Origin of the sequence: Aeromonas sp. R7-1 (genome assembly GCF_040908115.1) — a bacterium.
Taxonomy (GTDB): domain Bacteria; phylum Pseudomonadota; class Gammaproteobacteria; order Enterobacterales; family Aeromonadaceae; genus Aeromonas; species Aeromonas caviae.
The window spans coordinates 53,821-109,402 of sequence record NZ_JBFODD010000021.1 but is presented as its reverse complement, the minus strand read 5'-3'; the positions used below and the strand labels follow the sequence as shown (position 1 = coordinate 109,402).

Sequence of the window (55,582 nt, the reverse complement as noted above, 5' to 3'; positions counted from 1 at the left end):
AGATGGCGGCGATGGGGCCCAGACCCATGGAAACGGTCGGGAACTGCCAGAATTCCGGCATCAGTTTCGGGTGCGGGTAGGAAGGGATACCCTTGCCATCCACTTCCTGACGGAAGTTGTCCAGCTGCTCTTCGGTCAGGCGACCTTCGGCGAATGCACGGGCATAGATGCCCGGGGAGATGTGACCCTGGAAGTAGACCAGATCGCCACCGTCCTTCTCGTTGCGGGCACGGAAGAAGTGGTTGTAGCAGACTTCATAGATGGTCGCGGAAGAAGCGAAGGAAGACATGTGACCACCCAGGTCCAGGTCTTTCTTGGAGGCGCGCAGCACGATCATCATGGCGTTCCAGCGGATGATGGCGCGAATGCGGCGTTCCATTTCCAGGTCGCCCGGGTAGGCCGGCTCGTCGCTGGACGGGATGGTGTTGATGTAGTCGCGGTTTGCCTTGGCAGCCACGTCCACACCGCTTGCGCGGGCTTTCTCGGCCAACTGTTCAAGGATGAACTGAGCGCGTTGCGGACCCTCTTCACGCAGCAGGGATTCCAGAGAGGCAAGCCACTCCAGCGTTTCTATCGGGTCCACATCGTTCTTCAGGATATCAGACATGGCTGGTTCCTATGTTGTTGTGATTGCACGGCATTGCACGGCGAAGGGCGCAAGCATTCGACAATTAAGAAAGCCTTGTGGGATTAGTTTTCCTGCTGACGGATCCGACGCATGGATCGCTGGATCCGGCTGTCTTCCCTCTGCATATCCAACAAGGTGTCCTCGATAAAGGCCAGGTGCTCATGACAAGCAGCTCTGGCCCGCTCCGGAGCCCCCGACAGGATAGCCTCGATCAGGCTCGCACGATGGCGACGGATCTTGGCGACCACTCCCGGACGGCGATTCAAAATTTCGTTATTGCGTAAAATGTTCTGCTCGAGCATGGGGCCCATGGCCCGCAACAGGTGCAGCAGCACCACGTTGTGGGAGGCCTCGGCCACGGCCAGATAGAACTGGGTCACGGCGGCCGATTCGACCACCAGCGACCCTTGCTGACCGGCTTCTTCGATGGCGGCTTGCGCCAGGCGAATCCGTTCGAAATCAGCCTCGGTGCCCCGCAGCGCCGCATAGTAGGCACAGATGCCTTCCAGCGCGTGACGAAACTCCAGCAGGTCGTACTGGGCTTCCGGGTGAGTGCTGAGCAGTTCGAACAGGGGGTCGGCGATCCCCTTGCTCAGGGCATTTTGTACGTAAGTGCCACCGCCCTGACGACGATACAAGAGTCCTCTCGCTTCCAGGCGCTGGATGGCTTCGCGCAAGGAAGGGCGCGACACCTGAAACTGGATGGCGAGTTCCCGCTCGGGCGGCAACTTCTGGCCCGGCTGCAGGCTGCCTTCCAGAATCATGCTTTCCAGCTCGGCGACAATGGCGTCGGCCAGCTTGGGCTGAGTTATCTTGATATAGGGCATGAGGCTACTTTGTTAAATTGGTATTACCAATTTTATGGTTGGGGCGAAAATTAGCAGAGGGCTTGAAAAAAGTCCACCCAAAAGATGATCTGAATCAAGAAGCTCGGTTGCCACTTTGGGGGTAAAAACGCGGAATCATGATATAGCTCATAGAAAATGGTCTGACCAATATTTGTGAGCTTGCTCACCGATAACATTTGGCCAACAGCATGAAAAATGGCTTGCCAGACAAGGCAAGCCATTGATTCTAAAAACACAAAATAATTTTTAGATTTTTCACTCAAAGTGAAGCTTTTCCCGATAGCGAGGCCATTCGAAACTGTCACCCGGATCCGTCTTGCGGCCCGGCGCGATGTCGCAGTGGCCGACAATACGGTCCGCCGTGATGGCGGGATAACGGTGAACAATCGCCCGGCTGAGGTCCGACAGCACCTCGTATTGCTTGTCGCTGTAGGGAAGCTCGTCGGTCCCTTCCAGTTCGATCCCGATGGAAAAATCGTTGCATGCTTCCCTCCCCTCCCAGATCGAGACTCCCGCATGCCATGCCCTGGCGCCAAAAGGCACGTACTGTACCAGTTCCCCATCGCGGCGGATCAGGCAGTGGGCCGAGACCCTCAGTTGGTGAATACCGGCGAAATAGGGGTGAGCACCGGGATCGAGGCGCCCCAGAAACAGATCGTCGATAAAGGGGCCACCAAACTGCCCGGGGGGCAGGCTGATGCCGTGTATCACCAGCAAGGAGACATCCTCCGGGCTGAGCCTCTCATTGTGATGGGGGGAAGGCACCTTGCGGGCCTGCTCGCACCATCCTTCTCGATCGATGGAAAACAGGGTTGTGGGTTGTGTCATCGTCTGCTCGACTCACAAATGGAAGCGATGTGCCTCTGGCGGGATGGGAAAACTGGGAACAAGTCTCTGAATTCATGGATAACGCTATGTTAGGCTGAGCCATTCACTCGCGCGATATGGGACACACTATGCACCCGATGGCACGCCGTCTCTGGCTGCTCGCCTGGCTCTCGCTGCTGGGTCTGCTGACCTTCTACTTTCATGGTCGTGAACAACCGTCGGTGACCGCCAGCGGCGATCTATTGCTCAGGGCCGATGCCAGCGGCCATTATCGTCTGGAGGGTGCCATCAACGACCAACCGGTGCAACTGCTGCTGGACACAGGAGCAACCCGGGTGACCATACCGAGCCAGGTGGCCGCCCGGCTCGGTCTCGTCGCCACGGGCCGCAGCCGGGTCAACACGGCAGCCGGAGAGATCCAGGTCGAAACCGGCCGGATCGAAAGTCTGGCGATGGGTCCGCTGACCCTGTACGATTTGTCCGTCTTTATCAATCCGGCTGCCGACGGGGAGGAGATCCTGGTGGGCATGAATGCCCTGGGCAGGCTGGAATTGCGCCAGAAAGACAGGCAATTGCTTCTCAGACCCTTGCAGGAATAAGGCATGTTACAACAGGACATCCGCCGCGCCGTGCGCGCCGCACTTCTCGAAGACTTGGGCGATGCCCTCACCGCGCTGGATCAACCGGATGCCAGCGCCGACATCACGGCCCAGCTGATCCCGGCCGATCGCATCTCGACCGCGCGAGTCATCACCCGCGAGGCGGGCGTCTTCTGCGGCCAGCCCTGGGTCGACGAGGTGTTTGCCCAGCTCGGTGGCGAAGTGAAGGTCGAGTGGAAAGTGCAAGATGGTGAACGCCTTGCCCCCAATCAGGAGCTGTTCCGCCTCCATGGCCCCGCCCGCGTGCTGCTGACCGGCGAGCGCAATGCGCTGAACTTCGTGCAGACCCTTTCCGGGGTCGCCACCCTGACCGCCCGTTATGTAGCCGAGCTGGAAGGCACTGACTGCCGCCTGCTCGATACCCGCAAGACCCTGCCCGGTCTGCGCAGCGCCCAGAAGTATGCGGTCACCTGCGGCGGCGGCAAAAACCACCGCATCGGTCTGTTTGATGCCTACCTCATCAAGGAGAACCACATTCTCGCCTGCGGCGGCATCGCTGAAGCAATCAGCGAAGCGCGCCGTCTCAATCCGGACAAACCGGTGGAAGTCGAGGTCGAATCCCTGGCCGAGCTGGAGCAGGCCCTGGCCGCACGGGCCGACATCGTGATGCTGGACAACTTCGACATCCCCATGATGCAGGAAGCCGTTCGCCTCAATCAGGGCAGAGCCAAGCTGGAAGTCTCCGGCAACGTCACCCTCGATACCCTTGCCGGATACGCCGCGACCGGGATCGACTTCATCTCGGTGGGAGCGCTGACCAAGCATGTGCGGGCACTGGATCTCTCCATGCGCTTTGTCGCGGCTTGAGCAAACCCCATCCGTTGCTCGTGCCCAAAAATATTACAGGGCTCGAAACTTGCAAAAGGCGCCATCGGCGCCTTTTCTTTATGCAGGATCCCACGACATAAGGAGTGTGAAGATGGGCCCTCCCGCCTCATGACAAGTGCCAATGGAAGCCATTTAATCTTTGATTTTTCTACACATTTCACTAAATGACATAAAAGCGGCGAACAAGGTCCCCGCCTCTGTTGCCAACCCGAAGCGCTCGGATAAGATACCAGCGTGGATAGCATTCCACCGGTGCTTATCAGGAAACATGGAAAAAAGGATATTTCACATGAAAAGACAGTCAGGGTTTACGCTAATCGAATTGATGATCGTCGTTGCGATCGTCGCCATCCTCGCCGCCATCGCCTTGCCGGCGTATCAGAGTTACACGAAAAAGGCTAAAGCTACTGAAATAACAGCAGCCATGGGACAAGTAAAAACAGATCTTGAAATTTGTGTCCAGACTACAGGTGTTGCTTCTGGAAGTACCGCAACCTGTGATGCAACAGGCTCGTCCTCTACCTTTGTTGCAAGCGTCAGTGGATCAGCCGGTACAACAAGTGGCGCAGATGCCACGATAACTGGGGTGGGTGCTTCAGATGTTAGCGATGTGACTTGTACGCTTGAGGGTACAGTTCAAGGTTCAGGCAAAATTACATGGGGTCAGGTTTCCGGCGCGAGCTGTATTTAATGACCTCTAGCCTCAATAGCGGCCTGGCCACCAGCCTGGCCGCTTCTTCCCTCCTCAGTGAGCCGGACTCACAGCGCTATCTGAGCCAGGCCAAGGCGCAGCGCAAGCCCTTTGTCACCTTCCTGATTGAAAACGACATCCTCGACAGCAAAGCCCTCGCCGATTTCTGCGAGCTGGAATATGGGGTACCTCTGCTGGATCTGGCGGCCTTCGATCTCGCCGAGATCCCGCAGAAATACCTCAATCAAAAGCTGATTGAAAAGCACCATGTCCTGCCCATCTACACCCAGGGGCACACCCTCTATATCGCCATGTCCGATCCGACCAATGTGTCGGCTCTGGAGGATTTTGGCTTCAGCTTCGGCCTGCATACGGAAGCCCTGCTGGTCGAAGAGAGCAAGCTGACCGCCGCCATCGGCAAGCTGATGGAGAGCGAGCAGGATAGCCTGGGCATGGATCATATCGACGAGGCCGAGATCTCCGAACTCGAGGTCTCCGACGAGAGTTCCCGCCTCGACGAGAGCGTCAACACCGCGGACGATGACGCCCCCATCGTCAAATACATCCACAAGATCATGATGGATGCCATCAAGCGCGGGGCCTCCGACCTACATTTCGAACCCTACGAGACCAAGTACCGGATCCGCTTTCGGGTAGACGGCATACTGCACGAAGTCGCCACGCCGCCGGTCAACCTGGCCAACCGCTTCGCGGCTCGCCTCAAGGTGATGGCGCGGCTCGACATTGCCGAGCGGCGCCTGCCCCAGGATGGCCGCATCAAGCTCAAGATTTCGCGCAACAGATCCATGGACATGCGGGTCAACACCCTGCCCACCATGTGGGGCGAAAAGATCGTGATCCGGCTGCTGGACTCCTCGGCCGCCCGGCTCAATATCGATCAGCTCGGCTTTGACGACCGGCAGAAGACGCAATACCTGCACGCCCTCTCCAAACCTCAGGGCATGATCCTGGTGACCGGCCCGACGGGGTCAGGCAAGACGGTCTCACTCTATACCGGCCTCAACATTCTCAACACCAGCGAGGTCAATATCTCCACCGCCGAAGATCCGGTCGAGATCAACCTGCCCGGCGTCAACCAGGTGCAGATCAATCCCAAGGCGGGGCTCACCTTCGCCAGCGCCCTGCGCTCCTTCCTGCGCCAGGATCCCGACATCGTCATGGTGGGGGAGATACGGGATCTGGAAACCGCCGAGATCGCCATCAAGGCCGCCCAGACCGGTCACCTGGTGCTCTCCACCCTGCACACCAACTCGGCGGCAGAAACGCTCACCCGGATGATGAACATGGGGGTGCCGGCCTTCAACATCGCCTCTTCGGTCACCCTCATCATGGCCCAGCGCCTTGCCCGCAAACTCTGCGATCACTGCAAGGCGCCGGAAGTGGTGCCGGAAGCCGAGTTGCTGGAGCTGGGCTTCACCCAGCAGCAACTGGCCGCCGGTTTGCGGCTGTTCAAACCCGTGGGATGCAAGGAGTGCTCGGGAGGCTACAGAGGCCGGGTCGGCATCTATGAGATCATGCTGATGTCCGACAACATCGCCAAACTCATCATGCAGGGAGCCAACTCGCTGCAAATTGCCGCCATAGCCCAAAAAGAAGGGATGCGCACCCTGCGTACATCCGGCATCGAGAAAGCGCGTCTTGGCGTCACCAGTCTGGCCGAAATCAACAGGATCACCACCAACTGAGTTCGCAGTGCCCGAGTCATCTCGCCGGGTGAAGCCGCTGCCATCACCCCGATGACCTTCTTCAAGCCAAGATGAGCCGGACAGGCAGCAGCATCCGGCCACCGTCGCCCAATTGCAGGATGCAGTGATGGCCACATTAACTCAAAAACGCAACGCACCGAAAAAAGTCTTCTCCTACCGCTGGCACGGCGTCAACCGCAAGGGACAGAAGGTCTCAGGCGAGCTGCAAGCCGACAGCATCACCACCGTCAAGGCCGAGCTGCGCAAGCAGGGCGTCAACGTCACCAGGGTCAGCAAGCAGAGCCAGGGGCTCTTCTCCAAGGGCGGCGCCAAGATCAAGCCGATGGACATCGCCGTTATCTCCCGCCAGATCACCACTATGCTCTCCGCCGGCGTGCCTCTGGTGCAGAGTCTTCAGATCATTGCCCGCGGCCACGAGAAAGCGGCGGTGCGCGAGCTCATCGGCCAGATCGCCGCCGATGTGGAAACGGGCACCCCGCTCTCGGAGGCGTTGCGCCGCCATCCCCGCCACTTCGACGACCTCTATTGCGATCTGGTCGAGGCCGGGGAGCAATCCGGTGCCCTGGAGACCATCTACGACCGTATCGCCATCTACCGCGAGAAGAACGAAGCCCTCAAATCCAAGATCAAGAAGGCCATGTTCTATCCGTCCATGGTCATTCTGGTAGCCATCGTCGTCACCTCCATCCTGCTGCTCTTCGTCATTCCCCAGTTCGAGGATATCTTCAAGAGCTTCGGTGCCGAGCTGCCCGCCTTCACCCGGTTCGTCATCGCCATCTCCCGCTTTATGCAGGAGTGGTGGTACGCCATCTTTGGCGGCGCTGCTCTCGCCGTCTTCCTCTATGTGCGGGCCTGGCGAAAATCCCAGAAGGTCAGGGACAACACGGACAAGTTCATCCTCACCATTCCCGTGGTGGGCAACATACTGCACAAGGCGGCCATGGCCCGTTTTGCACGCACCCTCTCCACCACCTTCTCCGCCGGTATCCCACTGGTGGATGCCCTGGTCTCGGCGGCCGGAGCATCGGGCAACTATGTCTATCGCACTGCGACCATGGCCATTCGCAACGAGGTGGTGGCCGGCATGCAGATCAACGTCGCCATGCGCACCGTGGATCTTTTCCCCGACATGGTGACCCAGATGGTGATGATCGGTGAGGAATCCGGCGCCATCGACGACATGCTCTCCAAGGTCGCCGCCATTTTCGAACAGGAGGTGGACGACATGGTCGACGGCCTCACCAGCCTGCTCGAACCCATCATCATGGTGGTGCTCGGGGTGCTGGTCGGCGGCATGGTAGTAGCCATGTACCTCCCCATTTTCAAGCTGGGCTCTGTGATACACTGACCCCCTCGACAGAGGGCCGGGCGGTGCATTTCCCCCGGCCATCTGTCATCCCCGTTCCCGACACAAGCGATTGATCTATGGTGCCTTTGATCGAACTGGCCCAGGGCTTGCCCTGGCTCTATCTCTCCTTGATTTTCCTTTTCTCCCTGATGGTGGGCAGCTTCCTGAACGTGGTGATCCATCGCCTGCCCATCATGATGGAGCGGGCCTGGCATGCCGAATACAGCGACTATTTCGGTGACGGTGAAGAGACTCCTCCTGCAACCGGACGATACAACCTCATGGTACCTCGCTCCCGCTGCCCCCACTGCGACCACCCCATAGGGGCGCTGGAGAACATTCCCCTGCTGAGCTGGCTATGGCTCAGGGGGCGCTGCCGCAACTGCCACGCCCCCATTTCGGCTCGCTATCCCCTGGTCGAGCTGCTCACCGCCCTGCTGTCGGTCTCGGTAGCAGCCGCGCTTGCCCCCGGCTGGGGCACCCTTGCCGCTTTGTTGCTCACCTGGACATTGGTCGCACTGACCTTCATCGACCTGGACAAGATGCTCTTGCCGGATCAGCTCACCCTGCCCCTGCTCTGGGGTGGCCTGCTGTTCAATCTGGCGGGCGGTTTCGTGCCCCTGGCCGATGCGGTGGTCGGCGCCATGGCGGGCTATCTGGTGCTCTGGAGCCTCTATTGGGCCTTCAAGCTGCTGACCGGCAAGGAAGGGATGGGCTATGGCGACTTCAAACTGCTGGCGGCACTGGGCGCCTGGCTCGGCTGGCAAGCCTTGCCCATCGTGCTGCTGCTCTCTTCGCTGGCGGGCGCCATCATCGGCATCGGTCTCATCCTGCTGCGCAACCACCACCAGGGCAAACCCATTCCCTTTGGCCCTTATCTCGCCATCGCGGGCTGGATAACGCTGCTGTGGGGCGATAGCATCACCCGCTGGTATCTTGATGTCGTGCTCTAGCAAAAGGATCTCTGACCCATGTATGTAGTCGCAATCACTGGGGGAATCGGCAGCGGCAAGACCACGGTTGCCAACCGCTTTGCCGAGCTGGGTATCGAGGTGGTGGATGCGGACATCATCGCCCGTGAGGTGGTGGAGCCCGGCACCCCTGCTCTGGCTGCCATCGCCGCCTATTTTGGCCCGGATGTCGTTGCCCCCGATGGCCAGCTCGATCGCCGCCGGCTGCGAGAGCGGATCTTCACCGATTCGCAGGCCAAGGAGTGGCTCAATGCCCTGCTCCATCCCCTCATCCGCAGCGAGATGCTGCGCCAGTGTGCGGCAACCCGCTCCCCCTACTGCCTGCTGGTCGTCCCCTTGCTGGTGGAAAACAGGCTCACTTCCCTCGCCGATCGGGTACTGGTGATCGATGTGGACGAAGCGACACAAATCGAGCGTACCTGCCGCCGCGATGGCGTCAGTCGGGAACAGGCCCAGGCGATACTGGCGTCCCAGGCGAGCCGCAGCGAGCGCCTGGCGATGGCCGACGACGTCCTGGACAACCAGAGTGGTACGAGTGAGACCATCTGGCAGCGAATTTTCGCCCTGCACCAGACATATCTGGCATTTGCCTCTCAACAAGCCCACCAACTGTGAGTACACTAGGCCGGTTTATGGCTGGCCAGGATTAGGCATGATTTACGATTTTCCCCTCAATGAAAAAAGCCGGACCTATCTTCGTCTGGAGTCCCTGTTTTCCCAGATCCGCGACAATCTGGAGAGTGACCAGTCCTGGGCACATATCGCCTTCTTCAAGGGGTTGTTCGATTTGCAGGAGTTGCTGGAGCGTGGTGACCTGCGTGCCGATCTCATCAAGGATCTGGAGCGCCTCGGCCAACGCCTGAGCCACTGGGCCAGTCTGCCTGACGTCGATCTCGAGCAGATCCAGCGGATGCAGCAGGAGAGCACCCAGCTCTCCCGCAACCTGCTGAACTCCCCGCGCCCCGGCGCCCGTCTGAAAGAGGATCGCCTGCTCGGCTCCATTCGTCAGCGCTTCTCCATTCCGGGTGGTCTGTGCGCCTTCGATGTGCCGCAACTGCACCACTGGCTGGCGACCCCGGCCGTCACCCGCCACCAGCAGATGCAGCAATGGCTGAGTGACATCACCCTGCTGATGAACGCCATCTCCCTGTTGCTGCGCCTGTGGCGCGAGTCGGGCAACTTCAGCGACCAGGTGGCCACCAACGGCTTCTTCCAGGATACCGCCGAAGGGGCTGAACTGATCCGCATCCGTCTGGCGGGCACCCAGCCCTGCTATCCGACCCTGAGCGGCCACAAGAACCGCTTCGCCCTGCGCTTCCTGCCGACGACGGAGCAGCAGATAGGCGACGTCTCCTTCCAGCTCGCCTGTTGTTGAGGAGCGCCCCATGGTGACCAAGGTAAAGTGTCCGACCTGTCAGAGCGAGATCGAATGGGGTCCGCAGAGCCCGTTTCGCCCCTTCTGCAGCAAGCGCTGCCAGCTGATCGACCTCGGCGAGTGGGCGGATGAACAGAAGCGCATCCCGGGCGAGATCAACCCGGATCTGCTGCCCGACCCGGAACGGGGCGATCCCTGGCAATAAACACTTCACGATCAAAAAAGGGCCCTCAGGCCCTCTTTCGTTGGTATCGATTCCCTTTCAGGCAAGCGAGGCCTGCAACCGCGCGACGATGGGGCCGTTGGCATCCGGGAAGCGGTATTCGTGCAGCGAGGCCAGTGGTACCCAGCGGCACTCCTGTCCCTCCTTGCCAAAGGGCTCGCCGTGGAAGCGGGTCACCTTCCAGATATCCAGCAAGACCTGCTTGTCGGGGTAGTCGTGGTGCAGCTCCATGAAGGGGGCACAATCCTGCACCCGGATCCCGATCTCTTCCCACAATTCCCTGTCCAGCGCGGTGAGCAGATCCTCCCCCGACTCCACCTTGCCACCGGGAAACTCCCAGCGGTCCCCCTGATGGCGATCGGCTGAGCGTTTGGCGATGAAGATATCGCCCCGTTCGTTCTCGATGACGCCCACCGCCACCCAGATCCGTTTCTTCTGTTCCATCATTGTCCTCAGCGTAAACACGGCAAACGGGCGATCCAGGGGGCAAGCCGAATGGCCTGCTGATCCCCCCGGGCCCTGAAGAGATCCTGCCCGACATGCTCATTGCCCGGCGGCGCAACCTGCGGCCAGGGCACCGCACCGGGCGGAGTGAAACAACGATCGTGTACCCGCGCGCTCTGGCGCAGATAGCGCCATAAACAGTCTCGCAAGAACCACTGGTCGATGTTCGGTGTTTCCATGGTACTGGGCTGATAGCTCGCCATCAGCGGCGCAAGGGGAGGCAGCACACCGGCCACACCGCCCCACATGCCGGCCAGCACCAGATCGGTGTGGCTCCACCAGTCACGCATGATATGGAACCAGCGCCCCGATGCAAGCCAGTCATCGACCGCCAGCCGCTCCCGCAGATTCAGCACGGAGTCCGCATCGCGCACAAGAAAGCGCCCCACGCCGGGATCATTGGCGACCTGGAAGCGCCAGCAGAGGCGCTGACGCTGGGATTGGCCATCGGGCTGCACCTTTATCTCGGCGCCATGTTCCTGCAGGCAGGCCAGAAACCCCTGAGGGACACTGCCATCCACATAGAAGCGCACCCGCCAGCCAGGATAGAGGTAAGCTGCGGCCAGCACATTGTCGAGTGCTCCCCGCAAATAGCGGGGCTGTGCTCCCCACAAGGAGAAGGCGATGACTGCCTGCTTCTCCCCCTGCTCCGCGAGCCAGTCATCCGGCCCCTCTGCCGGCAGTACCCACCCCGCGACGGGCTGCGAGACGGCCTCATCCTTGAGAGTCAGGGCACGGGTTCCTGCTTGTGACGCTTCTTCATGACGTCCTAGCTTGGCAAGGGAAGTGCAAAGCCCGTCATGGACCAGATAATCATCCGGCTCGCGCCGCACCAGTTCGACCAGGTGCGTCACGGCCCGCTCATGTTGATCGGAGCGCGAGAGGCAGACACAGAGATTGCGCAGCACCTCAGTGTTATCGGGCGCGGACCGGTACGCCAGCGTCAGCACCTGTGCCGCCGAGGCGGGATCGCCGGACAAAAAAAGGTAATAGGCAAACTGCAGTTGCAGGGGAACGGATTTGTTCGTCTCTGCGTTCAGCCTGCTCAGCACACAACGGATCGCCTCCTGGCGTCTCTCCTGCAGCCAGTGCCCATGTGCCTCCCCATCCCATCCCGCCGGCAATCTGCTCATCGTCCCCTCCTTGGTCCGAAAATGAATACACCGCCCGGAGGCGGTGTATTCATCATGGCAGGGTGTCAGGTCAGCTGACCGTGACAGTGCTTGTATTTTTTACCCGAACCACAGGGGCAGGGATCGTTGCGCCCGATCTTCTGCTCGTCGCGCACGAAGGTGGTATGGCCCTCGGCCCCACCCGTATCCTCGTCAGCCAGCTGGTTTTCGGCCGTGGCATGGGTGTAGGTACGGGGAGCGGCTTCGGCCTGCTGGCGCTGCTGCTCTTCCATCGCCTCCACATCCCGCTCCTGCACTTGTACCCGGCTCAGGATGCTGACCACGTCGCGCTTGAGGGTCTCCAGCATCTGGGTGAACAGATCGAAGGATTCGCGCTTGTACTCCTGCTTGGGGTTCTTCTGGGCGTAGCCGCGCAGATGGATGCCCTGGCGCAGGTGATCCATGGCCGCCAGGTGCTCCTTCCACAGACCATCCAGCGTTTGCAGCATCACCGCCTTCTCGAAGTTGCGCAGCACCTCCTTGCCGACCAGCTCTTCCTTGTGGGCATAGAGCTTGGTGGCTTCATCCAGGATGCGTTCACGCAGCTTCTCTTCATACAGCTTGTCGTCTTCCGCCAGCCACTGCTGCAACGGCAGATCCAGGGCGAAATCGGACTTCAGACGCGCTTCCAGACCCGGCACGTCCCACATCTCTTCCAGGGACTGGGGCGGGATGTACTCGTCGATGATGGCGCCGTAGACGTCGTCACGGATGACGTGAATAGTCTCGGAGATGTCGTTGGTGTCCAGCAGTTCGTTGCGCTGCTCGTAGACCACCTTGCGCTGATCGTTAGCCACGTCGTCAAACTCGAGCAGGTTTTTACGGATGTCGAAGTTGCGACCTTCCACCTTGCGCTGGGCATTCTCGATGGCCTTGGTCACCCAGGGATGCTCGATGGCCTCGCCCTCTTCCATGCCCAGCTTCTTCATCATGCCGGTCACGCGGTCGGAGGCGAAGATCCGCATCAGGGTATCTTCCATGGAGAGGTAGAAGCGGGAGGAACCCGGATCACCCTGACGACCGGAACGGCCGCGCAGCTGGTTGTCGATACGGCGGGATTCGTGACGCTCGGTACCGATGATGTGCAGACCACCGGCCGCCAGTACTTCGTCATGACGCACCTGCCAGGCCGCTTTCAGCTCGGCAATCTGCTCGCTTGACGGGTTTTCCAGCTGGGCGATCTCCGCCTGCCAGTTGCCGCCCAGCACGATGTCGGTACCACGACCGGCCATGTTGGTGGCGATGGTGACGGCGCCGGTCTGGCCGGCCTGGGCGACGATCTCCGCTTCCATGGCATGGAACTTGGCGTTCAGTACCTTGTGCGGGATATTTTCCTTGGTCAGGATGCCGGAGAGCAGCTCGGAGTTCTCGATGGAGACGGTACCGACCAGCACGGGCTGGCCGCGCTTCACGCACTCGCGGATGTCCTGCACAATGGCCGCGTATTTCTCCTGGGCGGTCAGGTAGACGAGATCGCCCATGTCCTTGCGCACCATCGGCTTGTTGGTCGGGATGACCACGGTATCCAGGCCATAGATCTGCTGGAATTCAAAGGCTTCGGTATCCGCAGTACCGGTCATGCCCGCCAGCTTGTCGTACAGACGGAAGTAGTTCTGGAAGGTGATGGAGGCCAGGGTCTGGTTCTCGTTCTGGATCTTGACCCCTTCCTTCGCCTCGACCGCCTGGTGCAGACCGTCTGACCAGCGACGACCCGGCATGGTGCGGCCGGTGTGCTCATCGACGATGACGATCTCGTCCTTCTGGACGATGTAGTCGACGTTGCGCTCGAACAGGGTGTGCGCACGCAGGCCGGCATTGACGTGATGCAGCAGGCTGATGTTGGTGGCGGAGAACAGGGAGTCATCCTCGGCCAGCAGTCCCTCTTTCTTGAGCAGCTCTTCCACGAAGATCTGGCCGTTCTCGGTCAGCAGCGCCTGGCGGTTCTTCTCGTCCACCGTGTAGTGGCCGTCGCCGGTGTACTCCTCGGAGTCTTCCTTGTCCTGCTTGACCAGCAGGGGGATCAACTTGTTGATCTGGGTGTACATGGCTGAACTGTCTTCCGCCGGACCGGAGATGATGAGCGGAGTGCGGGCTTCATCGATGAGCACCGAGTCCACCTCATCCACCAGCGCGTAGTTGAGCGGACGCTGTACACGCTGCTCCGGCGAGAATGCCATGTTGTCGCGCAGGTAGTCGAAACCGAATTCGTTGTTGGTACCGTAGGTGATGTCGGCAGCGTAGGCATCGCGCTTCTGGGACGCATCCATGCCGGGCACGTTGCAGTCCACCGTCATGCCGAGGAAGGCGAACAGCGGGCGGTTGGCTTCCGCATCACGCTTGGCCAGATAGTCGTTCACCGTCACCACGTGCACACCGCGGCCGGTCAGGGCGTTCAGGTAGGCCGGCAGGGTGGCCGTCAGGGTTTTACCTTCACCTGTCTTCATTTCGGCGATGCGGTTGGAGTTCAGCACCATGCCGCCGATCAGCTGGACGTCGAAGTGACGCATGCCGAACACACGGCGGGAGGCTTCACGGACGGTGGCGAACGCTTCCGGCAGCAACTGCTCCAGTGTTTCGCCCTGCTCCAGACGTTGACGGTACTCGGCGGTCTTCGCCTGCAGTTCCTGATCGGACAGTGCCTCGAATTGAGGTTCCATCGCATTGATTTGTTTTACAATTTTGCGCAAAGCCTTGAGCGTTCTGTCGTTCCGGCTGCCGATAATCTTGGTGAGCAGTGTGCTAATCATGGGTACCAACTATTTTGGTTATATAAGCGTTCCGTCACTGGAACCTGAAGAAAAAACCTAACCCCGTCTGGCATTCAGAAAGCGCGCGGGGTTGACCTGACGACCATCTTTCAACACTTCGTAATGCAAATGAACTCCGGTTGCACGACCGGTTCGCCCCATCAGGGCAATCTTCTGGCCCTCATCAACCAGGGTGCCCACATCCACCAGTAACTTGGAATTGTGGGCATAGCGGGTGACCAGACCATTGCCATGGTCAATCTCCACCATGTTGCCAAACTCCGGATGGCGCCCCGCCCAGCTGACAATCCCCTTGCCTGTCGCCAGGATGGGGGTGCCGGGCCTGCCGCGGAAATCCACCCCTTTGTGCATCTTGGCGCGACCGTTGAACGGATCGACCCGCCCACCGAAACCGGAGGAGATCCAGACACGCTCCTGCTTGACCGGTGAGCCGGGGATGAATCCCGCATCGGTGATATGGTGGTTCATGATGAAGGATTCAAGTACCGACAGCTGTTCTTCGCGGCTGCTGAGCTGACGGCTGAGGTGTTCCATGGAATCTTGCAGTTCACCCAGGCTGACTTCCAGGTCTGCATCGTAGGAAGGGCCGCCCATCGGGGGCAGCTCCTTGAAGTTGAACTCCTCGGGATCGAGGTCCGCCTTCTCGGTCAGGCGCTCGCCGAGGGCGTTGAGGCGACCAAGTTGTCCCTGCATGGTGCCCACCTGGGCAGCCAGCATGGCAAGCTGTTCGCGGGCTTCATCGGCCCCTTGCGTGGATTTTTGCTGCTGCGCCAGGGTCAGCGCCACTTCCAGCGCCTCCATTTTCTGCTGCCAGCTCTGCCAGAGCCAGCCGCCCCCCAAGGCCAATACAGTGAAGAGAATACCGCCGACCCAGGCCAGACGTTGTTTGGGTAAGTGCAACCTGCGGCGCTGCTTACCGTGGAGGATCAGGGTAATGCTCATAGAAATCTGTCTTCTCGGTCAGGTGAGGCCAAGGGCCTGCACGGGCAATAAAACCGGGAGATAATCGGTATTAAAGAATGGAATAAACAAATGACAGGACGTCGGTGCGGAGAGATGACCGACGTCCTGTTGCACAGCTATCAGGCCAGAACCAGACCGTTGTCGTAGTAAGCGATGGGCGCTTTGTCGCCCTCACCCTCGAAGGTCACCAGTTCCCAGGCCTCCTGCTGGGCCAGCAGGGCACGCAGCAGCTTGTTGTTCAGGGCATGGCCCGTCTTGTAGGCACGGAATTCACCGATGATACTGCGATTGCACATGTACAGATCGCCGATGGCATCCAGCATCTTGTGCTTCACGAACTCATCTTCGTAGCGCAGACCATCTTCGTTCAGCACCCGGTAGTCATCCAGCACCACGGCGTTTTCCAGGCTGCCGCCCAGTGCCAGGTTCTGGGAACGCAGGTACTCGATATCACGCATGAAGCCGAAGGTACGGGCACGGCTGATCTCTTTCACGAAGGAGCTGCCGGAGAAGTCCAGCACGCAACGCTGGTTGCGGCCTTCAAATACCGGATGCTGGAAATCGATCTCGAGATCCATCTTGAAGCCGTTGCGATAGGGGTGGAATTCCGCCCACTTGTCGCCGTCTTCAACCCGGATGCTCTGCTTGATCCGCACGAACTGCTTGGGTGCGTTCTGTTCACGAATACCCACTTCCTGCAGCAGATAGATGAACGGATGCGCACTGCCGTCCATTACCGGGATCTCGGGAGCATCAACCTCGACATAGAGGTTGTCGATCCCCATCCCGGCCAGAGCGGCAGACAGATGTTCGATGGTCGACACGCGAACACCGGCTTCGTTCACCAGAGCGGTACAAAGCACAGTATCACGCACCTGATCGGCGTTGGCTGGCAGCGCGACCACAGGATTCAGATCGGTACGCAAGTAAACGATCCCTGTGTTAACAGGCGCCGGACGGAACGTCATTGTGACTTTCCGGCCCGAATGCAGACCCACACCGGTGGCCTGGACACTCGTTTTCAAGGTTCTTTGTCTAATCATGGGCGTATCCGCTTTAACAGCTCAAATTCCTGACCAGATGGTCGTTGCCGGGCCATCTTAGCACAATCCTTAAGCAACAAACAAACCAGAGCCATCAGAGGCTTAGTCTGCCTGCTTGCGCAGGAACGCAGGAATATCGAGATAATCCGGTTCGCGACGAGCTTGCGGCTCGGCGTTCACCACCTTGGCCGGGGCCTCTTCCATCACGCGAGACTGCAGGGCTTCGCTGATCAGGGGCTGACGGGCCGGACGCTCTTGAACCATGTTGTTCTTGACCAGAGTGATGTCGGGCTTGCGCTCGGCACCGATACCGGTCGCCACTACGGTAACACGCAGTTCGTCGTGCATTTCCGGGTCGATTACGGTACCCACCACCACGGTAGCGTTCTCGGACGCGAAGGCCTTGACCGCGTTACCCACGGTCTCGAACTCTTCGATGGTCATGTCCATGCCAGCAGTGATGTTGACCAGGATGCCGCGGGCACCGGCCAGATCCACGTCTTCCAGCAGCGGGCTGGAGATGGCCTTCTCGGCCGCTTCTTCGGCACGGTCGTCACCGGAGGCGGAGCCGGTACCCATCATGGCGGTACCCATCTCGCGCATCACGGTACGCACGTCCGCGAAGTCGACGTTGATGAGGCCCGGGCGGGTGATCAGCTCGGCGATGCCCTGTACTGCACCCAGCAGCACGTCGTTGGCCGCCTTGAAGGCGTCCAGCAGGGAGATGCCGCGACCCAGCACCTTCAGCAACTTGTCGTTGGGGATGGTGATCAGGGAGTCGACGTTCTTGGAGAGCTCTTCGATGCCGTGAGCGGCGAAGCCCATCCGCTTCTTCCCTTCGAAGGAGAACGGCTTGGTCACGACGGCAACGGTCAGGATACCCATCTCGCGGGCCACTTCGGCCACGATCGGTGCAGCACCTGTACCAGTACCACCACCCATGCCGGCAGCGATGAACACCATGTCGGAACCGGTCAGCAGCTCGCGCAGCGCTTCCCTGTCTTCCATGGCGGCGTCACGACCCACTTCCGGGTTGGCCCCGGCACCCAGACCCTTGGTGATGCCACCGCCGATCTGCAGGGTTGTATTGGCACTGGAGTTGCGCAGTGCCTGGGCGTCGGTGTTCACGGTGATGAACTCGACACCTTCGATGTTTTGACGAACCATGTGCTCGACTGCGTTGCCGCCGCCGCCACCCACACCTATCACCTTGATGACGGCTTCGTCAGTGTGGCTATCCATAAATTCAAACATGTTGTCTCTCCGCTTTATTTGCCTGACTCAGCAAAATCTTTAGAACTCGCCACGCAACCAGTTGCTGACCCGTTTGACCAGCCCACCTACGCTTGCCTTGGCGGCATATTCCTTGTTACTGCCGGTGGATTGGTTGGTGCGGCCGTACTGCAACAACCCGACCGCAGTCGAGTACACCGGTGCCTGTACGTAGTCACTCAATCCCCGGATATTCATGGGCTCGCCCACCCGGACCTGGCTCTGGAAGATCTGCTCTGCGCACTCCACAATGCCTTCGATCTGGGCCGCGCCACCGGTCAAGACCACACCGGCGGCCAGCTGATGCTTGACCCCCTGTGCCTTCAATTCGCTCTGCACCCGCACCAGCTCGTCATTCACCATGGAGAGCAACTCGGTGTAACGGGGTTCAATCACTTCCGCCAGTGTCTGCCGTTGCAGGCTGCGCGCCGGGCGACCGCCGACACTGGGCACTTCGATATTGTCTTCCTTGCTGACCAGGCGGCCGAGGGCGCAGCCGTAGCGCACCTTGATCGCCTCCGCATCCAGCGGCGGCGTGCCGAAGGCATAGGCGATGTCGCTGGTCACCGTGCTGCCAGCATAGGGAATCACCTTGGTGTGACGCAGGGCGCCACCGGTAAAGAGCGACATGTCCATGGTGCCGCCACCGATGTCCACCACGCAGACACCCAGCTCCTTCTCGTCTTCGGTCAACACGGCGTAGCTGGAGGCCAGGGCGGAGAAGATCAGCTGATCCACCCGCAGACCCACCTTCTCTACACACTTCTCGATGTTGCGCGCCATGTCGTTGTGGCAGGTGATGAGATGCACCTTGGCTGCCATCCGCACGCCGGAGAGGCCGACCGGGTTCTTGATCCCTTCCTGATAGTCGATGGCGAACTCCTGTGGCAGCACGTGCAGCACCCGGAGCTCGTCAGACAACCGCACCGACTTGGCGGTGTGGATGACGTTGTCCACATCCTCCTGGGTCACCTCTTCGTCGGAGATGGGCACCATGCCGGTCTCGTTGCGGCAATCGATGTGCTTGCCGGACAGCCCCAGATAGACGGAACTGATCTGGCAGTCTGCCATCATCTCGGCCTCTTCCACCGCGCGGCGCAGGGACTTGACCACGGAGTCGAGGTCATTGACCCCGCCCTTCTCCATACCGCGAGAAGCGTGGCTGCCCATGCCGATGACATTGAGTTCGCCATCAGGCAATACTTCGCCAACCAGTACCGCCACCTTGGTCGTGCCGATATCCAGTCCGACAATCAAATTTCTATCTGCGGTGTTGGTCATTCACTTTCTCTTCGCTTTTCTTCCAGCCAACTGCCATCCCGGTGTCGTATCGAAGATCCACGTAAGCAACCCGCTCACGGGGCTCGATGACCGGAAAGGCATCGATAAACCGCTGCAGACGAAGCGCGATATCCGAGCGCCCCACAAACAGCTGAATGTTGCCATCCAGGGTCAGTTCCCAGGCATGGCGGGGGGTCAGATTCACCCCCAGCAACTTGTATCCCTTGGCCGCCAGCAGCGTTTCGTACTGATGGCTGGCTTCCAGCACCTTGGCGGCCTGATCATCGGGCCCGGACAACTGCATCAGGGGCTTCTTCACCCTGTCCGGGGCACTGAATACCTCACCCTTGGTGTTGACGAAGCGGTTACCGTTCCAGCGAGCCGCCACATCCTGTTCCGTGAGATAGACCTTGATCTTGTTCGGCCACTTCTTTCGTACCGAGACCTGGGCCACCCAGGGCAGAGCGTTCAGACGCGCCTGCAATTCGTTCACATCCAGCTCGAAGAAGTTGCGAAGTTCGGCACCATCCAGCACGGCAGCACGCAACTCATCGGCCTTCAAATATTCGTGTTGCCCCTGCAGCAACAGCTCGCTCATGGGCAACCGACTGGCATCCGTCAGCCAGTCTTTAACATCCAGCGCAGTCTGGTAGAGCCCCCACATGACCAGGATGAAAAATGCCACCCCGGCGATGAAGCCCCCCTTGGTGCGCCCTTGTGCCCTTGCCTCCACCCGATCGATCCCCGTAAAACGCGCCATGCCGGCCACTTGCAGACCGGTTCGCCATTATATAGGCCTCGGCTTGGCGGTCAAAATACTCATTGGGCCCTCAGGCACCGGATTTCATGCTATCCACGCTCAATTTCATCTCGCCGAGACGACGGGCCAGCGCACCGACGTTACCCGCCCCCTGGGTCAATACCAGATCCCCCTCGCCAATCAGGTCGGCCAGCACCGCGGGCACATCATCCGGCGTTGCGACAAAGATGGGCTCCAGGGTGCCGCGGGAGCGGATGGAACGGCACAAGGCACGGCCATCGGCACCGGGGATGGGCTCCTCACCGGCGGCATAGACCTCCAGCATCACCAGCACGTCCACCTTGGAAAGCACGTCCGCGAAATCTTCGTAGAGATCCCGGGTCCGGCTGTAGCGGTGCGGCTGGAACACCATCACCAGCCGCTTCTCGGGCCAGCCGGCGCGGGCGGCGTTGATGGTCACCTTCACTTCGCTCGGGTGATGACCGTAATCGTCCACCAGCATGGCCTTGCCACGGCCGGTTTCAAACTCGCCATATTGCTGGAAGCGGCGCCCCACCCCTTCAAACTTGGAAAGTGCCTGGATGATGGCCTCGTCGCCGATGCCGTCTTCGGTGGCCACCGCGATGGCGGCGGCGGCGTTGAGGGCGTTGTGGATGCCCGGCAGATTCAGGGTCACCTCCAGCTCACCCGCCCCTGCACGGCGCACCCGGAAGCGGCTGCGATTGCTGGTCTGCACGAAGTCCAGCACCTGCACATCGGCATCATCGCTCAGACCGTAGGTGAGGGTAGGACGGGCGATCTCCGGCAGCATGCCGCGGATCACGGGGTCATCCACGCACACCACGGCCAGGCCGTAGAACGGCAGGTTGTGCAGGAAATCGATGAAGGTGGCCTTCAACCTGGAGAAATCGCCACCATAGGTGTCCATGTGATCCGCTTCGATATTGGTCACTATGGAGACCATGGGTTGCAGATGCAGGAAGGAGGCGTCGCTCTCGTCCGCCTCGGCAATCAGATAACGGCTGCTGCCCAGGCGGGCATTGGTGCCGGCGCTGTTGAGCAGACCGCCGATGACGAAGGTGGGGTCGCGATCCGCCTCGGCATAGATGCTCGCCACCAGACTGGTGGTGGTGGTCTTGCCGTGGGTCCCGGCGATGGCGATGCCGTGACGAAAGCGCATCAGCTCAGCCAGCATTTCGGCGCGGCGCACCACGGGAATACGCAGCTCGCGGGCAGCCAGCAGCTCGGGGTTGTCCTGCTTGATGGCGGTGGAAACCACCACCACGCTGGCACCGTCCACATGCTCGGCACTGTGACCGACAAAGATGTGTGCACCCAAAGAGGTCAGGCGTTCGGTCACCCCGTTGCGGGCCAGATCCGAGCCGGTCACCTGATACCCTTCATTGGCAAGCACTTCCGCAATACCGCCCATACCGGCGCCACCGATGCCGATGAAGTGGATGCGACGCACGCGGCGCATTTCGGGGATAACGGTACGCAGTTTTGCCAGTTCAACCTTGGTCATAGTTCTTTCTCAATTCGCGGCCACAGGCCATTTTCATTCGGCGACATTCATCAGTTCGAAGACAGAAGCGGGGCCTTGGCGGCACATCTTGGCCTTCCATCTCGTTTGGCTCAGCCGGTGGCGAGCCGTTTGCACTCATCGGCAACCCGTTCGGCGGCATCGATGATGGCGACCCGGCGCGCGGCCTGGGCCATGTTCAACAGGGTTTCCCTGCGCCCGGCGAGCCAGGAGAGGCGCGACGCCAGAGCGGCCGGCGTCAGCTCGGACTGGGGCAGGAACTCGGCCGCACCGCCGTCGACCAGGGTCAGGGCGTTGCGGGTCTGGTGATCGTCCACCGCATGGGGCAGGGGCACGAAGATCGCGGCCACACCGGCAGCGGCCACTTCGGAGACGGTCAATGCGCCGGCGCGGCACACCACCAGGTCCGCCCAGGCATAGGCATCCGCCATGTCCTTGATAAATTCACTCACCTCGGCCTCGACCCCCAGCCCGGCATAGGAAGCAGCCACGGCCTCCCCGTTGCCCTTGCCACACTGGTGACGCACCTCGATGGGCACACCGGCAGCTGCAACCGCAGGAGGCACCTGCTCGTTGAGGACCCGGGCCCCCAGGCTGCCACCGACCACAAGCAGGCGCAGAGGATCGCTGCTGCTGCGCAGTTGGGGATCCGGCAGCGCCACCACCTCGGGGCGCACCGGGTTGCCCACCACGGCGGTGCGGGCATTGGGGGCGAAGGCACCGGGGAAGGCCATCAGTACCCGCCTGGCGATACGGGCCAGCAGCTTGTTGGTCAGGCCGGCGGCGGCATTCTGCTCGTGCAGCAGCAGCGGAATGCCGGACAGCCAGGCGGCCACGCCACCCGGGCCGGAGGCGAAGCCCCCCATGCCCAGCACCACATCGGGCTGGATGGTCTTGAGCACCTGGCGGGCCTGCAGCACGGATTTGATGACACGGTAGGGCGCCGCGAGCAGACGCTTGATGCCGTTGCCACGCACCCCCTGGATGTCGATGAAGGAGATGGGATAACCATGGGCAGGCACCAGCTCCGCCTCCATCCGGTCGGCAGTGCCGAGCCAGTGGATGGTCCAGCCCTGGGCCTTGAGGCGATCGGCGACGGCCAGGCCGGGGAACACATGGCCCCCGGTACCGCCTGCCATCACCAGTAACGTCTTGCTCACGCAACCTCCCGCACGCGCGCCTGGGCACTCGCCTGGCGCAACTCGAAATCGATACGAATCAACATGCTCACCGCCACCATCATGATGATGAGACTGGAGCCGCCATAACTGACCAGCGGCAGGGTCAGCCCCTTGGTAGGCATCATGCCGCTGGCGGCACCGACGTTGACGAAAGTCTGGAAGCTGAACCAGATGCCGATGCCGATGGCCAGATAACCTTCATAGAGCCGCTCGGCCACCAGCGCCTGGTGACCCAGCTTGAGCGCCTTCACCGCCAGCGCAAAAATCAGGAAGAGTGCGCCAAGCACCCCCACGTAGCCCAGCTCTTCGCCCAGAATGGCGAACACGAAGTCGGTGTGGGCCTCCGGCAGGTACTCCATCTTCTGGATGGAGTTGCCGAGCCCCTCGCCAAACCAGCTCCCCCGACCAAAGGCCATCAGGGACTGGGTCAGCTGATAGCCGCTGCCAAAGGGATCGGCCCAGGGGTCGAGGAAAGAGGTCACCCGCCGCATCCGGTAGGGCTCCGCGATGATCAGGGTCACCACGGCGCTCACCCCCACCAGGATGAGACCGATGAACTGCACCAGCCGGGCTCCGGCCAGGAACAGCATCCCGAGGGAGGTGACGAACATCACCACCACTGACCCGAGATCCGGCTGGGCCAGCAGCAGGATGGCCACCACGAACAGCACCGCCATGGGTTTCATGAAACCGATGAAGCGCTCGCGCACCTCGCTCTGGCGGCGCACCAGATAGCCCGCCAGATAGACGAACAGCGCCAACTTGCCGAACTCAGCCGGCTGCAAGTTGAAGGGGCCAAGCGGCAGCCAGCGTACCGAGCCGTTGACGCTGCGCCCCACCAGCAACACCATCACCAGCAGCACGATGGCCAGCAGCAACATGGGGCCGTTGTAGTGCTGCCAGCGTGCCATGGGTACTTGCAACACGAACCAGGAGATACCCAGCGCCATCACGAGGAACATGCCGTGGCGCTTCACGAACATGAAGGGATCGTTGTTGATGGCGATCCCCTCAGGAATGGAAGCGGACGCCACTATCACCAGCCCGACGCCCATCAGGGCGAGGGCCAGTACCACCAGCTGCCGATCGTAGAGACCGGCGGGGCGCGCCGGTAGCAACCAGCGCTGCAAGAATCCCGCAACCACGCGCAGGGCGTTCATAAGCCCATCACCAGTTCGGTGAAGCGATCGCCGCGCGCTTCAAAGGATTTGAACTGATCCAGGCTCGCACAGGCCGGCGCCAGCAGCACCCAGTCACCGGGCCTGGCATCGACCGCCGCCTTGGCGACAGCAGCGTCAAGATCGGCAACCCGCTCGGTCTGTTCGCCCAGGGCCAGCAGCACCTCGGCATCCTGGCCAAAGCAGTACATGTGATCGATCTGGCTGCCGAGCAGGGCCTGCACCGGGCCGAAGTCCTGCCCCTTGCCTTGGCCACCGGCCAGCAGCAGCAGGCGGCCCTTGACCGCTTCACGTACCCCGGCCACGGCGGCCAGGGTCGCCCCCACGTTGGTGGCCTTGGAGTCGTTGATCCAGCGCACCCCATTTACCTCCCGCACGAAGCGGGCACGGTGAGGCAGGCCTTCAAAGCGGCGCAGCACTGCAAGTTGTGCCTCGCGAGGAATACCCACCGCATCGCACAGGGCCATGGCCGCCAGGGCATTGGCCTGGTTGTGGGCACCCACTATCTTCATCTCGTCCACCGCCAGGAGCGGCTCGCCGTGCAAAGTCAGCCAGTGACGGCCCTCCAGCTCGCAGCGACCGTAGCCGTTGCAGTCGAGGCCGAAACTCTGCCACACCTGACCCACATCGGGCAGGGTCTGGGGATCGTCGCGATTGATCAGGATGTGCTGGGAGTGCTGATGGATCTCCATCTTGGCGGCGCGGTAATCCGCCATGCCGGCATAGCGATCCATATGATCTTCACTGAGGTTCAGGACCACGGAGGCGGCGGCCCGCAGGCTGCAGGTGGTCTCGAGCTGGAAGCTGGAGAGCTCCAGCACGCAGAGATCCATGGGCTGCTTGAGGAGCGACAGCGCCGGGGTGCCGATATTGCCCCCCACACCGACCTTGAGCCCCGCCTCGGCGATCATCTCACCCACTAGCGTGGTGACCGTGCTCTTGCCGTTGGAACCGGTGATGGCGATGACGGGCGTCTGGGTTTCACGCACGAACAGTTCGATGTCACCGACGATGCGCACCCCGAACTCGGCGGCGGCCTTCAACTCCGGAGTCGCCAGGGCGATGCCCGGGCTCGCCACTATCATGTGCGCCTGCTTGAGCCGCTCAGCGTCCAACCCGTGGATGAGCTCTACCTCGGGGGGAAGCTCGTCCTTGCCCGGCGGATTGGCACGGGTGTCCATCACCAGCGGCGTGACGCCGCGGTCGAGGAAGTAATCGACGCAGGAGAGTCCGGTTTTGCCGAGTCCGATGATGATGACCATGGCTTACCTCACCTTCAGGGTGGCGAGGCCAAGCAGCACCAGCATGAGGGTGATGATCCAGAAGCGCACGATGACGCGCGGCTCCGGCCAGCCCTTCTTCTCATAGTGGTGATGGATGGGGGCCATGCGGAAGATCCGCACGCCGCGCAGTTTGTAGGATCCGACCTGCAGGATCACCGAGACAGTCTCCATCACGAAGACGCCCCCCATGATCACCAGCAGGAACTCCTGGCGCACCAGCACCGCGATGGTACCGAGCGCGCCGCCCAGGGCCAGGGAACCCACGTCCCCCATGAAGACCTGGGCCGGGTAGGTGTTGAACCAGAGGAAGCCCAGGCCCGCGCCCACGATGGCGGTACAGACGATCACCAGTTCGGAGGTGTAGGGCACGTAGGGAATGTGCAGGTAGTTCGCGAAGTTGACGTTACCGGTCGCCCAGGCGATCAGGGCGAAGCCCCCCGCCACCATCACGGTGGGCATGATGGCGAGGCCATCCAGGCCATCGGTCAGGTTGACCGCGTTGGAGGTACCGACGATGACGAAGTAGGTCAGCAGGATGAACATCAGGCCGAGCTGGGGCATCACATCCTTGAGGAAGGGGACCACCAGCTGGGTCTGACCATCGTGGGTGGCCGTGGCGTAGAGGAAGACTGCCACACCCAGCGCGACCGCGGACTGCCAGAAGTACTTCCAGCGGGCGATGAGGCCATCGGTGTTCTTGCGCACCACCTTGAGATAGTCATCGGCAAAGCCGATGGCACCATAGGCCCCCAGCACGAACAGCACCAGCCAGACATAGGGGTTATCGAGGCGGCACCAGAGCAGCACAGAAGTGAAGATGGCGGCAATGATCATCAGGCCGCCCATGGTCGGGGTGCCCTTTTTGCTGAGGTGGGATTCGGGACCGTCGTTGCGGATCACCTGGCCGAACTTCATGATCTGCAGGCGACGGATGAGGCGCGGCCCCATCCAGAGCGCCACCACCAGACCGGTGATGATCGACAGGATGGCGCGAAACGTCAGGTAGGAGAAGACGTTGAAGAAGGTGAAGTGCGGGGTGAGCAGTTCCGCCAGCCAGACTAGCATGTGGCTGACTCCTGATGGCCCTTGACCATCTCGACGATATCTTCCATGCGGGAGCCACGGGCGCCCTTGACCAGAATCGAAATTTCCTGATGTGTCTTTATCATTTGCGCAAGCACTTCAAACAACGACGCCTTGTTATCGAAATGTCGGCCAGCCGCGGCATCTGCGGTGTGGCGACTCTGTTCCCCTACGGTCAGCACGGCATCGAGGCCCTGCTCACGGGCGTGGTGTCCGACCCGGGCATGCTGCGCGGCGGACTCCTCACCCAACTCTTTCATGTCACCGAATACCAGCACCTTGTAGCCGTTCATGGCGGTCAGGGCATCGATACCCGCCAGCACGGACTCCACGCTGGCGTTGTAGGTGTCATCCACCAGGGTGAGGCCACCCCAGCGTTGCACGCAGAAACGGCCCTTGACCGGCGCCATCTGCTCCAGCCCCGCCTTGACGGACGCAAGCGATGCGCCCAGGGCCAGGGTCCCGGCGGCAGCAGCCAGGGCGTTGGCCACGTTGTGGCGGCCCGGAATGGCCAGGGTCAGGTTCACCTCTCCCTGGGGCGTCACCATCACGAACCCGGCACAACCCTGCTCGTTGAGCACGATGTCGCGGGCGTGGAACGGCTGACGCTGATCCTCGAGGGAGAAGGCGCAGTGGATGCCCTTTTCACGCCACTTCGGCCAGAACTCGTTGTCGGCATTGACGATGGCGGTGCCGCCCTCGCCTAACCCTTCGAAGATTTCGCTCTTGGCATGGAACACCCCTTCCAGGGAGCCAAAGCCTTCCAGGTGCGCGGCAGCGACGTTGTTGATGATGGCGGCGTCGGGTCTGGCGAGCGACGTGGTCCAGGCGATCTCGCCCGGGTGGTTGGCTCCCAGCTCCATCACCGCGAACTGGTGTTGCGGCTCGAGGCGCAGCAGGGTCAGCGGCACCCCCACCTCGTTGTTGAAGTTGCCGGCGGTGGCCAGCACCTCCCCTTCACAACGCAGGATGGCCGTCGCCATCTCCTTCACCGTGGTTTTGCCACAGCTGCCGGTGATGGCGAGCACTTTCGGATTGATGCGCTCGCGCACCAGCCTGCCCAGACGCCCAAGCCCCTTGAGGGTGTCGCCCACCACCAGTTGTGGAATGGCCAGCGGCAATTCGCGCTCCACCAGCAGGGCACTGGCGCCGGCGGCAACCGCCTGGTCGCAGAAATCGTGGGCGTCGAAACGCTCGCCGCGCAGGGCCACGAACAGCGCCCCCGCGCCCAGGGTACGGGTGTCGGTGCTGACCGCCGTGATCTCATGGTCGCCCCCGATCAGACGGGCATCGAGCACCTGCGCCAGGTCGGCAAGCCTGAGGGTCATCATTTGAATGACTCCATTAATGTGTGCAAGGCGGCTGCGACGGTTTCCCGATCGCTGTAGTGCCGCTTGTCGGTTCCAATGATCTGATAATCCTCGTGGCCTTTGCCGGCCACCAGGATGATGTCCTCTTTGCTCGCTTGGCTCAGTGCCAGCTGGATTGCCTTGGTCCTGTCGTGCTCAATCTGCACGGCGCCGGGATCACGAAGACCCGCCACCATGTCGGCCATGATCCGGGCCGGCTCCTCGGTACGGGGATTGTCGTCGGTCAGGATCACGCAGTCCGCATGCTGCTCCGCCATGGCAGCCATCATGGGACGCTTGCCGCGATCCCTGTCGCCGCCGCATCCCACCAGGCACCAGAGCCGGCCGTGACAGTGCACCCGCAGGGCCTGCAATGCCTTCTCCAGCGCATCCGGGGTGTGGGCGTAATCGACCACGGCGAGCGGCGCATCGCCACCGCCGAAGCACTCCATGCGACCGGTCACTGGTTGCAGTCTGGGGGCCGTCGCCAGCAGGTCATCGAAGTCATAGCCGAGCACCAGCATGGCGCCCATGGCGCCCAGCACGTTGCTGACGTTGAAGCGGCCGAGCAAGGGGGCGGATAATACACCATTCCCCCAGCTGGAGTTAATGCGCGTATCAAAACCTTGTTGGTGGAAGTGGGGATCCTGCGCCGTCAGTTGTCGTCCGGCATGGTTTTCAATCGGACCATGAACCCCGAAGGCCACCGCACCGGGATAGGTCGCCAGCCATTGCCGTCCCAGATGGTCATCGGCGTTGATGACGGCGCAAGGCTCATCCACCAGCTTCAGCAGCTCCTCCTTGGCCGCGGCATAGGCCTCCATGGTGCCGTGATAGTCCAGATGATCCCGGCTCAGGTTGGTGAAGACTGCCGCGGCAAACGGCAGGGCCGCCACGCGATGCTGCACCAGACCGTGGCTGGAGACCTCCATCGCCACCAGATCGGCCCCCTGCTGCTGCAAGGCGGCCAGATTGGCCTGCACCTGGACCGCGCTGCCCGTGGTGTTCTCTGCTTCGATGAGCTCGCCAAACAGACCGTTGCCTATGGTGCCCATGACCCCGGCCTTGCCCCCCAGCAGGGTGCGCCAGTTGGCCACCAGCAGGGCCGTGGTGCTCTTGCCGTTGGTGCCCGTGATGCCCACCAGTTGCAGCTTTTGCGCAGGGTGACCGTAGAAATGACCGGCCAGCTCGGAGAGACGAGCGGGAAGATCCCTCATGCCGATGCAGGGGATCTGGGTCGCCGGAGGGACGAATTCTCCGTCCTCCTCAAACAGCACGGCGGTCGCTCCCTGAGCCACCGCCTGTTCGATGAAGCGCCTGCCATCCACCTGATGGCCACGAATCGCCACGAAGAGCGAGCCGGGACCGACCCGCCGGCTGTCGAGCTGGAGATCGGTGAGGGAAAGCGCCGGGGCATCGATGCCGAAGCGGCTCATCAGTTGATCAAGTATGCGGGGCGGCATGGGAAGCCTCCGAAAATGCGGGAATGCGGGCGCTCGTACACGCCATGGAAAACGCCCCGACAGCAGCGGGGCCGATGGAAAAAGCCGGATGCCCGTCAAGTACGCGGTGCGCCATTGTTGGCCTCCGTGCGGGCAAGCTTGGCGGGTACCTCGGGCGGGATCGCATCGGGACGGATGTTGAAGAGCTGCAACACGCCTCCCATGGCCTCCGCAAAGGGCGGGGTCGCCACGGCACCGCCGTAGTAGGCATCCCCCTTGGGCTCGTTGATCACCACCACCATGACGAAACGGGGATTGCTGGCTGGCGCGAAACCGGCAAACCAGGCCATGTAGTCCTTGCCATAGCCCCCAGCCACGGCCACCTTGGCGGTACCACTCTTGCCACCGACCCGATAACCGGGGATCTGGGCCTTGGGAATGGCATTGCTGACCACATACTCCAGCGCCTGCAACATGGCAGCGGCGTTGTTGTGATCGATGACCTGCTCACCCTTGGGCGGCTTGGTCACCTTGATGATGGAGAGCGGTACCCGCTTGCCCTTGTTGGCCAGGGTGGCGTAGGCGGAGGCCAGCTGCAGCGGGGTCACTCGCAGACCATAACCGAACGACAGGGTGGCTCGCTCGATGTCGGACCAGCGGCGACGCTGGGGCAGCATGCCGCTGCTCTCCCCCATCAGGCCGCTGCCGGTGTCCATGCCGAATCCCACCATGCTCAGGGTATTGATCATCTCCTGGGCCGGCATCCGCAGCGCGATGCGCGACATGCCGATGTTGGAGGAGTAGCGCAGGATGTCGTACAGGTTGGTCGCCTTGTGGATACTCACGTCACGGATCTGCTTGGCCCCGATAAAGAGGGGGCCGCCCGGGATGAAGTCCTTCCAGCTGGTGACACCGGCTTGCAAGGCACTAAGCAAAATCAATGGCTTGACCGTGGAGCCCGGCTCATAGGTATCGGTCACCACCCGGTTTCGCACCCGGAAACTCTGGTACTGGCCGCGGTTGTTCGGGTTGTAGGAGGGGGTGTTGACCATGGCGAGTACCTCGCCGGTCTTCACATCCAGCATCACCATGGAGCCGGAGGTGGCCTTGTTCTCGTCGGTAGCCCGTTTGAGGGCGCGATAGGCCAGCGCCTGCACCCGCTGATCGATGCTCAGTTGCAGATCGTTGGCGTGCTTGCCCTCTTTCACCAGGCCCAGGCGCTCGATGACGCGGCCCTGCCTGTCCTTGCGCACCCTCATCTCGCCAGGGGTTGCGGTCAGCCACTCGTTGTAGCTGCGCTCAATCCCCTCGATGCCGCTGCCATCGATGTTGGTCACCCCCACCAAGTGGGAGCTTATCTCGCCGGTCGGGTAGAAACGGCGCGCCTCGGGGCGCAGATAGATGCCCCCCAGCTTCAACCCCTTGATGTACTCGGCCACCGCAGGCGTCACCTGCCGCTGCAGATAGACGAAGCGCTTGCTCGGGTTGGCGATGCGATGCTTGAGGGTGTTGATGTCGAGCTTGAGCACCGCGGAGAGTGCCAGCCAGGCACGCTCGTTGTGGATGGCACCGGACTCATGCACCGTCTTGGGATCAGCCCAGACCGCTTCGACCGGTACGGATACCGCCAACTGTTCGCCATTGCGGTCCGTGATCATGCCGCGCACCGCCTGGGTGGAGGTGGTGCGCAGGGAGCGCATGTCCCCCTCCTGGCGCAGTCTGTCCGGATCGATCACCTGGATCCAGGCCAGCCGCAGGATCAGCCCCGCAAACGCGATGCCGATGAAGAAAACCAGGGTACGAAAGCGCCACGGGTAGAGTGAGGGTGCTTTCGCCTTGGCTTTGTCCTTTGCCGGAGCCTTGGTGGCGGCCTTGCGTGTCATGGTTGTGTAATTACCTTTTCAGTGGTCACCAGGGGACGAGCCATCTGCAACTTGTCCATGGCCAGACTCGCCACCCGGGAGTGCTCAGCCAGTGTGCCCTGTTCCAGCAAGAGGTGGCGCCACTCGATGTTGAGCCTGTCCTCCTCCGCCATCAGATCGTTCTGCTTGGCCGTCAGACCCCGGGTCATGTTGGTCACCAGGATCACCGCAAAGGCGGTGACCAGCACTGCGACGGTCAACAGGACCTGCAACTTGTGGCGCCAGAGATCCGCAACGATCTCCCTGGCGAGGTGAACGCGCACGTCGCTCATCGCTTACTCCGCAAGACGCTCTGCGACCCGCAGCACCGAGCTGCGGGACCGGGTGTTTTCATTGACCTCGTGGTCGGAAGGCTTGAGTGCCTTGCCGATCGACTTCAGCTTGCGACCACCGGCCAGCTGGGCTTCGGTCAGAGGGATCCCGTGGGGTACTTCCGGACCTTTCTCATGCTTGCGAATAAAATGCTTCACCAGCCGATCTTCCAGAGAGTGGAAGCTGATGACGGAGAGACGACCGTGAGGAGCCAGCACGTCCAGCGCGCCGTTGAGGGCGGTTTCAATTTCGTCCAGCTCGCTGTTGATATAGATGCGGATGGCCTGGAAGCTGCGGGTCGCCGCGTGCTTGCCCTTCTCCTTGCTCGGGTTGACCCGGGCAATCATCTCCGCCAGCTGGCGGGTGCGCACATAGGGCTCTGTCACCCGATCGTGCACGATGGCGCGAGCAATCTTCTTGGCGAAGCGCTCCTCACCGAAGGTTTTCAGCACCCAGGCGATGTCGTCCACATCGGCACGGGCCAGCCACTCGGCGGCGCTCTGACCGGAGGTGGGATCCATCCTCATGTCGAGCGGGCCGTCCTTCATGAAGCTGAAGCCACGTTCGGCATCGTCAAGCTGGGGGGAGGAGACACCGAGATCCAGCAGGAAGCCATCGACCTTGCCCAGCAGGCCGCGCTCGGTCAGATAACGGGTGATGCCGGAGAAGGGACCGTGCACGATCTCGAAACGGGGATCCTGGATCTTGGCCGCCTCGGCAATGGCCTGGGGATCCCGGTCGATGGCGATCAGACGACCGTTCGGGCCCAGATGCTGGAGAATGAGACGAGAGTGACCACCCCGGCCAAAGGTACCGTCGACGTAGATACCGTCCGGCTTGATGGCCAGCCCTTCGACGGCTTCGTGCAACAGCACTGTGATGTGTTCAGCGGCTTGGGTCATTTATAAAGAAAAATCCTGTAGTCGTGGTGAACTTGCCCAGTCGTCCTCGGGCAGGCCCAGGATGTCGTCGTTGATCTGTTGTTGCCAGCGGGCTTCATCCCACAGCTCGAATTTGTTGAGCTGGCCCACCAGCATGACTTTCTTGTCCAGCCCGGCATGGCTGCGCAGCGGCTGGCTGAGCAGCAGACGGCCATTGCCATCCAGTTCGCATTCGGCCGCGTGGCCGAGCAGCAGACGCTGCAGGCGGCGTTCCGCCGGGTTGGTGCTGGAAAGGGTCTTCAGCTTGCGCTCCACCTCTTCCCATTCATTCAGGGGATAAAGCAGCAGACAGGGATGGGCTATGTCGATGGTGCAGACCAGCTGGCCGTCGCACTCTTCGCGCAGCCAATCACGAAATTTGGTCGGAATCGCCAACCGCCCCTTGCTGTCCAGGCTGATGGCGTGAGCGCCACGCAACAAATTGCAGTCCCCGAAGGTGAGTTATGGGGGCTAGATGCCCAATAAAACCACTTTGATCCACTTTTCTCCACCATGAAGTTTAAGGACGAGCAGGGGGCTTTTCAAGCAAGGATCTCGGGCATGGGGAACATATTGACGCAGCGTGATGGGACTACCGATTAAATGAATTGATTTTCCACAAGTTATTCATGGGGGAATTAAATCATCCCGGCGAAGTGCGCCTCGTAATTAATCGATTTCACGGGGAAATGATGAAACGGAACAGCACGACGGCGCACAGGATAATGCTGACGCCCACCACGGGATAGATGATGTATCCATCCCCTACCCGACGGGCTCGCAGCACCACCAGCTGGCAGAGCAGCAGGTTATAGACGATGAGAAGAAAAGTCAGCAGTAGATTGGCGCCCAATGTCAGCTCGTCGGCATACATGATATAGAGCCACATCAAACCAAAATTAACGAGGATCAGATAAAGCAGAAATTTCTGAATCGCCCTGCCCGCCTTTGGGGTCTTTTTTACTCGTGTTATCATGCTTATCACGTCCTGGATACCACATGAACAGTCGACAGATATTGTCAAAAACTGTTGAGATACATCGTGTTTTTATCATTTTCCCGCCAGGCTCTGTCCGCTGTTGCCAAAATATCCCTGCGCCTTCTCCCCGGGCTCTCGCTACTGAGCAGTGCCGTTTGTTACTCCTATGATCATTATCACTGGCAGGCGGGTTTTCCTACCCCCGTTGTCGGCCCGGGTGCCGAGCTGGTCAACGAGCAGACCCGCTTTCTGCTGCGCCAGCGCAGCCACCTGCAAACGAGGCTCGCCGAGTCCCAGCCCATGATCCGCTGGGTCACGGAGCAGGTTCAGACGCGCAATCTCCCACCCATGCTGGCATTGCTGCCCCTGATCGAGAGCAGCTACCGGCTTGACGTGATCTCATCGGCGGGCGCCGCCGGGCCCTGGCAGTTGATGCCAGATACCGCAGCCCGCTTCTCCGTCCCCATGACGAACGCCTTCGATGGCCGCTACTCCCTGCCGTTGGCGACGGAGGCGGCGCTCTCCTACCTCGGCTGGCTGCATCAATTCTTCGGGCAGGACTGGTTGCTGGCACTGGCGGCCTACAACGCGGGAGAGGGAAGAGTATTGAAGGCGGTGCTCAACGGCGGGACACGCAATGTGTGGGAGTTGCAGTTGCCTACCGAAACGCGCCTCTATGTGGCGCGCTTCCTCGCGCTCTCCCAATTGCTGGACAGAGCGGCGCAGCACGGGTTTGTCCTGCCGCCCTGGCAGGCGGGAGAAAATATCCGGGTCTGGCGGCAGCCAGGGGGCTGCTCATTGCTGGAGTGGGCCATGGAACGGGGGGTTGCCATGAACGAGGCAAGCCGGTGGAATCCCGCCTGGCGATTGCCCGATCCCCGGGAGGTGAGTGACTGCCCCATCATTTATGGCGGAGGCAAGGCCCCTCCTGCACCGCGTCATCAAGAGACACGCCCGCAGCTGGTGCGGGCCGTGTCCCTGGAAAGCCTGCACGATCCCCTGCTGTTGCTGCCTGCACGGGGACTGGACATGGGGCGGGGAGGCCTCACTCTTGAGCGGTTGCCGGATCCACTGGGATTGGAGCAGGCTCGCCCTCTGCTGGCGCCATGAAACAGTGGCGCCAGTGGCTCAGAACAGGCGCGAGATCCACCGAGTCAGGATCGACCCATCGCGCGCCGTAGAAGCTGAGGTACTGGCCTATGGCCCTGCGATGGGTGATATGACAGGCCAGCACGATCCGCGGTGACAACGACAGGCTGACGTTATCGGGCAAGGTAAAACGGGCGGGGGCGAGGAAACCGACCCCACCCGGTCCGATATCCTTGATCACCGCCCGTCCGATGCGCCTGTCGAACAGCAGGCCAGAGACCATGAGCCGGGCCGCGATGCCGCAACTCTGGGATTCCAGGGGCGTGGTCCCGTCATGGAGATACCAGCGCGGCAGTTTGCGCCTGGGATCCTTGAACGGTGTCACGGGGGGCAGATCGGCGTCAGGGGTTTCCATGGGCAACGGCGTCCTTGGCTGTCCGGGTGGCGGCTTGGGTTTGGGCACTGAACAGCTGCTCCAGGCTCTTTTCCGCCTGGGTCGTCATCACCAGCAACTCGATGCGGCGGTTCTCGCTGCCTTTGGGATCTGCGGTGTTGTCCAGCATGGTATCCGACATGGCGACCACCTGACCCACCCGCTCGGGGGGCATGCCACCGGCAAGCAGGACACGCCTCGCCATCATGGCGCGATCGGAGGAGAGCTCCCAGTTGCTGTAGTTGTCACCGGCAAAGGGGGTGCTGTCGGTGTGACCGGAGATCATGACCCGGTTCTCCACTCGCTGGAAGACAGGAGCCAGTGCCATCAGCAGGTGGCGGAAATAGGGGCTGATGCGGGCGCTGCCACGGCTGTACATCTCGCGCTCGTCATCGTCGCGGATCAGGATCCGCAGACCCTGGGGCACCAGTTGCAGCTCCAGGTTGTTTCTGGCCTGCATCTGATCCGCCATGGACCCGATGAAACCGGCCAACTGCGCCATCTGCTTTTCTCCCTCAATCTTGCCCACCAGCAGGCTCTCATAGCCTCCCTTGGCACCATCGGTAAAGATGCTGCGATCCCGCTCCATGTGTCTGGGCATGCGCTGCCCCTCCTCCACGAACTGGGGACTCAACTCCTCCAGTACCGAGGGGTTGCCGCCAAGATCCACCGGATAGGGGCTGTTGCTGATGTCGAACGGGTTTGCCTCGCTGTCCATGATGCTGTAGTCGCGCAGACGGCTGGCCACCACATCCCGCTCCTCCTGGCTGGAGACGGCCAGGATCCAGAGCACCATGAAGAAGGCCATCATGGCCAGGGTGAAGTCGGCGAAGGCCACCTTCCATGCACCGCCCCCCTTGGGAGCGCTGCTGCGCCGCTGCTGGCGCTTGATGACGATCTGCTCGTGGTTGCGCATCACATGGCCCTGTTGGTCACCCAGTCTTCCAGTTCGAGGAAGCTGGGTTTCACGTCAGGTTCCAGCATCTTGCGGCCGGAATCGACGGAGAGCAGCGGCGTCTTGCCCCGCAGCTGAGCGATCAAAATCGACTTGATGCACATCAGCATGCCGATACGACGCTTGACCATCTCTTCCATGGCATTGCTGATGGGCTCCAGCAAGCAATAACAGAGGAAGATGCCGATGAAGGTGCCCACCAAGGCGGCCGCCACATGCACCCCTATGTTGCTGAGGGGGCCGTCGAGTTGCTGCATGGTGATGATGATCCCCATCACCGCCGCCAGGATCCCGAAGCCGGGGCAGGCCTCCCCTGTCTTGTGCAGCGCGTGGGCGGGCTTGAGCATGTCCTCCTCGATGGCCATGATCTCCTGCTCCAGTATGGTGTCGAGCTCATGGGGCGTGATCTTGCCCATGCCCAGCAGACGCAGGTTGTCGATGATGAAGCCCAGCAGTTGCGGATCTTCCGATACCTGGGGATACATGAGGAAGACGGAGCTCTGCTGCGGATTCTCCACGTGTTCGTCCAGCGCCTTCATCCCCTTGTTGCGGGTCTCTTCCAGCAGTTGGTGCATCAGGGTCAGCAGTTCGCGATAGATCTCCTTCTCGTCCTTGTTGGACTTGAAGCAAAGCTTCATCTGGCGCCACATTTCATGCATCACCTCCTTGGAATTGCCAAGGAACATGGAGCCGACCGCCGCCCCTATGATGATGATGAGTTCGGCAGGCTGCCACAGGGCGATGGGGCGCCCCCCGGCCATCATGAAGCCGCCGATCACACACACGAAAATGACACCAAGACCAATCTGTTTTTGCATGGATGCTCCCGCAGAAATCAACAAGACTCCCCCCGCGGGGAGAGGCATAACTATATGGAGTCGACCAATCGCTGCTTGAGCTGAAGGACGCACTGCTTGTGGAGCTGACACACCCGCGACTCGGTCAGCCCGAGCACCAGTGCAATCTCCTTCATGTTCAATTCCTGCTGGTAATAGAGGGAAAGCAGCAGCTGTTCACGCTTGTCCAGGGTGCCGAGCACCTTGGCAAGGGTCATGGCCAGATCCTGATCGTCAGACTCGGATGCGGGCGCCCTGCCTCCGTTCTCCAGCCACTCCTCCAGACTCTGCAACGCCTCGGCCTGGCTCGCATAAGCGAGCTGGCGCACCTCCTCGACGGAGCAGGACAGCGCCTGTGCCAGCTCCTGCTCGGTCGGGTTGCGCCCCAGACGGTTGAACAGCTCCCGCTGTACCTGGTTGTGACCGTGCACCTGCTGGCGCAGCTGACGGGGTCGCCAGTCAAGGCGCCGCAGCTCATCCAGCATGGCTCCCCGCACCCGCTTGAAGGCATAGCTCTCGAACTGGGCATCCGGTTCACCCCCATAGCGACGCCAGGCTTCCAGCAGCCCCATCATGCCGACCTGCTCCATGTCCTCCTGATCGAAGCTGGCGCTCACCTGACTGCGCAAGTGAGTGGCTGCCCGCTTCACCAGAGGCAGATAACGGCTCAGGATCGCCTGCTCACCGGTGCGGGGAGCGGAGGCGGTCAGTTCGCAGGGAGTATCCCAACCAGCGTCCATCATGTTCGCTACTGCACCAGGACCTTGGTGACCAGCACTTCATCCAGATAGGGCTTGTAGCCATACCCCTCCAGGGTTCCCACCAGTTTGCCGAGCAGAGAGGTCTGCAGGGCCGAGATGTTCTGCAGTTCCTGCTTCACCGCCTCATGGGAGCGATGGCTGAAATATTGCACCATGGCATTGCGGATCAGGGGGGTCAGCTCGTTGAGCGTCTCCAGCTGCTGGGGATTGTGGGTGACCAGCGCCAGCTCCAGCACCAGATAGTGGGGCTCTCTGTCTCCCTCCAGGCTGATGACGAAACGCTCCATCGGTTTGAACAGCGGCGTCTTGCTCAGCTCGGGCTTGGCCTCTGCCAGGCCCAGCCAGACGGCAACCGTATCCCGCTTGAGATAAGCGCCATAGGCCAGCGCCGCCAGCAGGCACAGCGCCATCATTATCACCATCAACCACTTCATGACACGCCGCATAATTTGAAATCACTCTCGCTATTGCCCGATCTTGAAATGTCACACCAGGGTGTTGAGCCAATCCTGGCCAGCACCGCCCGATGCGTCCTGTTCTTCCTGCCACTGTCGTCGACCTGCCAGGATCTTCTCCTGCTGCCAGCGATCCCCCCGCTCCTGCTCTCCCCCCTGGCCCACGTTCACCTCGACGCCACCGGCATGATGGGGAGCCAAACTCATGCGAAGCCGCTCCATCGACTGGATCAGGGCTTCACGCACCGCCGGGTTGGTCACGTTGAGCTGCACGTTGATCCGATCCCCTTCCATCCTCACGGTCAGTTCGAGGCGACCCAGCTCGGGGGGATCGAGGCGGATATGGGCCTGCTTGATGCTATGGTTCACCTGCAGCTCGACCCTGTCTTTGAGCACATCGACCAGTTGCTGGCCCCACTGGGCCTCGCTTGCGGCAAGACGCGCCGGCGCCCACTGGTATTCCGCAGGCCTGGCGGCAGAGAGCGCGGGCGACAACCCCGCCATTGCCTTGAATTCGGTGACGCTGACCTCCCGCTCCGGGGCGGGCTCCCCGGGAAGAGGCACCACCACTGCCGCACTCCGGGTCGCAGGCTGCTCGCCCTGGGTGGTTGGCTGGAGCATTCGCATGGCCAGCTCCCCGGCGGGTTGAGGGAGGCTCTCCTTGCCAACGGAAACCGGCGGCACCAGCATCCGCTCCCCTTCCATTCGCTCGAACCCGCTGAGGGCGCGCAGCACAGGCGAGGAGGCGGGTTGCACCTCCCCGACGGGGGCAAGGCCGCCATTCGATGACAAACGGGCAGGAGGAAGGCGTCCCTCCTCCTGTCGGACAAAAGGTGGTGGCATCTGGTTGAAGGCGGCGAGTTGCTCGGCGACATCCGCAGCCACTTCGACGCTCTCCTCCTGCTCCGTCTCGTCGACGGGGGCGGAAGGGGCGGTGGACGGAGGAAGCATCGCCTCCTGCGGAAGATCCAGAGGCTGGTACTCTTCCCCCTGACCGTCAGGCTGGCGGGAGAGGCGGGTAAAACCACCGGATGGGGAAGCGGGCAGTGTCTCTGCCACGGGGAGAGGGATCATGCCCATGTCTGCGCCTCGTCGTAGGCCTGCAATCCTTCCCGTTTGCGGGAGAGGCTGTCCCACTCCTGCTTGCGCAGCGCCGTTTCCTGCTCACAGAGCGCGAAGGCTTCCCGATGCCAGTGGCGCACCTGATCCCGGGCCGGCATCAGGGATTGCCACAATGCAGGCTGGCTGTTCAGATGCGCCACCAGCTGGGCCAGACGCTGGTCCGCCAGCCGCACCGCATCCCACTGTCCGGCGCGGGCCTGCTGCAAGATAAGACGCCCGAGCCCCAGGAGCTGGCGCTGACGGGTCTCGCGTTCCGTACCGGGGAGCACGGCTCCTGTCATGGACATGATGATGGCCTCAAAATAGGACGACCTTGCGGGCAAGCAAGGAGCAGGCCAAATATATAAACATTATATTTCAATACGTTAGTTCCGACCTTTGCCCCATGAGGAAGGTGGATTTCCGCATCAACGGGGATGGCGGGCCATCGCTTCCCAACCCTCTTTCAGCTCCAGCAGGATGCGACGCACCTCTGCAAAGCCCGCGACATCGTTGCCCACACTGATCTCGAACAGCCGCTGGCCGCAGTAGTCGTACAGACGGTGCAGGTTGCTGGCCAGCTCCCCGCCCTTGTCCATGTCGAGGGCACTGTCGAGCCCTCCCAGGATCTGCAGACACTTGTTGATGGACTGCCCCTTGCGCTCGTACTGCCTGGCCAGAATGTGGCCCTCGGCCCTGGCTATTTCGTCGAGCAGGCCATCCATCAACATCAGCACCAGCTGGTGCGGATCGGCGCTCGCTGCCTTGGCCTGGGTGGCGGCGAACTGGTAGGCGTCATAGCCTTCTTGGGGTTCAAACATGAAAAACTCGCTTATTCAAAGTGTTACGGGCTAGCCGTCTCACAGGGCGCCCATGGTCTGCAACATCTGGTTCATGGTGGTGAACTGATTGAGGTAGCGCTTATACGCGGAATCCATGCGCCGATCCAGCGCCTCCATCCGCTCGTTCACCCGCTTCTCGTTCGCTTCAAGACCTGTCTTGCGCCCCTTGAGTGCACCGTCCCGCTTGGTATAGGGGTCCAGGGCATTGCTCATCCGCTTGAGCAGACCGTCGTCGCCCATGAGTGCCTTGCCGAGCAGCTCGGGATCCTTCTCCAGCGCCTTGTTGAAGTCGGTCTCGTTGAAGGAGAGCTTGCCCGCCTTGTCGGTCTTGATCCCCAGGCTCCCCAGGGTCAGATCATCGGGCAGCTCCCGCACGCTGCGGGCAATCACGCTCTTGAGGCTGCGAACCCCGCTGTCGGAGGAGAGGGCTCCCGGCGCCTTGGGATCGCTGGAGGTCATCTTGGCCAGCTCGTCCACCAGCTCGTTGTAACTGTCGACAAACTTCTTGAGGGAGCCGGTAACCGCCTCCTTGTCCTGATCCACCGTGACCAGCAGCGGAGCGTCATCCGCCTTTTGCGCCTTGGTCAGCTGGAACGTCAGGCCATCCACCACGTTCTCTATCTTGTTGCTGGCAGAGGTGATGGTGAGAGGGTTGTCCCCCCCCATGCGCAGCTTGGCGTCCTGCGCCTGGGTGATGTCCGTCTTGCCGGCCATCGCCACCCCGATGGCATTGGCGCCATCCCCGCTGTACCCCAGGGTGATGGCGTTCTCCACGCCGCTCTCCTTGCTGGTCAGTACCATGCTGACCTTGCCGTCGGTACGTACCAGGGTCGCCTTCACCCCCGGGTTGTCCTTGGCATTGTTGATCTGGGAGACCAGATCCTTGACGGTGGCGCCAGCCGGGAGGGAGGCCAGGTCGATGTCCAGGGTCTTGCCCTTGACGGTCAGGGAGAAGACGCCGTCTGCCGGCAGCGGTGCCGTGTCACTGTCAAGCTGCAAGCCGACCTGATGGGACTGGGCAAGCTGCTCCACGAAGAAGCTGTACTGACCCGAGCTGGCCTTGCCATTGCTCGTCACCGTCATGAGCCCTTCCTGGGACAGGGTGGCCTTCTGAGCCTGCAGGCTGCTCGCCTTGTTCAGATCCTTGAGCAGGGTCTGGAAACTCGACAGCTTGGTGGTGAGGCTGCTGATGGCGCTCTGCTGCGCCTTGACGCTGTCCAGCTGCTTCTTCAGCAGCTTGTCCATGTTCTGGCGCTCGACGGCTACCAGTTGCATCGCCGTGCTGGCCGGATCTATTTGCATCTTTATCCCCTTATTCGGTGGCATGCCTGTTGGAAAAGACCGGCTCGGCCCTTTCCAACCGGCAAGCGGTTGTCAAACAAGAGCCGCCCCTCTCGGGGCGGCCCGGCAAACCATCAACGCAGCAGGGAAGTCACCATGCCGGTCATCTGGTTGGAGTTGGACAGCACGGACATGCCAGCCTGCATCAGCATCTGGTTCTTGGTCATGTTGGTGCTCTCCTGGGCGAAGTCGGCATCCATGATGCGGCCGTTCGCCATGTCGGTGTTCTCTTTCATGTTGGAGAGGTTGTTGACGGTGTGCTCCAGACGATTGATGTTGGCACCGAACTGGGAACGGGCGGTACCGATGGCATCCAGGGCGTCTTCCATCTTGGTGATCTGCGCGTTGAAGGCAGTGGAGGCCAGGGCGGTGGCCGCCACATCGGCGGTGGCAAAATCGGTTTCCGCGGCATCAATGGCTGCGTTGACGGCCTGAACATTGCCGCTGGCATCCACATCCAGCTTCTCGGCGGCGGAACCACCGATCTGGAAGGTCACTGCTGCAGCGCCGAACTTGCCCGCATCGCTGATCAGAGCCTGACCACCAAACTTGGTGTTGTCGCTGATGTTCTTCAGCTCGGCAGACAGCTCCTTCATTTCGGTGCCCATGGCCAGACGGTCTTCCGCGCTCGCGGTGCCGTTGGCGCCCTGGGTGGCCAGGTCTTTCATGCGCTGAACGATGTTGGTCATCTCGTCCATGGCACCTTCGGCGGTCTGCATCATGGAGACGGCGTCCTGGGCGTTGCGCATGCCGACCTTCTGGCCGTTGGACTGGGCTTGCAGACGGGTGGCCATCTGCAGACCGGCGGCGTCATCGGCGGCGGAGTTGATGCGAAGACCGGTACCCAGGCGCTGCATGGCGGTGCCCAGCATCTTGTTGGTGTTGTTCAGCTGGTTCTGAGTGGTCAGAGAAGCAAAGTTGGTATGAATGGACAAACCCATGATCTATTCCTCGAAGAAGGCTGCTACCGCAGCGGATAACCGTACGAAGGAGAGAAGCGACAGGTGCGAGGCAAGACTTGAGCTGCGGGTGAAAAATATGATGAAAAAAGAGGGCGCGGGAGGAGCTGGGAGGGGAAACGGGAAAAAGGCACCCACCAGGGGGGATGGGTGCCACCAGCATCAACGCAGCAGGGAAGTCACCATGCCGGTCATCTGGTTGGAGTTGGACAGCACGGACATGCCAGCCTGCATCAGCATCTGGTTCTTGGTCATGTTGGTGCTCTCCTGAGCGAAGTCGGCATCCATGATGCGACCGTTCGCCATGTCGGTGTTCTCTTTCATGTTGGAGAGGTTGTTGACGGTGTGCTCCAGACGGTTGATGTTGGCACCGAAGGAGGAACGGGCGCTGCCGATGTCTTTCAGGAAGGTTTCCATCTCGGTGATAGCGGCATTGGCTTTGGTCTGATCACCGATACCGCCACCCTTGACTGCGGTACCATCCAGGCCGGAGCCAGCGGTGGAACCGGTCACTTTCTTCAGGTCGGTGGAGATGTCCACGCTCAGGGTCTCGGCGGCGGAGCCACCGATCTGGAACTTGACCGCACCCTTCTCGAAGTTGCCAGCGGCTTTCTTCAGCAGGGACTGGCCACCGAAGGTGGTGTTGTCGGTGATGTTGGCCAGCTCTTTCGACAGCTCGCCGAACTCGGCGTTCAGGGCGGTGTAGTCATCGGCGCTGGTAGTGCCGTTGGCACCCTGGGTAGCCAGATCCTTCATGCGCTGAACGATGTTGGTCATCTCGTCCAGAGCGCCTTCGGCGGTCTGCATCATGGAGATGGCATCCTGGGCGTTGCGCATGCCGACCTTCTGGCCGTTGGACTGGGCTTGCAGGCGGGTAGCCATCTGCAGACCGGCCGCGTCGTCGGCGGCGGAGTTGATGCGAAGACCGGTACCCAGGCGCTGCATGGCGGTGCCCAGCATCTTGTTGGTGTTGTTCAGCTGGTTCTGGGTGGTCAGGGAGGCGAAGTTGGTATGGATGGACAAGCCCATGATGTATTCCTCGAGTTAAACGCTGCACAGCAGCCCGTTAGGTTGACATCAGATAGAGACGACCCCTTTCGCGCAGAAATGTAATCTTCCCTCCGCATATTTTTCTTCTGGCCCCCTCCCGGGCATTCCGGTATCCCAGGTGCTCGCCGCCTCCCCCATCCGGCATGCTTATTGCTTTTAAAACGTCCTCTCTCACTACCGGATGGCGACATGGCTGCTTCGCTCTACACACCGCATTTCGTTCAACATTTCCAGTGCATCGGCGATCGCTGCGAGGACAACTGCTGCCACAGCTGGACCATCAGCATCGACAAGCAGACCTTCCGCAGCTATGAACGCCACCCCGACCCCACGGTCAAGTCCCTGAGCAAGCTGCACATCATCAAGGTGAAGCAGAGCAACGAGCGCTGGGGGGAGATAAAGCTCGACGAACAGGGCGCCTGCCCCTTCCTCGATGAAAACCGCCTGTGCCAGATCCACAGCAAGGCGGGTCCGGATGCCCTGAGTCACACCTGCAAGACCTACCCCAGAGCCCAGACCCGCATCGGCAACCAGCTCAAGAGGTCCCTGATGCTCTCCTGCCCCCAGGTGTGCCGCCAGTTGTTGCTTGACCCCCTGGCGATGCAGACCGAGGTCACCGAGCTCACCCAGCCCCTGCCCTTCGCTCCGCCCCCCTCCAACGCCATGGCGACGTTGCACAGCCTGAGCATTCACGTGCTGGCCGCCACGGATATCCCCGTGGCGATTCGGCTATGGCTGGTCGGCATGCTGATCCATCGGGATCCTGCGCAACTCTCCCACGAGGCCTTCCTCGATCAGGTGGCGGTACTGGCCGAACGCGGGGAGCTCAACACCATGTTCGAGCAGTTGCCCGCCCTGCCCAGACTGCAGTGGTGGGGCCTCAGAACCATGACCCACCAGTTGCTGGCCTACTCCCAGGGGAGACGGGGGCGGCAGACCATGCAGGTCTGCCTCGACAAGATCAACGGGGTACTGGAGGGAACCTACGACGAGGACAAGCTTGCACGCCTGCAGCAGGTCTGGCACGACAGGGTCGCCCCCTTCCTGGCCAGCCATCCCCAGATCTTGGACAACTACTTGCTCTACTACGTCTATCACCACAACTTCCCGTTGCAGCAGGGCGACAAGTGCCAGGCCTATCAGCTGCTGGTGGTCGACTACTTCCTGCTGCGCAACTACCTCTGCCTGCTGGCCATGGACAAGGAGCTGGACGAGCAGGACGTGGTCAACCTCTTCTACAGCTACCACACCATACGTCAGCACAATGCGAGCTTTATCAAGACCATAGAACAGGGGCTCAACGACTCCGGCTTCGCGTCGGACATCTCCCTGTACGCCCTGCTCAAGCCCTGAAAACAGAAAACCGCCAGCGAGCTGCATGGCGGTTTTCTGTCGTGAACGGGACCTGGCACCCTAGGTGAGCAGCGCCACCACGTTCTGGCGCGAGACGTTGGCCTGGGCAAGCAGACCGGACATGGTCCCCATGAAGCCCCCTTCCTTGAGCTGGAGGCTGAGCTTGCCCTGCAACTGGACCAGCTCCTCCTGCTGCAGGTTCTGGCTGCGAGACTTCACCCGATCGAGCTGCTTCACCATCCTCTGGCGAAACTGCTTGAGCTCGCGCACCGACTGCTCTATCTCCCCGAGCAGTCGCTTCAGCCGTTGCTGTTCCTGTTTGATCTCCCCTTTGTCGAGCCCCTCGCCGAGCTGGGTCAACTGCCCCGCCTTTGGCTTGAACTGCACGGGTACCGGGTTCCCGGCGGGAATGCGGATGCCCTCACCGCTCAGCAGCACGGGTTCATCCAGCTTGCGCCTGTGCTGATCCGGCACGCTCAGCTCCAGCTTGCCCAGCTCGTTCAGGCGCGCCTGGATATGCTCCTTGCGCAGTGCGCGATCCAGGCGGGCGGCCGCCTCCGCTTCACTGGCATCGGCGGGCAGCAGCACCTCGACGGCGCTGCTGGTCTGAGGGAAGGAGAAGACGAGACGCTCGGCACTCGCCCTTGGGCTCAGCAGATCGAGCCGCTCCGCGCTGTAGTGCACCCTGCTGTCCGTGGCCGACGCCAGCAAGCGTGGCCTGAGCTCGCTCGTCAGTGGCGCCTGCGGCTGGGTCAGCTTCTCTTCCAGTACCTTGAGACGGGAGACCAGATCCCCGCTCGCCGCCTTCTGCTGGCCGAGCTGCTGCTCCAGGCGCTTCAGCTCGCCCCATACCTGGCTCAGGGCCTGTTCGCCCCCCTGGGCATGGGCGATGCGCTGCTGCGCCGTGCCGATCAGGGCCCAGCGATCGAGCCGGATGACATTGGGCTGGCGTTCATTGCGAGGAGTCTGGGGAGAAGTAGCCTGGGCAGTCGAACGACCTTGCAACCTGGGTTGGGCCGGCGTTTCGGCCACGCTCCCCGGACGGGTTTGTTGAATCTGCATCCTGGCTCCTTAGACAGATTTAGGGCATGTAGTTGAACAGGCTCAGGCCATTCACCTTGGCAAAGGCCTGCTGTTGCACCTGCAGAGCCATCAGCACATGCGCCTGCTGGGTCACGGCCCCCGCATAGTCGAGGGACTCTATCTGATTGCTCACTTCCTTGCTATAGGTGCTCTTCTCGGCATGACCCTCGTCCACCTGATCCAGCAGATTGATGCGTGCCCCTATGGTGCTCACCATCTGGCTGATGTCATCCTGCAGGGTCTTGCTGCGATCCAGCATGGCTCTGGCCTGATCCGCCGCATCCGGTGCGCCGGCATCGAAGGCCGCCACCATGTCGTCCAACTGCTTGAAGAAATCCCCGTTCTGGATGAACAGGCTGTCTGCGGTCTGGTTGAGGGACACCGTCACCCCCCGGGCAATCTCCACCTCCCGCACCAGGGCATCCCCCTGATAGAGATAGCCGCCACCCGGACCCTGGACGATGGGGGTCTTGTCCACCTGGCTGCCGCTGAACAGGCTTGAACCGTTCTCGTTGCGGGCATTGGCGAGATCCAGCAGTCCCTCCTTGATGATGGCCGCCTCGCTGGACACCGCCCGGCGATCGTCCTCGGAGAGGGAACCGTTGGCTGCCGTCTGGGTCAGCTCCCGCAACCGGCTCAGCATGTTGGTCATGGTCTCGAACTGCAGCTCCCCCTGGGATAGCTGGCTCTTGGCATTGGCGATGTTCTTCTGGTACTGGGCCATGGCCACCTGCTCTTTCTTCAGACCGAGCAGTTGCACGCTGCCCACGGGATCGTCCGAAGGCTGCAGGATCCGCTTGTTGGAGGAGATCTGGCGATCCAGCCGGGCGTAGTCGCCAAAGCCCCGCTGCAGGTTGTCGAGCATGCTGAGCTGGATCTGGTTGGTGCTGATGCGCATGCGGACTCCGTCAGAACATGTTGAGAATGGAATTGAAGAGTTGATCCGAGGTGCTGATCACCTTGGCATTGGCCTGATACGCCTTGGTGTAGGCCATCACCTTGACCCCTTCCTCATCGAGGTTGACGCCGCTCACGCTGCTGAGCTTGGTGGCGAGCTGTTTCTCCATGTTGGCATCGGCCTCCATGGTCGCCTTGGCCTGACCGCTCTGCACCGCCATCTTGCCAAGCAGGGCGCTGTAGGCATCGTACTGATCATCCTTGATGGTCAGCAGCTCCTGCAGGTTGCGGTTGTCGCCGTTGCCGCCCCCCGCCTTGGCGAAGGCGAGGTGATCCCCGGTAAAGCCGTCGGCCACCTTGAGGGTGCCGGAGGGATTGAGGGGGTCGTAGCTGAACAGGGGTTTGCCGGGATCGCCGTTCAGATCGACGCCACCCGCCTGCTTGGCGTTGAAGTCATCCGCCAGCTTCTTCGCGATCTGGTTCAGCTCGTCGCGCAGGGGACGCAGCACTGTGGTGCGATATTCCAGCACGCCCGCCAGGGTGCCGCCCTGAAGCCTGGGGACCTCGAAGGATTGCGGCCCGAAGCTCAGGCTCAGGGTGTCGCCGGCCAGAGAGAGGGTGCTGCTGCTGCCGGCCAGCACCAGGGGCTGGCCCTGGGGCAGGCTCAGGGAGAAGGAGCCGTCGCTCTGACGATTGACCCGCACCTCCATGAAGGTCGACAGCTCGCGCACTATCTGCTCGCGGCTGTCTTCCAGTGCCGAGGTGTTGACCCCTTTGGAAGCCTGCTCGCCGATCTGGGTGTTGAGCTCCGCCACCTGTTTGAGATAGCTGTTCACCTGGGTAATGGTGCTGCCCAGCTGATCGTCGATCTGCTTCTCTTGGGTCAGCAGGCTCTCGTTCAACTGGCCGAAGCGGTTGGCCAGGGCACCGGCCGAGCTGACGATCTGGCTGCGCTGCGCCGGTGTTTCCGGGCTGTCGAGGGCGGCGCTCAGGGACGCAAAGAAACTGTCCAGCCCCTTGGTGATGTTCATCGACTCGCTGCCGAGCAACTGCTCCGTCGTATTGATGTACTGGTGAAACGCATAGGAGGAGCCGGTCGCGGAGCGGCTGCGCCAGTGCTGGGAGACCAGATAGTCATCGGTGATCCTGCGAACCCCGGTCACCTCGACCCCCATGCCGTTGTCCATCCGGCCAAAGCCCGACAGACTGCCCATCATGGCCTCCTGGCGGCTGTACCCGATGGTATTGACGTTGGCGATATTCTGGGCAGAGATGTTCAATGCGATCTGCGATGCATTGAGTCCGCTAAAACCGATACTGAGCAGCGACATCAGTCAACTTTCCTCATTTTTGCCGAATTCAGAGGCTGACTGAAGGCAGCCAGGGTCTGGGAGTCTGAAGCGACCACCGGCTCGGCATTCTTTAATGTGGGGGCCAGTTGATTGACCATCTGCTCCTTGAGCCCCATGCCGCCGCGCTTGACCAGGCTCATCGCGAGCTGGCTGTCGTACATGTCGCGGTAGAGGGACTCCCCCTTGATAAGCCTGTCCTCTTCATCCTGCATGGCGTCGGACGCCGAACGCATGTGCTTGAGCACCGTCTGCAGGAAGCTCACCTCGAACTGGCCGGCCGCCGCCTCCAGGGCCGCGCGCTGATCCGGGTTGCTCTTTATCTGCTGCAGTTCATTGAGATCCTGATAGAAACCAGGCTCCGAGGTAATTCTGGTCATAGAGATCCTTAGATGACCACCAGCTCGCCTTCGAGGGCTCCCGCCTCGTCGAGGGCTTGCAGGATGGCCATGACATCATCCGGGGTCGCCCCCAGGGAATTCACCGCCTTGACGATCACCTCCAGGGAGGTGCCATCCGGCCAGACAAACATGTTGTTGCGCTCCCGGTCAACCTGGATCTGGGAGTTGGGCGTCGTGGTGGTCCGCCCGTTGGAGAAGGCGTTGGGCTGGCTCACCGTCTGGCTCTCCCCTATGGTCACCGTCAGGCTGCCATGGCTGACCGCCGCCTTGTGCACCTTGACCCCCTGCCCCATGACCACAGTGCCGGTACGGCTGTTGAAAACGACTCGCGGCCGCTCCTTGCCCATGTCCACCTGGATGTCCTGCAACAGGGCCATGAAGGAGATGCGCTGGCTCTCGTCCCGGGGAGCCGCAATCTGGATGCGACCGGCGCTGACCGCCTTGGCCACGGGGCCGAGCTGGCGGTTGATCTCCCGCTCCACGTTGCGGGCCGTCTTGAAGTTGGGCTGGTGCAGGTTGAGCGTCACTTCCGGCTTGTCCGAGAAGTTGCTGGCCACCTCCCGCTCGATGATGGCACCGTTCGGGATGATGCCGGCCGTTGGCACGTTGATGGTCACGGAGGAGCCGGATTGCCCCTCCGCCTTGACACCGGCCACCACCAGGTTGCCCTGGGCGACCGCATAGACTTCACCGTCGATGCCGCGCAGGGGAGTGAGCAGCAGCGATCCGCCTCTCAGACTCTTGGCATCGCCGATGGAGGTCACGGTCACGTCCATCTGCTGACCTTTGCCGGCGAGGGCGGGCAGCGTCGCCTGCACGGAGACGGCAGCCACGTTCTTGAGCTTGGGATCGATGTCATCGGGCAGTTGTACCCCGAACTGCTTGAGCATGTTGGTCATGGACTGGCCGGTGAATTTGACCTGGCTGCGATCCCCGGTACCGGAGAGGCCGACCACCAGGCCATAGCCCACCAGCTGGTTGGCTCTCATCCCCTGCACGTCGGCAATGTCCAGCAGGGCCCGTTTGGCGGGGACAGCGGCGCCGGCCACGCCCGACAGCGCCAGGCAGAGCAGGGCGATATACCATCTGTTCATCGAAATCCTCACAAGGGGGAGAAGGCGGAACTGAAGAAGCGCGACAGCCAGCCCATCTGGTTGCTGTCGGCCAGGGCGCCGCGACCGGCATAGGTGATGCGGGCATCGGCAATGCGCTGGGAGGAGATGCGGTTGCTCTGGTCGATGTCCTCGACCCGCACCATGCCCCCCAGACGGATGTACTCATCCCCCTGGTTGAGGCGGATCCACTTCTCCCCCCGGATCCCCAGCACCCCGTTGGGCATCACTTCGGCCACCGTGACCGTGATGGCCCCCGCCAGAGTATTCTGCTGGCTGGAGGTCGCCCCGCCGTCGAAGTCGCGATCCGCCTTGATAGAGGCACTCCAGTCCGGTCGGGAAACACCGCCGATGGAAGGCACAGGCACGCTCAGATTGCTGTTCTTGTTCATGCTGGTGTTGGCCTTCTTGCTGGACTGGGTGCGCTCCTCCAGCATGACGGTCAGGATGTCGCCGACCCGGTAGGCACGGCGATCCTGGAACAGGGTCATCATGTAGTCGTTACGGTAGAGGCTGCCATCCTCCCCCACCCCGGCTTTCGTCAGCTCGGAGCGGGAAGGGGCCCACTTCTCGTCACCGGGCTCGGGGGCCTGCAACTCGTAGGTGGAGCAGCCCCCCAACAGCAGGGCGAGCACGACGCAATACCACACCGGCTTCATCATCACAGCGCCTGGGTCACGAACTTGAGCATCTGATCGGCGGAGGAGACCACCTTGGCATTCATCTCGTAGGCGCGCTGGGTGGTGATCATGTCCACCATCTCTTCCACCACGTTCACGTTGGAACTCTCCAGGGTGAACTGCTTGATGGCCCCCATGGCCTCTTCACCCGGGACCCCTTCGATGGCTTCACCGGAGGCACCGGTCGCCCGGTAGAGGTTGCCCCCCAGGGCTTCCAGACCGGCCGGGTTGGAGAAGTTGGTCAGGGTGATGCGCCCCAGCTCCACGTTCTCCTGCTGTCCCGGCAGGGTGGCGCTCACGGTGCCGTCTGTGCCGATGGCGATCTTGGTAGCGTTGTCCGGGATCTGGATCTGCGGCAGCATGGGCAGGCCGTCGGCATTGACCAGCAGCCCTTCCGCATTGCGGTGCCATTGACCGTTGCGGGTATAGGCCGTCTCGCCATCCGGGCGCTCGACGCTGAAGAAGCCGGCCCCCACCACCGCCATGTCCAGCTCCTGGTTGGTGTTCTGGAACTGCCCTGGCGTGAATACCTTCTGGGTGCCGACCACCCGCACACCGTTACCCATCTGGATGCCGATGGGGGACAGGTTCTGCTGATCCTGCTGGGCACCGGGCTGGCGCTGAACCTGATAGAACAGATCCTCGAACGCCACCCGATCGCGCTTGAAACCGACCGTGTTGACGTTGGCCAGGTTGTTGGAAATGCTGGCCATCTTGGCATCCTGTGCCGACAGACCCGTCTTGCTCACCCACAGCGCTGCATGCATCTTCGTTTCTCCACCTGATTCGTTCGAACGGGGTGCATCCCGTCAGTATTCATTCCCGGCCGCCATGGCCGACCGTCAGCCCTGGCCAGAGATCAGCCTGGCACCCTGCCTGGCCTGCTCGTCCGCCGTCTTCATCAACTTGACCTGCAACTCGAAATTGCGGGTCAGGGACATGCTGCCGATCAGCTCGTCCACCGCGTTCACGTTGGCCCCCTCGAGGAAACCGGACGCCAGCACCACTTGTTCGCTGATCTCCGCGTCCCCGCCCTGGCGCTGGCGGAACAGGCCGTCAGCCCCCTTGACCAGATCGGCCGGATCCGGGTTCACCAGCTTGAGCCGGCCCACGTCCAGACGGGCGCCGCCCCCCGGCGGGGTGATGCTGAGGGAGCCATCCTTGCCAAAGCTCAGATCACGATAGGCGGGCAGCACCATCTCGCCACCATCCCCGAGCACGGGACGGCCGTTGAGGGTCAGCAACCCCTCCCCGTCCACCTCCAGGTTGCCGGCACGGGTGTAGGCCTCCTTGCCGTCTGCGGTCTGCACGGTGAGAAAACCGTCGCCGCGGATCGCCACGTCCAGCTTGCGGCCGGTCTGCATCAGGGCGCCCGCCCGAAAGTCGGTTCCCGCCTGCTCTTCCCTGGCCATGACCCGGCTCTGGTAACCATCGCCGGTCAGGGCATAGGCGGACGCCCGCTCGAAGTCGGCACGAAAGCCGGCGGTATTCACGTTGGCCAGGTTGTTGGCCCGGATCTGCTGGGCCATGAGGGTGTGTTGCGCCCCCGACATGGCGGTATAGATAAGCTTTTCCACGGATCACGCCTTAGAAGGAGTTGAACAGGACCTGGGTCATCTTGTCCGCCGAACTGATGGTCTTGGCGTTGGCCTGGTAGTTGCGCTGGGAGGTCATCAGGCTGACCAGTTCCCCGGTCAAGTCGACGTTGGATGCCTCGTAGGCGCCCGCCGTCAGGCCACCCAGGGTACCGCTGCCCGGTGCCCCCAGCACGGGCTGGCCCGAGCTGAACGACTGCTGCCAGGTGGTGTTGTTGGCTTGCAGCAGGCCCTGGGGATTGGCGAAGTTCGCCATCACCACCTGACCCTGGAGCAGGCTCTGGCCGTTGGTGAAGGTGGCGTAGACGCCGCCGTCCGCATCCACCCTGACCCCGGTCAGATCCCCGGCGGTATAGCCGTTGGACTGGTTGCGCGTGGCGTTGAAATCGGAGGCGTACTGGCTGACCCGGGCCAGATCGGCGGTGAGGGTGATGGGCTCGGCACCGGCGGGGGCCAGGTTCAGCACGGGGGCAGTGGTCGGCGACTTCAGGGTGCCGTTGGTGTTGAACTCCATGGTCACCGGCGCACCGGTCTGGGTCCCGTTGAAGGCATAGTTGACCTGCCAGGTGTTCTCGCCGGTCTTCACGAAATACTGGGTGACGGTGTGCTCGACCCCGAGAGAGTCATACACCTTGCTGGACTGGGAGTAGCTGAAGCTGTCCGCCTTGGCGGGATCGAAGGGGTGCAGCCCCTGGTCGATGACGCTGGCGTCCGCCTTGAGGTTCGCCACGAACTCCAGGGTGTCGGACGGCTTGGCCGCCAGGCTGCCCGCCTTGACCTGAATGTCACCCACCACGCCGGATTGCAGCTCACCCGCCTCGTTGGTCACATAACCCTGCAGACGGTTGCCGCTGGCGGTGATCAGGTAGTTGCTGGCATCACGCTGGAACAGGCCGGCCCGGGTATAGGAGGTCTGACCGTTGTCATCCTTGAGCACGAAGAAGCCGTTGCCGGAGATGGCCAGATCCAGGCCCCGCCCGGTACGGGTCACATCCCCGTTGCGATCGAAGTTCTGGGAGACGTTGCTCATCTCCACGCCGCCGGCCTGTCCGCCACCGTAGATGGCGGCAAACTCGGCACGGCTGGACTTGAAACCGGCGGTGCTGGCGTTGGCCACGTTGTTGCTGATGACGCTCAATTCCTGGTTGACGGCGCGCAGGCCACTCAGTCCGATATTAAAAGACATGTTTCGCTCCTATCTGGTTACGCCGACTTGCCAAACTGGACGGCGCTGAACAGGGGAACCTCCCCCACGCCTGCCACTTGCAGCATGATCTCGCCCGTGCCCGGCAAGCTGACGCGCTCCACCTGGCTGGCTACATAATTGCGGGTGGTGGTGGCAACTCCCCCCAGGGAAGCCTTCACCTCGAAGCTGTATTCGCCAGCGGGCAGCACCGGCAATTCGTAATCCAGTGCCCCCGCCTTGCTCTCGCCCCAGTTCTTGGTGGCGACCAGGGTGCCGTGCTTGTCATAGACCTTGAGCTCGACCGTGTCGGCCGCGCCGCCCAGCTCCACCTGACCGCGGATCGCCTTCTCCTGCTCCTGGCCAAGGGTCTGGCTCGGCACCATCACTTCCTTGTCGATGAGATCCGTGCTCTGGAGCACCTGCTGGGTGTCCATCATGTTGATGGACTTCTGCTGCAGCACTTTCAGGCTCTCGACCCCTTCCACCATGCTGAACTGGGCCAGCTGGGTAACGTACTGGGCACCATCCAGGGGGTTGGTGGGATCCTGGTTCTGGATCTGGGCCACCATCATCTGGAGGAATTCGTTGCGAAGCTGGACCCCCTGCCCCTCGGAAGTACCGTTGGCGGCGATCTCAGGGGTGGCGGCGCGCTGGCTGGCGCTGCGGGCGGTATCCAGGCTGCTGACTTGAGGCAGGCTCATTTACACCCCCTGACCAAGACGCAGCAGCCCTTGCTGCATACTGTTGATGCGGTTGATCACCTCGACCGAGGTCTCGAATCCCCGGGAGGCGCTCATCATGTCCGCCATCTCTTCCACCGCGTTGACGTTGGAGTAGTAAACGAAGCCATCCCCGTCGGCCAGGGGATTGGTCGGCTCCAGACGTTTCTCCACCTGGCGGTCAGACTGGACGATACCGGCGATCTGCACCTGGGCTGCCCCCAGCCCCTCGGCCTCCTGCACCCGCTGATAGAGGGTGGAGAAGACGGGCTTGATGGCGCGGAAGGCGGCCTCTTCGCTGCCGGCGGCGCTGTCGACGTTGGCGAGGTTGGAAGCCACGGTGTCAAGGCGGACGGTCTGCGCCCGCATGGCGCTGCCGGCGATGTCATAGATGCGATTGAACGACATGATTAACGGCCCTCGATCGCCTTGGCGATCCCGGTGATTTTCATATTCAGGAAGGTGAGACTGGTCTGGAAGTCGGTGGCATTGCTGGCAAACTTGCTCTGCTCCACGCTGAGCTCTGCGGTGTTGCCATCCATGGAGACCTGATAGGGTATGCGGTAGAGGGGATGTTGCATGTCATTGCCCATGGTGCCCTCGCTGATGGTGCTGCCCGGCTCTCCTGCCTCCACCTGCCGGGCGACCCTGCCGAGGATGGCCTTGTAATCCACATCCCGTGCCAGATAGCCCGGGGTATCCACATTGGCCAAGTTCCCTGCCAGAATACGAGCCCTGTCTGCCCGCACATCGAGGGCATAGGGGTGTACGCCAAGCGCACTGTCAAATGAGATACTCATGCTTCATCCTTCTTGTGAACCAGTCAGACCGGTGCATCCTTTATCAAGACTCATGCCAATCATGAAAAACCGTTGTTTCCGCTGGTCAGGCCATCACCCCTGGCTGACAAGAGTGACAAAAGGGGAAGCATTGTTTCCCATAGGGAAGCGAGCAGGTCTCCTTGCCCTGCTACTCCTGGCACTCCCCTCGTGGGCGGCCCCTTCGTCGCTGTCGCAGCAGTTGACCGACGGTCTGAGGGCGGATGCCGAAACGGCACTGGGGGAGTATCTGCGCCAGCAAGGCTGGCCAGAGACCCGGGCCGACTATCAGGTCTGGCTCTCCCCCGCCGTGGCTCACCTGCCGGCATGTCGTCAGGCGGTTCGCTTCCAGGCTGGCGGGCAGTATCGCCAACCCTGGGGGCGGCGCCCCTATCTGGTGGAATGTACCGAGCCCGCCTGGCAGTTGCGGGCCCGGGTGGAGGTCACCCTGATGTTGCCGGTCTGGGTGGCGGCACGGGACATCCCCAAGGGACATGTCATCGCCCCGGAGGATCTGCTGGAGAAATCCCTCGATGCCAGCCGGTTGCAGCGGGGCTTCACCCACAGCTCGCAGCCCCTGGCAGGCAGCAAGAGCCTTCGCCATCTGAGGATGGGGCAACTGGTCGGTGAACTCGATCTGCAACAGGCCTGGGCCGTCCGGGCAGGGGAAGGGGTGCTGATCCGGGCCGGGCAACCGGGCTTTTCCGCCACGACCCGTGGAACGGCCTTGTCAAACGGCGCCATCGGTGAAGGGGTGAGGGTCAGGAATCTCGGCTCCGGCAAAGAGATCCAGGCCTGGGTGGTTGACAAGGGGGAAGTCGAAACCCGCTTTTAGCGCAGAAATGGCGAGTTTGATTCAAGTTCGGCCACCTCAGGGTCGCCTGTCACAAGAGAGACCACCAGGAATTCACGTTATGAAAATCACACGCACCGACCCTGTCTACGTTCAACCCCAGTCTCAGCGCAAGGCGGGAGCCACACCGGCACCTCAGCCCCAGGCCAGCCAGGGGGAAGCCAGGATCAGCGCCACCGCCCAGACCATCAATCAGGCGAGGGTCGAGCTGGCCTCCACCTCTGATGTGGACATGGAGAAGGTCAACCAGATCCGCCAGGCCATCAGCGAGGGTCGGCTCGAACTGGACATGGATGCCCTGAGCCAGGCCATTCTGGACATGCATCGCCGATGAGTCTGCCTCCCAAACAACGGATCCAGCAGTTGATCATCGGCATCCGGCAGGATTGTGGCCGCTACGCCGACCTGCTGCAGTTGCTGCTCAATCAGTACCGTCTGCTGGCAAGCCACGACGTGGCCGGGCTGACAGAACACAACCGGCAACAGACCCGGCTCATGGGCGAGATCCAGCACCAGGTCAGGCTGCGCTGCGAACATCTCCAGGCACTGGGGCTCAAGCCTGACGAGCGGGGCATGGCCATCCTCATCGGCAAGCTCCCCTCTCCGCTGCGCCAGCAAGTGGACGAGCAGTGG

General features: G+C 61.7%; 60 protein-coding genes (2 of these 60 running past the window's edge). 14 read left to right on the top strand and 46 right to left on the bottom strand.

The genetic code is table 11. The features are described 5' to 3' along the window. The 3 genes from aceE to ampD all read right to left on the bottom strand — a co-directional run. Positions 1-607, bottom strand: the 5' end (the start) of a protein-coding gene (gene aceE, locus AB5Y51_RS04070; protein WP_039040509.1) for a pyruvate dehydrogenase (acetyl-transferring), homodimeric type. The gene continues 2,054 nt to the left of window position 1, outside the view; the window shows 607 of its 2,661 coding nt (coding positions 1-607); its start codon is at positions 605-607; its stop codon lies beyond the left edge, outside the window. A gap of 83 nt (positions 608-690) precedes the next feature. Next, complete coding sequence (gene pdhR, locus AB5Y51_RS04065) at positions 691-1,455, bottom strand: pyruvate dehydrogenase complex transcriptional repressor PdhR (protein ID WP_010675815.1); 765 nt, start codon at positions 1,453-1,455, stop codon at positions 691-693. Between the two features lie 276 nt (positions 1,456-1,731). After that, positions 1,732-2,304 (bottom strand): 1,6-anhydro-N-acetylmuramyl-L-alanine amidase AmpD, encoded by a 573-nt coding sequence (ampD, locus tag AB5Y51_RS04060; RefSeq protein ID WP_053288099.1) that lies wholly within the window; start codon positions 2,302-2,304, stop codon positions 1,732-1,734. Positions 2,305-2,432: 128 nt separating this feature from the next. Here ampD and AB5Y51_RS04055 point away from each other — a divergent pair, with 128 nt between their 5' ends. From AB5Y51_RS04055 to yacG, 9 genes are all read left to right on the top strand, one after another. Then, positions 2,433-2,903: a TIGR02281 family clan AA aspartic protease gene (locus AB5Y51_RS04055; protein WP_119197035.1), complete on the top strand. Its 471-nt coding sequence runs from the start codon at positions 2,433-2,435 to the stop codon at positions 2,901-2,903. A 3-nt stretch (positions 2,904-2,906) separates the two neighbouring features. Beyond that, positions 2,907-3,770 (top strand): carboxylating nicotinate-nucleotide diphosphorylase, encoded by an 864-nt coding sequence (gene nadC / locus AB5Y51_RS04050; RefSeq protein WP_041213995.1) that lies wholly within the window; start codon positions 2,907-2,909, stop codon positions 3,768-3,770. 310 nt (positions 3,771-4,080) lie between these two features. Next, the gene (locus AB5Y51_RS04045) at positions 4,081-4,482 is read left to right on the top strand and encodes a prepilin-type N-terminal cleavage/methylation domain-containing protein (RefSeq protein WP_081332023.1); all 402 of its coding nucleotides are present in this window, start codon (positions 4,081-4,083) and stop codon (positions 4,480-4,482) included. Continuing rightward, a complete protein-coding gene (gene tapB / locus AB5Y51_RS04040; RefSeq protein ID WP_368178078.1) occupies positions 4,473-6,188 on the top strand; it encodes a PilB family type IVa pilus assembly ATPase TapB in 1,716 nt (571 codons plus the stop codon). Before AB5Y51_RS04045 ends, tapB begins: the two co-directional genes overlap by 10 nt. A gap of 127 nt (positions 6,189-6,315) precedes the next feature. Beyond that, positions 6,316-7,557 (top strand): type II secretion system F family protein, encoded by a 1,242-nt coding sequence (locus AB5Y51_RS04035; protein ID WP_368178076.1) that lies wholly within the window; start codon positions 6,316-6,318, stop codon positions 7,555-7,557. 77 nt (positions 7,558-7,634) lie between these two features. Next, positions 7,635-8,510 carry an A24 family peptidase gene (locus tag AB5Y51_RS04030; RefSeq protein ID WP_119197036.1) on the top strand — a complete coding sequence of 292 codons (876 nt, stop codon included), beginning with the start codon at positions 7,635-7,637 and terminating at the stop codon, positions 8,508-8,510. Between the two features lie 18 nt (positions 8,511-8,528). Further along, positions 8,529-9,143 carry a dephospho-CoA kinase gene (gene coaE / locus AB5Y51_RS04025; protein WP_368178075.1) on the top strand — a complete coding sequence of 205 codons (615 nt, stop codon included), beginning with the start codon at positions 8,529-8,531 and terminating at the stop codon, positions 9,141-9,143. A gap of 37 nt (positions 9,144-9,180) precedes the next feature. Next, the gene (gene zapD, locus AB5Y51_RS04020) at positions 9,181-9,903 is read left to right on the top strand and encodes a cell division protein ZapD (protein WP_010675825.1); all 723 of its coding nucleotides are present in this window, start codon (positions 9,181-9,183) and stop codon (positions 9,901-9,903) included. Positions 9,904-9,913: 10 nt separating this feature from the next. Further along, positions 9,914-10,108, top strand: coding sequence for a DNA gyrase inhibitor YacG (gene yacG, locus AB5Y51_RS04015; RefSeq protein WP_010675826.1), 195 nt, complete (start codon positions 9,914-9,916; stop codon positions 10,106-10,108). 57 nt (positions 10,109-10,165) lie between these two features. Here yacG and mutT read toward each other — a convergent pair whose 3' ends face one another. The 20 genes from mutT to AB5Y51_RS03915 all read right to left on the bottom strand — a co-directional run bounded on the left by mutT (position 10,166) and on the right by AB5Y51_RS03915 (position 33,078). Next, positions 10,166-10,570 (bottom strand): 8-oxo-dGTP diphosphatase MutT, encoded by a 405-nt coding sequence (gene mutT / locus AB5Y51_RS04010; protein WP_171864957.1) that lies wholly within the window; start codon positions 10,568-10,570, stop codon positions 10,166-10,168. A gap of 8 nt (positions 10,571-10,578) precedes the next feature. Next, entirely contained in the window at positions 10,579-11,763 is a 1,185-nt protein-coding gene (locus tag AB5Y51_RS04005; RefSeq protein WP_103255171.1) for a tetratricopeptide repeat protein, read from the bottom strand. Positions 11,764-11,828: 65 nt separating this feature from the next. Then, positions 11,829-14,549 carry a preprotein translocase subunit SecA gene (gene secA, locus AB5Y51_RS04000; RefSeq protein WP_041211791.1) on the bottom strand — a complete coding sequence of 907 codons (2,721 nt, stop codon included), beginning with the start codon at positions 14,547-14,549 and terminating at the stop codon, positions 11,829-11,831. Between the two features lie 57 nt (positions 14,550-14,606). Beyond that, a complete protein-coding gene (locus AB5Y51_RS03995) occupies positions 14,607-15,512 on the bottom strand; it encodes a M23 family metallopeptidase (protein WP_039040495.1) in 906 nt (301 codons plus the stop codon). Between the two features lie 140 nt (positions 15,513-15,652). Next, positions 15,653-16,576, bottom strand: a complete 924-nt coding sequence (gene lpxC, locus AB5Y51_RS03990) for a UDP-3-O-acyl-N-acetylglucosamine deacetylase (RefSeq protein WP_010675831.1) — start codon at positions 16,574-16,576, stop codon at positions 15,653-15,655. Between the two features lie 102 nt (positions 16,577-16,678). Next, complete coding sequence (ftsZ, locus tag AB5Y51_RS03985; RefSeq protein ID WP_005305686.1) at positions 16,679-17,830, bottom strand: cell division protein FtsZ; 1,152 nt, start codon at positions 17,828-17,830, stop codon at positions 16,679-16,681. Between the two features lie 39 nt (positions 17,831-17,869). Continuing rightward, complete coding sequence (ftsA, locus tag AB5Y51_RS03980; RefSeq protein ID WP_010675832.1) at positions 17,870-19,129, bottom strand: cell division protein FtsA; 1,260 nt, start codon at positions 19,127-19,129, stop codon at positions 17,870-17,872. Further along, positions 19,110-19,862, bottom strand: coding sequence for a cell division protein FtsQ/DivIB (locus AB5Y51_RS03975; protein WP_029314839.1), 753 nt, complete (start codon positions 19,860-19,862; stop codon positions 19,110-19,112). Before AB5Y51_RS03975 ends, ftsA begins: the two co-directional genes overlap by 20 nt. A 97-nt stretch (positions 19,863-19,959) precedes the next feature. Beyond that, entirely contained in the window at positions 19,960-21,414 is a 1,455-nt protein-coding gene (murC, locus tag AB5Y51_RS03970) for a UDP-N-acetylmuramate--L-alanine ligase (protein ID WP_368178074.1), read from the bottom strand. A 110-nt stretch (positions 21,415-21,524) separates the two neighbouring features. Beyond that, positions 21,525-22,592 carry an undecaprenyldiphospho-muramoylpentapeptide beta-N-acetylglucosaminyltransferase gene (gene murG / locus AB5Y51_RS03965; RefSeq protein ID WP_010675835.1) on the bottom strand — a complete coding sequence of 356 codons (1,068 nt, stop codon included), beginning with the start codon at positions 22,590-22,592 and terminating at the stop codon, positions 21,525-21,527. Then, positions 22,589-23,773, bottom strand: a complete 1,185-nt coding sequence (gene ftsW, locus AB5Y51_RS03960) for a cell division protein FtsW (protein ID WP_010675836.1) — start codon at positions 23,771-23,773, stop codon at positions 22,589-22,591. Before ftsW ends, murG begins: the two co-directional genes overlap by 4 nt. Further along, on the bottom strand, positions 23,770-25,053 hold the full coding sequence (gene murD, locus AB5Y51_RS03955) for a UDP-N-acetylmuramoyl-L-alanine--D-glutamate ligase (protein ID WP_039040492.1): 1,284 nt from the start codon (positions 25,051-25,053) through the stop codon (positions 23,770-23,772). Before murD ends, ftsW begins: the two co-directional genes overlap by 4 nt. A 3-nt stretch (positions 25,054-25,056) precedes the next feature. After that, complete coding sequence (gene mraY, locus AB5Y51_RS03950; RefSeq protein ID WP_010675838.1) at positions 25,057-26,139, bottom strand: phospho-N-acetylmuramoyl-pentapeptide-transferase; 1,083 nt, start codon at positions 26,137-26,139, stop codon at positions 25,057-25,059. Further along, positions 26,133-27,488 carry a UDP-N-acetylmuramoyl-tripeptide--D-alanyl-D-alanine ligase gene (gene murF / locus AB5Y51_RS03945; protein WP_042864853.1) on the bottom strand — a complete coding sequence of 452 codons (1,356 nt, stop codon included), beginning with the start codon at positions 27,486-27,488 and terminating at the stop codon, positions 26,133-26,135. Before murF ends, mraY begins: the two co-directional genes overlap by 7 nt. Continuing rightward, complete coding sequence (gene murE, locus AB5Y51_RS03940; RefSeq protein WP_368178073.1) at positions 27,485-28,969, bottom strand: UDP-N-acetylmuramoyl-L-alanyl-D-glutamate--2,6-diaminopimelate ligase; 1,485 nt, start codon at positions 28,967-28,969, stop codon at positions 27,485-27,487. The genes murF and murE overlap by 4 nt, the downstream gene beginning before the upstream one ends. Before the next feature lie 95 nt (positions 28,970-29,064). Further along, positions 29,065-30,831 carry a peptidoglycan glycosyltransferase FtsI gene (locus AB5Y51_RS03935; RefSeq protein WP_010675841.1) on the bottom strand — a complete coding sequence of 589 codons (1,767 nt, stop codon included), beginning with the start codon at positions 30,829-30,831 and terminating at the stop codon, positions 29,065-29,067. Beyond that, a complete protein-coding gene (gene ftsL / locus AB5Y51_RS03930) occupies positions 30,828-31,142 on the bottom strand; it encodes a cell division protein FtsL (protein WP_010675842.1) in 315 nt (104 codons plus the stop codon). Before ftsL ends, AB5Y51_RS03935 begins: the two co-directional genes overlap by 4 nt. Positions 31,143-31,145: 3 nt before the next feature. Further along, entirely contained in the window at positions 31,146-32,084 is a 939-nt protein-coding gene (rsmH, locus tag AB5Y51_RS03925) for a 16S rRNA (cytosine(1402)-N(4))-methyltransferase RsmH (protein ID WP_042015088.1), read from the bottom strand. Next, complete coding sequence (gene mraZ / locus AB5Y51_RS03920; protein ID WP_167826405.1) at positions 32,085-32,543, bottom strand: division/cell wall cluster transcriptional repressor MraZ; 459 nt, start codon at positions 32,541-32,543, stop codon at positions 32,085-32,087. It lies immediately after the preceding gene. Between the two features lie 238 nt (positions 32,544-32,781). Further along, a complete protein-coding gene (locus AB5Y51_RS03915) occupies positions 32,782-33,078 on the bottom strand; it encodes a hypothetical protein (protein WP_041211797.1) in 297 nt (98 codons plus the stop codon). 255 nt (positions 33,079-33,333) lie between these two features. On the opposite strand from AB5Y51_RS03915, the gene AB5Y51_RS03910 reads away from it, so the two are divergent. Then, complete coding sequence (locus AB5Y51_RS03910) at positions 33,334-34,191, top strand: lytic transglycosylase domain-containing protein (RefSeq protein ID WP_368178077.1); 858 nt, start codon at positions 33,334-33,336, stop codon at positions 34,189-34,191. Here AB5Y51_RS03910 and AB5Y51_RS03905 read toward each other — a convergent pair. From AB5Y51_RS03905 to lafA (AB5Y51_RS03855), 11 genes are all read right to left on the bottom strand, one after another. Next, positions 34,127-34,585: a hypothetical protein gene (locus AB5Y51_RS03905; RefSeq protein ID WP_323891794.1), complete on the bottom strand. Its 459-nt coding sequence runs from the start codon at positions 34,583-34,585 to the stop codon at positions 34,127-34,129. The two genes, AB5Y51_RS03910 and AB5Y51_RS03905, sit on opposite strands and share 65 nt — an antisense overlap. Continuing rightward, on the bottom strand, positions 34,572-35,519 hold the full coding sequence (gene lafU / locus AB5Y51_RS03900; RefSeq protein WP_041211798.1) for a lateral flagellar motor protein LafU: 948 nt from the start codon (positions 35,517-35,519) through the stop codon (positions 34,572-34,574). Before lafU ends, AB5Y51_RS03905 begins: the two co-directional genes overlap by 14 nt. Then, on the bottom strand, positions 35,519-36,376 hold the full coding sequence (gene lafT, locus AB5Y51_RS03895; protein ID WP_041211799.1) for a lateral flagellar motor stator protein LafT: 858 nt from the start codon (positions 36,374-36,376) through the stop codon (positions 35,519-35,521). The genes lafU and lafT overlap by 1 nt, the downstream gene beginning before the upstream one ends. A gap of 50 nt (positions 36,377-36,426) precedes the next feature. Further along, on the bottom strand, positions 36,427-37,137 hold the full coding sequence (gene lafS / locus AB5Y51_RS03890; RefSeq protein WP_103259466.1) for a lateral flagellar system RNA polymerase sigma factor LafS: 711 nt from the start codon (positions 37,135-37,137) through the stop codon (positions 36,427-36,429). 5 nt (positions 37,138-37,142) lie between these two features. Next, positions 37,143-37,601 (bottom strand): lateral flagellar basal body-associated protein LafF, encoded by a 459-nt coding sequence (gene lafF, locus AB5Y51_RS03885; RefSeq protein WP_041211801.1) that lies wholly within the window; start codon positions 37,599-37,601, stop codon positions 37,143-37,145. A 39-nt stretch (positions 37,602-37,640) separates the two neighbouring features. Beyond that, complete coding sequence (locus AB5Y51_RS03880; protein ID WP_368178072.1) at positions 37,641-38,690, bottom strand: flagellar hook-length control protein FliK; 1,050 nt, start codon at positions 38,688-38,690, stop codon at positions 37,641-37,643. After that, positions 38,681-39,019 carry a hypothetical protein gene (locus AB5Y51_RS03875; protein ID WP_041211803.1) on the bottom strand — a complete coding sequence of 113 codons (339 nt, stop codon included), beginning with the start codon at positions 39,017-39,019 and terminating at the stop codon, positions 38,681-38,683. Before AB5Y51_RS03875 ends, AB5Y51_RS03880 begins: the two co-directional genes overlap by 10 nt. 120 nt (positions 39,020-39,139) lie before the next feature. Continuing rightward, positions 39,140-39,532 carry a lateral flagellar export chaperone LafC gene (gene lafC / locus AB5Y51_RS03870; protein ID WP_042864849.1) on the bottom strand — a complete coding sequence of 131 codons (393 nt, stop codon included), beginning with the start codon at positions 39,530-39,532 and terminating at the stop codon, positions 39,140-39,142. A gap of 39 nt (positions 39,533-39,571) precedes the next feature. Continuing rightward, positions 39,572-40,855, bottom strand: coding sequence for a lateral flagellar capping protein LafB (gene lafB / locus AB5Y51_RS03865; RefSeq protein WP_048208577.1), 1,284 nt, complete (start codon positions 40,853-40,855; stop codon positions 39,572-39,574). A gap of 113 nt (positions 40,856-40,968) precedes the next feature. Then, the gene (lafA, locus tag AB5Y51_RS03860; protein ID WP_041214011.1) at positions 40,969-41,835 is read right to left on the bottom strand and encodes a lateral flagellin LafA; all 867 of its coding nucleotides are present in this window, start codon (positions 41,833-41,835) and stop codon (positions 40,969-40,971) included. Between the two features lie 180 nt (positions 41,836-42,015). Further along, positions 42,016-42,882: a lateral flagellin LafA gene (lafA, locus tag AB5Y51_RS03855; RefSeq protein WP_041214012.1), complete on the bottom strand. Its 867-nt coding sequence runs from the start codon at positions 42,880-42,882 to the stop codon at positions 42,016-42,018. A 210-nt stretch (positions 42,883-43,092) separates the two neighbouring features. On the opposite strand from lafA (AB5Y51_RS03855), the gene fliB reads away from it, so the two are divergent. After that, positions 43,093-44,256, top strand: coding sequence for a flagellin lysine-N-methylase (gene fliB, locus AB5Y51_RS03850; RefSeq protein WP_193758464.1), 1,164 nt, complete (start codon positions 43,093-43,095; stop codon positions 44,254-44,256). Positions 44,257-44,316: 60 nt separating this feature from the next. Here fliB and AB5Y51_RS03845 read toward each other — a convergent pair whose 3' ends face one another. The 12 genes from AB5Y51_RS03845 to lfgB form a co-directional block, all read right to left on the bottom strand. Next, complete coding sequence (locus AB5Y51_RS03845; RefSeq protein WP_042015081.1) at positions 44,317-45,318, bottom strand: hypothetical protein; 1,002 nt, start codon at positions 45,316-45,318, stop codon at positions 44,317-44,319. 19 nt (positions 45,319-45,337) lie between these two features. Next, a complete protein-coding gene (gene lfgL, locus AB5Y51_RS03840) occupies positions 45,338-46,237 on the bottom strand; it encodes a lateral flagellar hook-associated protein LfgL (RefSeq protein ID WP_041214013.1) in 900 nt (299 codons plus the stop codon). A gap of 10 nt (positions 46,238-46,247) precedes the next feature. Next, the gene (lfgK, locus tag AB5Y51_RS03835; RefSeq protein ID WP_041211811.1) at positions 46,248-47,567 is read right to left on the bottom strand and encodes a lateral flagellar hook-associated protein LfgK; all 1,320 of its coding nucleotides are present in this window, start codon (positions 47,565-47,567) and stop codon (positions 46,248-46,250) included. Continuing rightward, positions 47,567-47,965 (bottom strand): rod-binding protein, encoded by a 399-nt coding sequence (locus tag AB5Y51_RS03830; RefSeq protein WP_041211812.1) that lies wholly within the window; start codon positions 47,963-47,965, stop codon positions 47,567-47,569. Before AB5Y51_RS03830 ends, lfgK begins: the two co-directional genes overlap by 1 nt. An 8-nt stretch (positions 47,966-47,973) precedes the next feature. Next, on the bottom strand, positions 47,974-49,080 hold the full coding sequence (gene fgIL / locus AB5Y51_RS03825) for a lateral flagellar basal body P-ring FlgIL (RefSeq protein WP_041211813.1): 1,107 nt from the start codon (positions 49,078-49,080) through the stop codon (positions 47,974-47,976). An 8-nt stretch (positions 49,081-49,088) separates the two neighbouring features. Beyond that, a complete protein-coding gene (gene flgH, locus AB5Y51_RS03820; protein ID WP_042015080.1) occupies positions 49,089-49,760 on the bottom strand; it encodes a flagellar basal body L-ring protein FlgH in 672 nt (223 codons plus the stop codon). Then, positions 49,760-50,545 carry a lateral flagellar basal-body rod protein LfgG gene (lfgG, locus tag AB5Y51_RS03815; RefSeq protein WP_041211815.1) on the bottom strand — a complete coding sequence of 262 codons (786 nt, stop codon included), beginning with the start codon at positions 50,543-50,545 and terminating at the stop codon, positions 49,760-49,762. The genes flgH and lfgG overlap by 1 nt, the downstream gene beginning before the upstream one ends. Positions 50,546-50,620: 75 nt before the next feature. Next, positions 50,621-51,355 (bottom strand): lateral flagellar basal-body rod protein LfgF, encoded by a 735-nt coding sequence (lfgF, locus tag AB5Y51_RS03810; RefSeq protein WP_368178071.1) that lies wholly within the window; start codon positions 51,353-51,355, stop codon positions 50,621-50,623. 10 nt (positions 51,356-51,365) lie between these two features. Then, positions 51,366-52,559 (bottom strand): lateral flagellar hook protein FlgEL, encoded by a 1,194-nt coding sequence (flgEL, locus tag AB5Y51_RS03805; protein ID WP_045522183.1) that lies wholly within the window; start codon positions 52,557-52,559, stop codon positions 51,366-51,368. 17 nt (positions 52,560-52,576) lie between these two features. Next, positions 52,577-53,260: a flagellar hook assembly protein FlgD gene (locus tag AB5Y51_RS03800; RefSeq protein ID WP_042015076.1), complete on the bottom strand. Its 684-nt coding sequence runs from the start codon at positions 53,258-53,260 to the stop codon at positions 52,577-52,579. After that, positions 53,261-53,686 (bottom strand): lateral flagellar basal body rod protein FlgCL, encoded by a 426-nt coding sequence (gene flgCL / locus AB5Y51_RS03795; protein ID WP_041211819.1) that lies wholly within the window; start codon positions 53,684-53,686, stop codon positions 53,261-53,263. It abuts the gene before it with no gap. Positions 53,687-53,688: 2 nt separating this feature from the next. Beyond that, positions 53,689-54,078, bottom strand: a complete 390-nt coding sequence (gene lfgB / locus AB5Y51_RS03790; protein WP_041211820.1) for a lateral flagellar basal body rod protein LfgB — start codon at positions 54,076-54,078, stop codon at positions 53,689-53,691. Between the two features lie 61 nt (positions 54,079-54,139). On the opposite strand from lfgB, the gene lfgA reads away from it, so the two are divergent. The 3 genes from lfgA to flgN all read left to right on the top strand — a co-directional run. After that, entirely contained in the window at positions 54,140-54,931 is a 792-nt protein-coding gene (lfgA, locus tag AB5Y51_RS03785) for a lateral flagellar basal body P-ring formation protein LfgA (RefSeq protein ID WP_048208579.1), read from the top strand. 79 nt (positions 54,932-55,010) lie between these two features. After that, positions 55,011-55,283, top strand: coding sequence for a flagellar biosynthesis anti-sigma factor FlgM (gene flgM, locus AB5Y51_RS03780; RefSeq protein ID WP_041211822.1), 273 nt, complete (start codon positions 55,011-55,013; stop codon positions 55,281-55,283). Further along, positions 55,280-55,582 carry the 5' portion of a flagellar protein FlgN gene (gene flgN / locus AB5Y51_RS03775; RefSeq protein WP_042015073.1) on the top strand. The gene runs 141 nt beyond the window's last position, so 303 of the gene's 444 nt are visible here — the first part of the coding sequence; it begins with the start codon at positions 55,280-55,282; the stop codon falls past the right edge of the window. Before flgM ends, flgN begins: the two co-directional genes overlap by 4 nt.

Bases quoted from the DNA above. Each gene is read 5' to 3' on its own strand.
- AB5Y51_RS03875 (WP_041211803.1), bottom strand. From the start codon at position 39,019: ATGTCCATGACAGGAGCCGTGCTCCCCGGTACGGAACGCGAGACCCGT.
- lfgL (WP_041214013.1), bottom strand. From the start codon at position 46,237: ATGCGCATCAGCACCAACCAGATCCAGCTCAGCATGCTCGACAACCTG.
- flgEL (WP_045522183.1), bottom strand. From the start codon at position 52,559: ATGTCTTTTAATATCGGACTGAGTGGCCTGCGCGCCGTCAACCAGGAA.
- flgCL (WP_041211819.1), bottom strand. From the start codon at position 53,686: ATGTCGTTCAATCGCATCTATGACATCGCCGGCAGCGCCATGCGGGCG.
- nadC (WP_041213995.1), top strand. From the start codon at position 2,907: ATGTTACAACAGGACATCCGCCGCGCCGTGCGCGCCGCACTTCTCGAA.
- fliB (WP_193758464.1), top strand. From the start codon at position 43,093: ATGGCTGCTTCGCTCTACACACCGCATTTCGTTCAACATTTCCAGTGC.
- flgH (WP_042015080.1), bottom strand. From the start codon at position 49,760: ATGATGAAGCCGGTGTGGTATTGCGTCGTGCTCGCCCTGCTGTTGGGG.
- AB5Y51_RS03830 (WP_041211812.1), bottom strand. From the start codon at position 47,965: ATGACCAGAATTACCTCGGAGCCTGGTTTCTATCAGGATCTCAATGAA.
- AB5Y51_RS03915 (WP_041211797.1), bottom strand. From the start codon at position 33,078: ATGATAACACGAGTAAAAAAGACCCCAAAGGCGGGCAGGGCGATTCAG.
- fgIL (WP_041211813.1), bottom strand. From the start codon at position 49,080: ATGAACAGATGGTATATCGCCCTGCTCTGCCTGGCGCTGTCGGGCGTG.
- mraY (WP_010675838.1), bottom strand. From the start codon at position 26,139: ATGCTAGTCTGGCTGGCGGAACTGCTCACCCCGCACTTCACCTTCTTC.
- AB5Y51_RS04035 (WP_368178076.1), top strand. From the start codon at position 6,316: ATGGCCACATTAACTCAAAAACGCAACGCACCGAAAAAAGTCTTCTCC.
- lpxC (WP_010675831.1), bottom strand. From the start codon at position 16,576: ATGATTAGACAAAGAACCTTGAAAACGAGTGTCCAGGCCACCGGTGTG.
- ftsL (WP_010675842.1), bottom strand. From the start codon at position 31,142: ATGAGCGACGTGCGCGTTCACCTCGCCAGGGAGATCGTTGCGGATCTC.
- AB5Y51_RS03905 (WP_323891794.1), bottom strand. From the start codon at position 34,585: ATGGAAACCCCTGACGCCGATCTGCCCCCCGTGACACCGTTCAAGGAT.
- ftsW (WP_010675836.1), bottom strand. From the start codon at position 23,773: ATGAACGCCCTGCGCGTGGTTGCGGGATTCTTGCAGCGCTGGTTGCTA.
- AB5Y51_RS03995 (WP_039040495.1), bottom strand. From the start codon at position 15,512: ATGAGCATTACCCTGATCCTCCACGGTAAGCAGCGCCGCAGGTTGCAC.
- yacG (WP_010675826.1), top strand. From the start codon at position 9,914: ATGGTGACCAAGGTAAAGTGTCCGACCTGTCAGAGCGAGATCGAATGG.
- lfgG (WP_041211815.1), bottom strand. From the start codon at position 50,545: ATGCATGCAGCGCTGTGGGTGAGCAAGACGGGTCTGTCGGCACAGGAT.
- AB5Y51_RS04005 (WP_103255171.1), bottom strand. From the start codon at position 11,763: ATGAGCAGATTGCCGGCGGGATGGGATGGGGAGGCACATGGGCACTGG.
- lafA (WP_041214012.1), bottom strand. From the start codon at position 42,882: ATGGGCTTGTCCATCCATACCAACTTCGCCTCCCTGACCACCCAGAAC.
- lfgB (WP_041211820.1), bottom strand. From the start codon at position 54,078: ATGAGTATCTCATTTGACAGTGCGCTTGGCGTACACCCCTATGCCCTC.
- lafC (WP_042864849.1), bottom strand. From the start codon at position 39,532: ATGTTTGAACCCCAAGAAGGCTATGACGCCTACCAGTTCGCCGCCACC.
- murC (WP_368178074.1), bottom strand. From the start codon at position 21,414: ATGACCAAGGTTGAACTGGCAAAACTGCGTACCGTTATCCCCGAAATG.
- lafS (WP_103259466.1), bottom strand. From the start codon at position 37,137: ATGATGGACGCTGGTTGGGATACTCCCTGCGAACTGACCGCCTCCGCT.
- murE (WP_368178073.1), bottom strand. From the start codon at position 28,969: ATGCCGCCCCGCATACTTGATCAACTGATGAGCCGCTTCGGCATCGAT.
- AB5Y51_RS03845 (WP_042015081.1), bottom strand. From the start codon at position 45,318: ATGCAGATTCAACAAACCCGTCCGGGGAGCGTGGCCGAAACGCCGGCC.
- lafB (WP_048208577.1), bottom strand. From the start codon at position 40,855: ATGCAAATAGATCCGGCCAGCACGGCGATGCAACTGGTAGCCGTCGAG.
- murD (WP_039040492.1), bottom strand. From the start codon at position 25,053: ATGGTCATCATCATCGGACTCGGCAAAACCGGACTCTCCTGCGTCGAT.
- flgM (WP_041211822.1), top strand. From the start codon at position 55,011: ATGAAAATCACACGCACCGACCCTGTCTACGTTCAACCCCAGTCTCAG.
- AB5Y51_RS04030 (WP_119197036.1), top strand. From the start codon at position 7,635: ATGGTGCCTTTGATCGAACTGGCCCAGGGCTTGCCCTGGCTCTATCTC.
- ftsZ (WP_005305686.1), bottom strand. From the start codon at position 17,830: ATGTTTGAATTTATGGATAGCCACACTGACGAAGCCGTCATCAAGGTG.
- lfgA (WP_048208579.1), top strand. From the start codon at position 54,140: ATGAAAAACCGTTGTTTCCGCTGGTCAGGCCATCACCCCTGGCTGACA.
- lafA (WP_041214011.1), bottom strand. From the start codon at position 41,835: ATGGGTTTGTCCATTCATACCAACTTTGCTTCTCTGACCACTCAGAAC.
- rsmH (WP_042015088.1), bottom strand. From the start codon at position 32,084: ATGACCCAAGCCGCTGAACACATCACAGTGCTGTTGCACGAAGCCGTC.
- murF (WP_042864853.1), bottom strand. From the start codon at position 27,488: ATGATGACCCTCAGGCTTGCCGACCTGGCGCAGGTGCTCGATGCCCGT.
- ampD (WP_053288099.1), bottom strand. From the start codon at position 2,304: ATGACACAACCCACAACCCTGTTTTCCATCGATCGAGAAGGATGGTGC.
- lafF (WP_041211801.1), bottom strand. From the start codon at position 37,601: ATGCGGCGTGTCATGAAGTGGTTGATGGTGATAATGATGGCGCTGTGC.
- AB5Y51_RS03800 (WP_042015076.1), bottom strand. From the start codon at position 53,260: ATGAGCCTGCCTCAAGTCAGCAGCCTGGATACCGCCCGCAGCGCCAGC.
- AB5Y51_RS04045 (WP_081332023.1), top strand. From the start codon at position 4,081: ATGAAAAGACAGTCAGGGTTTACGCTAATCGAATTGATGATCGTCGTT.
- AB5Y51_RS03935 (WP_010675841.1), bottom strand. From the start codon at position 30,831: ATGACACGCAAGGCCGCCACCAAGGCTCCGGCAAAGGACAAAGCCAAG.
- AB5Y51_RS04055 (WP_119197035.1), top strand. From the start codon at position 2,433: ATGCACCCGATGGCACGCCGTCTCTGGCTGCTCGCCTGGCTCTCGCTG.
- lafU (WP_041211798.1), bottom strand. From the start codon at position 35,519: ATGCGCAACCACGAGCAGATCGTCATCAAGCGCCAGCAGCGGCGCAGC.
- lafT (WP_041211799.1), bottom strand. From the start codon at position 36,376: ATGCAAAAACAGATTGGTCTTGGTGTCATTTTCGTGTGTGTGATCGGC.
- mutT (WP_171864957.1), bottom strand. From the start codon at position 10,570: ATGGAACAGAAGAAACGGATCTGGGTGGCGGTGGGCGTCATCGAGAAC.
- pdhR (WP_010675815.1), bottom strand. From the start codon at position 1,455: ATGCCCTATATCAAGATAACTCAGCCCAAGCTGGCCGACGCCATTGTC.
- coaE (WP_368178075.1), top strand. From the start codon at position 8,529: ATGTATGTAGTCGCAATCACTGGGGGAATCGGCAGCGGCAAGACCACG.
- ftsA (WP_010675832.1), bottom strand. From the start codon at position 19,129: ATGACCAACACCGCAGATAGAAATTTGATTGTCGGACTGGATATCGGC.
- zapD (WP_010675825.1), top strand. From the start codon at position 9,181: ATGATTTACGATTTTCCCCTCAATGAAAAAAGCCGGACCTATCTTCGT.
- secA (WP_041211791.1), bottom strand. From the start codon at position 14,549: ATGATTAGCACACTGCTCACCAAGATTATCGGCAGCCGGAACGACAGA.
- lfgK (WP_041211811.1), bottom strand. From the start codon at position 47,567: ATGTCGCTGCTCAGTATCGGTTTTAGCGGACTCAATGCATCGCAGATC.
- AB5Y51_RS03880 (WP_368178072.1), bottom strand. From the start codon at position 38,690: ATGGGCATGATCCCTCTCCCCGTGGCAGAGACACTGCCCGCTTCCCCA.